55 protein-coding genes and 1 riboswitch (2 of these 56 cut by a window edge) are annotated in these 55,631 nt (G+C 65.5%); of the genes, 31 read left to right on the top strand and 24 right to left on the bottom strand.

Going from position 1 to position 55,631, the window contains the following annotated elements; translation table 11 throughout:
- The 10 genes from ABMC89_RS00835 to secG form a co-directional block, all read right to left on the bottom strand.
- Positions 1-217, bottom strand: the start of a protein-coding gene (locus ABMC89_RS00835; RefSeq protein ID WP_349564211.1) for a transporter substrate-binding domain-containing protein. The gene continues 515 nt to the left of window position 1, outside the view; 217 of the gene's 732 nt are visible here — the first part of the coding sequence; the start codon lies at positions 215-217; the stop codon falls past the left edge of the window.
- A gap of 29 nt (positions 218-246) precedes the next feature.
- Positions 247-1,023 carry an ABC transporter ATP-binding protein gene (locus ABMC89_RS00840; protein WP_349564213.1) on the bottom strand — a complete coding sequence of 259 codons (777 nt, stop codon included), beginning with the start codon at positions 1,021-1,023 and terminating at the stop codon, positions 247-249.
- Between the two features lie 96 nt (positions 1,024-1,119).
- A complete protein-coding gene (locus tag ABMC89_RS00845; protein ID WP_349564215.1) occupies positions 1,120-1,557 on the bottom strand; it encodes a tellurite resistance TerB family protein in 438 nt (145 codons plus the stop codon).
- A gap of 28 nt (positions 1,558-1,585) precedes the next feature.
- Positions 1,586-2,023: a tellurite resistance TerB family protein gene (locus ABMC89_RS00850; RefSeq protein WP_349564217.1), complete on the bottom strand. Its 438-nt coding sequence runs from the start codon at positions 2,021-2,023 to the stop codon at positions 1,586-1,588.
- Between the two features lie 10 nt (positions 2,024-2,033).
- Positions 2,034-2,684, bottom strand: coding sequence for a hypothetical protein (locus ABMC89_RS00855; protein WP_349564219.1), 651 nt, complete (start codon positions 2,682-2,684; stop codon positions 2,034-2,036).
- Between the two features lie 21 nt (positions 2,685-2,705).
- Positions 2,706-3,002: a DUF1330 domain-containing protein gene (locus ABMC89_RS00860; RefSeq protein ID WP_349564221.1), complete on the bottom strand. Its 297-nt coding sequence runs from the start codon at positions 3,000-3,002 to the stop codon at positions 2,706-2,708.
- Positions 3,003-3,031: 29 nt separating this feature from the next.
- Complete coding sequence (rlmJ, locus tag ABMC89_RS00865) at positions 3,032-3,811, bottom strand: 23S rRNA (adenine(2030)-N(6))-methyltransferase RlmJ (RefSeq protein ID WP_349564223.1); 780 nt, start codon at positions 3,809-3,811, stop codon at positions 3,032-3,034.
- A 53-nt stretch (positions 3,812-3,864) separates the two neighbouring features.
- Positions 3,865-4,716 (bottom strand): hypothetical protein, encoded by an 852-nt coding sequence (locus ABMC89_RS00870; RefSeq protein ID WP_349564225.1) that lies wholly within the window; start codon positions 4,714-4,716, stop codon positions 3,865-3,867.
- A 111-nt stretch (positions 4,717-4,827) separates the two neighbouring features.
- Positions 4,828-6,471 (bottom strand): CTP synthase, encoded by a 1,644-nt coding sequence (pyrG, locus tag ABMC89_RS00875; protein WP_349564227.1) that lies wholly within the window; start codon positions 6,469-6,471, stop codon positions 4,828-4,830.
- 195 nt (positions 6,472-6,666) lie between these two features.
- Positions 6,667-7,035: a preprotein translocase subunit SecG gene (gene secG / locus ABMC89_RS00880; RefSeq protein WP_349564229.1), complete on the bottom strand. Its 369-nt coding sequence runs from the start codon at positions 7,033-7,035 to the stop codon at positions 6,667-6,669.
- Between the two features lie 143 nt (positions 7,036-7,178).
- Between secG and nthA the strand changes: the two genes are divergently transcribed.
- From nthA to ABMC89_RS00895, 3 genes are read left to right on the top strand one after another with little or no spacing between them, the layout of a single operon-like run.
- Positions 7,179-7,814: a nitrile hydratase subunit alpha gene (nthA, locus tag ABMC89_RS00885; protein WP_349564231.1), complete on the top strand. Its 636-nt coding sequence runs from the start codon at positions 7,179-7,181 to the stop codon at positions 7,812-7,814.
- On the top strand, positions 7,811-8,491 hold the full coding sequence (gene nthB, locus ABMC89_RS00890) for a nitrile hydratase subunit beta (protein WP_349564233.1): 681 nt from the start codon (positions 7,811-7,813) through the stop codon (positions 8,489-8,491). The genes nthA and nthB overlap by 4 nt, the downstream gene beginning before the upstream one ends.
- Positions 8,488-8,817 carry a nitrile hydratase accessory protein gene (locus tag ABMC89_RS00895; protein ID WP_349564235.1) on the top strand — a complete coding sequence of 110 codons (330 nt, stop codon included), beginning with the start codon at positions 8,488-8,490 and terminating at the stop codon, positions 8,815-8,817. Before nthB ends, ABMC89_RS00895 begins: the two co-directional genes overlap by 4 nt.
- A 30-nt stretch (positions 8,818-8,847) precedes the next feature.
- Here the strand turns inward: ABMC89_RS00895 and ABMC89_RS00900 are convergent, their stop codons facing one another.
- Positions 8,848-9,243, bottom strand: coding sequence for a DUF6524 family protein (locus ABMC89_RS00900; protein WP_349564237.1), 396 nt, complete (start codon positions 9,241-9,243; stop codon positions 8,848-8,850).
- Positions 9,244-9,397: 154 nt separating this feature from the next.
- Here ABMC89_RS00900 and ABMC89_RS00905 point away from each other — a divergent pair, with 154 nt between their 5' ends.
- Both ABMC89_RS00905 and ABMC89_RS00910 read left to right on the top strand, forming a co-directional pair.
- Positions 9,398-10,690, top strand: coding sequence for an adenylosuccinate synthase (locus tag ABMC89_RS00905; RefSeq protein ID WP_349564239.1), 1,293 nt, complete (start codon positions 9,398-9,400; stop codon positions 10,688-10,690).
- Positions 10,691-10,788: 98 nt separating this feature from the next.
- Positions 10,789-11,025, top strand: coding sequence for a DUF2842 domain-containing protein (locus ABMC89_RS00910; RefSeq protein WP_349564241.1), 237 nt, complete (start codon positions 10,789-10,791; stop codon positions 11,023-11,025).
- A gap of 114 nt (positions 11,026-11,139) precedes the next feature.
- Here the strand turns inward: ABMC89_RS00910 and ABMC89_RS00915 are convergent, their stop codons facing one another.
- Positions 11,140-13,632, bottom strand: coding sequence for a chemotaxis protein CheA (locus ABMC89_RS00915; protein ID WP_349564243.1), 2,493 nt, complete (start codon positions 13,630-13,632; stop codon positions 11,140-11,142).
- 138 nt (positions 13,633-13,770) lie between these two features.
- Here ABMC89_RS00915 and ABMC89_RS00920 point away from each other — a divergent pair, with 138 nt between their 5' ends.
- Positions 13,771-14,463, top strand: coding sequence for a thiamine diphosphokinase (locus ABMC89_RS00920; RefSeq protein ID WP_349564245.1), 693 nt, complete (start codon positions 13,771-13,773; stop codon positions 14,461-14,463).
- On the opposite strand, the gene ABMC89_RS00925 is transcribed toward ABMC89_RS00920, so the two are convergent.
- The 4 genes from ABMC89_RS00925 to ABMC89_RS00940 all read right to left on the bottom strand — a co-directional run bounded on the left by ABMC89_RS00925 (position 14,402) and on the right by ABMC89_RS00940 (position 18,269).
- Positions 14,402-15,319 carry a DMT family transporter gene (locus tag ABMC89_RS00925; RefSeq protein WP_349564247.1) on the bottom strand — a complete coding sequence of 306 codons (918 nt, stop codon included), beginning with the start codon at positions 15,317-15,319 and terminating at the stop codon, positions 14,402-14,404. The genes ABMC89_RS00920 and ABMC89_RS00925 overlap by 62 nt on opposite strands.
- A 103-nt stretch (positions 15,320-15,422) precedes the next feature.
- Entirely contained in the window at positions 15,423-16,097 is a 675-nt protein-coding gene (locus ABMC89_RS00930; protein WP_349564249.1) for a type 1 glutamine amidotransferase domain-containing protein, read from the bottom strand.
- A gap of 103 nt (positions 16,098-16,200) precedes the next feature.
- Positions 16,201-17,571 carry an L-serine ammonia-lyase gene (locus tag ABMC89_RS00935; RefSeq protein ID WP_349564251.1) on the bottom strand — a complete coding sequence of 457 codons (1,371 nt, stop codon included), beginning with the start codon at positions 17,569-17,571 and terminating at the stop codon, positions 16,201-16,203.
- Complete coding sequence (locus tag ABMC89_RS00940; RefSeq protein WP_349564253.1) at positions 17,571-18,269, bottom strand: glutathione S-transferase family protein; 699 nt, start codon at positions 18,267-18,269, stop codon at positions 17,571-17,573. The genes ABMC89_RS00935 and ABMC89_RS00940 overlap by 1 nt, the downstream gene beginning before the upstream one ends.
- A 191-nt stretch (positions 18,270-18,460) precedes the next feature.
- Here ABMC89_RS00940 and rpiA point away from each other — a divergent pair, with 191 nt between their 5' ends.
- The 4 genes from rpiA to hflC all read left to right on the top strand — a co-directional run bounded on the left by rpiA (position 18,461) and on the right by hflC (position 22,888).
- Positions 18,461-19,249: a ribose-5-phosphate isomerase RpiA gene (gene rpiA, locus ABMC89_RS00945; protein WP_349564255.1), complete on the top strand. Its 789-nt coding sequence runs from the start codon at positions 18,461-18,463 to the stop codon at positions 19,247-19,249.
- Between the two features lie 11 nt (positions 19,250-19,260).
- A complete protein-coding gene (gene gor / locus ABMC89_RS00950) occupies positions 19,261-20,631 on the top strand; it encodes a glutathione-disulfide reductase (RefSeq protein ID WP_349564257.1) in 1,371 nt (456 codons plus the stop codon).
- Positions 20,632-20,711: 80 nt separating this feature from the next.
- Positions 20,712-21,926, top strand: a complete 1,215-nt coding sequence (gene hflK, locus ABMC89_RS00955) for an FtsH protease activity modulator HflK (protein ID WP_349564259.1) — start codon at positions 20,712-20,714, stop codon at positions 21,924-21,926.
- Positions 21,926-22,888, top strand: coding sequence for a protease modulator HflC (gene hflC, locus ABMC89_RS00960; protein ID WP_349564261.1), 963 nt, complete (start codon positions 21,926-21,928; stop codon positions 22,886-22,888). Before hflK ends, hflC begins: the two co-directional genes overlap by 1 nt.
- A gap of 135 nt (positions 22,889-23,023) precedes the next feature.
- Here the strand turns inward: hflC and ABMC89_RS00965 are convergent, their stop codons facing one another.
- Positions 23,024-24,394: an aspartate aminotransferase family protein gene (locus ABMC89_RS00965; RefSeq protein ID WP_349564263.1), complete on the bottom strand. Its 1,371-nt coding sequence runs from the start codon at positions 24,392-24,394 to the stop codon at positions 23,024-23,026.
- A gap of 262 nt (positions 24,395-24,656) precedes the next feature.
- On the opposite strand from ABMC89_RS00965, the gene ABMC89_RS00970 reads away from it, so the two are divergent.
- Both ABMC89_RS00970 and ABMC89_RS00975 read left to right on the top strand, forming a co-directional pair.
- A complete protein-coding gene (locus ABMC89_RS00970) occupies positions 24,657-26,135 on the top strand; it encodes a DegQ family serine endoprotease (RefSeq protein ID WP_349564265.1) in 1,479 nt (492 codons plus the stop codon).
- Positions 26,136-26,361: 226 nt separating this feature from the next.
- Positions 26,362-26,772, top strand: a complete 411-nt coding sequence (locus ABMC89_RS00975; RefSeq protein WP_349564267.1) for a GFA family protein — start codon at positions 26,362-26,364, stop codon at positions 26,770-26,772.
- 142 nt (positions 26,773-26,914) lie between these two features.
- Here ABMC89_RS00975 and ABMC89_RS00980 read toward each other — a convergent pair whose 3' ends face one another.
- The gene (locus ABMC89_RS00980) at positions 26,915-27,472 is read right to left on the bottom strand and encodes a peptidoglycan-binding domain-containing protein (RefSeq protein WP_349564269.1); all 558 of its coding nucleotides are present in this window, start codon (positions 27,470-27,472) and stop codon (positions 26,915-26,917) included.
- A 156-nt stretch (positions 27,473-27,628) separates the two neighbouring features.
- Here ABMC89_RS00980 and ABMC89_RS00985 point away from each other — a divergent pair, with 156 nt between their 5' ends.
- The 3 genes from ABMC89_RS00985 to ABMC89_RS00995 are packed head-to-tail and all read left to right on the top strand — an operon-like array spanning position 27,629 to position 29,120.
- The gene (locus tag ABMC89_RS00985) at positions 27,629-27,952 is read left to right on the top strand and encodes a 2Fe-2S iron-sulfur cluster-binding protein (RefSeq protein ID WP_349564271.1); all 324 of its coding nucleotides are present in this window, start codon (positions 27,629-27,631) and stop codon (positions 27,950-27,952) included.
- Entirely contained in the window at positions 27,952-28,716 is a 765-nt protein-coding gene (locus ABMC89_RS00990) for an FG-GAP repeat domain-containing protein (RefSeq protein ID WP_349564273.1), read from the top strand. Before ABMC89_RS00985 ends, ABMC89_RS00990 begins: the two co-directional genes overlap by 1 nt.
- Complete coding sequence (locus ABMC89_RS00995) at positions 28,716-29,120, top strand: hypothetical protein (RefSeq protein WP_349564275.1); 405 nt, start codon at positions 28,716-28,718, stop codon at positions 29,118-29,120. Before ABMC89_RS00990 ends, ABMC89_RS00995 begins: the two co-directional genes overlap by 1 nt.
- A gap of 9 nt (positions 29,121-29,129) precedes the next feature.
- On the opposite strand, the gene purD is transcribed toward ABMC89_RS00995, so the two are convergent.
- Complete coding sequence (gene purD / locus ABMC89_RS01000) at positions 29,130-30,395, bottom strand: phosphoribosylamine--glycine ligase (RefSeq protein WP_349564277.1); 1,266 nt, start codon at positions 30,393-30,395, stop codon at positions 29,130-29,132.
- Positions 30,396-30,467: 72 nt separating this feature from the next.
- Here purD and xseA point away from each other — a divergent pair, with 72 nt between their 5' ends.
- Positions 30,468-32,006, top strand: a complete 1,539-nt coding sequence (gene xseA, locus ABMC89_RS01005; RefSeq protein WP_349564279.1) for an exodeoxyribonuclease VII large subunit — start codon at positions 30,468-30,470, stop codon at positions 32,004-32,006.
- Positions 32,007-32,135: 129 nt separating this feature from the next.
- Here the strand turns inward: xseA and ABMC89_RS01010 are convergent, their stop codons facing one another.
- Positions 32,136-32,543, bottom strand: a complete 408-nt coding sequence (locus tag ABMC89_RS01010) for a hypothetical protein (RefSeq protein WP_349564281.1) — start codon at positions 32,541-32,543, stop codon at positions 32,136-32,138.
- 173 nt (positions 32,544-32,716) lie between these two features.
- Here ABMC89_RS01010 and ABMC89_RS01015 point away from each other — a divergent pair, with 173 nt between their 5' ends.
- Complete coding sequence (locus ABMC89_RS01015) at positions 32,717-34,417, top strand: NAD(P)H-dependent oxidoreductase subunit E (protein WP_349564283.1); 1,701 nt, start codon at positions 32,717-32,719, stop codon at positions 34,415-34,417.
- A gap of 2 nt (positions 34,418-34,419) precedes the next feature.
- On the opposite strand, the gene ABMC89_RS01020 is transcribed toward ABMC89_RS01015, so the two are convergent.
- Entirely contained in the window at positions 34,420-35,310 is an 891-nt protein-coding gene (locus ABMC89_RS01020; RefSeq protein ID WP_349564285.1) for a lytic transglycosylase domain-containing protein, read from the bottom strand.
- A gap of 114 nt (positions 35,311-35,424) precedes the next feature.
- Here ABMC89_RS01020 and ftsY point away from each other — a divergent pair, with 114 nt between their 5' ends.
- From ftsY to ABMC89_RS01040, 4 genes are read left to right on the top strand one after another with little or no spacing between them, the layout of a single operon-like run.
- The gene (ftsY, locus tag ABMC89_RS01025) at positions 35,425-36,813 is read left to right on the top strand and encodes a signal recognition particle-docking protein FtsY (protein WP_349564287.1); all 1,389 of its coding nucleotides are present in this window, start codon (positions 35,425-35,427) and stop codon (positions 36,811-36,813) included.
- The gene (locus ABMC89_RS01030) at positions 36,810-37,400 is read left to right on the top strand and encodes a hypothetical protein (protein WP_349564289.1); all 591 of its coding nucleotides are present in this window, start codon (positions 36,810-36,812) and stop codon (positions 37,398-37,400) included. Before ftsY ends, ABMC89_RS01030 begins: the two co-directional genes overlap by 4 nt.
- 3 nt (positions 37,401-37,403) lie before the next feature.
- Positions 37,404-38,306: an EamA family transporter gene (locus ABMC89_RS01035; protein ID WP_349564291.1), complete on the top strand. Its 903-nt coding sequence runs from the start codon at positions 37,404-37,406 to the stop codon at positions 38,304-38,306.
- Positions 38,307-38,309: 3 nt separating this feature from the next.
- Positions 38,310-38,930 carry an inner membrane-spanning protein YciB gene (locus ABMC89_RS01040; RefSeq protein ID WP_349564293.1) on the top strand — a complete coding sequence of 207 codons (621 nt, stop codon included), beginning with the start codon at positions 38,310-38,312 and terminating at the stop codon, positions 38,928-38,930.
- 9 nt (positions 38,931-38,939) lie between these two features.
- Here the strand turns inward: ABMC89_RS01040 and ABMC89_RS01045 are convergent, their stop codons facing one another.
- Together ABMC89_RS01045 and ABMC89_RS01050 are read right to left on the bottom strand one after the other, a co-directional pair.
- Positions 38,940-39,635, bottom strand: a complete 696-nt coding sequence (locus tag ABMC89_RS01045; protein WP_349564295.1) for a glutathione S-transferase N-terminal domain-containing protein — start codon at positions 39,633-39,635, stop codon at positions 38,940-38,942.
- A complete protein-coding gene (locus ABMC89_RS01050; RefSeq protein ID WP_349564297.1) occupies positions 39,619-40,506 on the bottom strand; it encodes an alpha/beta hydrolase in 888 nt (295 codons plus the stop codon). Before ABMC89_RS01050 ends, ABMC89_RS01045 begins: the two co-directional genes overlap by 17 nt.
- A gap of 118 nt (positions 40,507-40,624) precedes the next feature.
- Positions 40,625-40,701: riboswitch (SAM riboswitch) on the top strand.
- 68 nt (positions 40,702-40,769) lie between these two features.
- Here ABMC89_RS01050 and metZ point away from each other — a divergent pair.
- From metZ to ABMC89_RS01075, 5 genes are all read left to right on the top strand, one after another.
- Positions 40,770-41,954 (top strand): O-succinylhomoserine sulfhydrylase, encoded by a 1,185-nt coding sequence (metZ, locus tag ABMC89_RS01055; protein WP_349564299.1) that lies wholly within the window; start codon positions 40,770-40,772, stop codon positions 41,952-41,954.
- 101 nt (positions 41,955-42,055) lie between these two features.
- Positions 42,056-43,150, top strand: coding sequence for a GTP cyclohydrolase FolE2 (gene folE2, locus ABMC89_RS01060; RefSeq protein WP_349564301.1), 1,095 nt, complete (start codon positions 42,056-42,058; stop codon positions 43,148-43,150).
- Between the two features lie 287 nt (positions 43,151-43,437).
- On the top strand, positions 43,438-43,638 hold the full coding sequence (locus ABMC89_RS01065; RefSeq protein WP_349564303.1) for a hypothetical protein: 201 nt from the start codon (positions 43,438-43,440) through the stop codon (positions 43,636-43,638).
- 130 nt (positions 43,639-43,768) lie between these two features.
- Complete coding sequence (locus ABMC89_RS01070; RefSeq protein WP_349564305.1) at positions 43,769-45,214, top strand: TrkH family potassium uptake protein; 1,446 nt, start codon at positions 43,769-43,771, stop codon at positions 45,212-45,214.
- Positions 45,214-46,800 (top strand): thiamine pyrophosphate-binding protein, encoded by a 1,587-nt coding sequence (locus ABMC89_RS01075; RefSeq protein WP_349564307.1) that lies wholly within the window; start codon positions 45,214-45,216, stop codon positions 46,798-46,800. The genes ABMC89_RS01070 and ABMC89_RS01075 overlap by 1 nt, the downstream gene beginning before the upstream one ends.
- Before the next feature lie 43 nt (positions 46,801-46,843).
- Here the strand turns inward: ABMC89_RS01075 and ABMC89_RS01080 are convergent, their stop codons facing one another.
- On the bottom strand, positions 46,844-48,637 hold the full coding sequence (locus ABMC89_RS01080; RefSeq protein ID WP_439655629.1) for a serine protease: 1,794 nt from the start codon (positions 48,635-48,637) through the stop codon (positions 46,844-46,846).
- 200 nt (positions 48,638-48,837) lie between these two features.
- Here ABMC89_RS01080 and ABMC89_RS01085 point away from each other — a divergent pair, with 200 nt between their 5' ends.
- From ABMC89_RS01085 to ABMC89_RS01105, 5 genes are all read left to right on the top strand, one after another.
- Entirely contained in the window at positions 48,838-49,767 is a 930-nt protein-coding gene (locus ABMC89_RS01085) for a glycine--tRNA ligase subunit alpha (protein WP_349564311.1), read from the top strand.
- Between the two features lie 22 nt (positions 49,768-49,789).
- On the top strand, positions 49,790-50,320 hold the full coding sequence (locus ABMC89_RS01090; protein ID WP_349564313.1) for a DUF6446 family protein: 531 nt from the start codon (positions 49,790-49,792) through the stop codon (positions 50,318-50,320).
- A gap of 61 nt (positions 50,321-50,381) precedes the next feature.
- Positions 50,382-51,209, top strand: coding sequence for a DUF1206 domain-containing protein (locus ABMC89_RS01095; RefSeq protein WP_349564315.1), 828 nt, complete (start codon positions 50,382-50,384; stop codon positions 51,207-51,209).
- A gap of 78 nt (positions 51,210-51,287) precedes the next feature.
- Positions 51,288-53,516, top strand: coding sequence for a glycine--tRNA ligase subunit beta (gene glyS, locus ABMC89_RS01100; protein WP_349564317.1), 2,229 nt, complete (start codon positions 51,288-51,290; stop codon positions 53,514-53,516).
- Positions 53,517-53,610: 94 nt separating this feature from the next.
- A protein-coding gene (locus ABMC89_RS01105) for a putative PEP-binding protein (RefSeq protein WP_349564319.1) crosses the window boundary here: on the top strand, positions 53,611-55,631 show its 5' portion. It continues 529 nt past the right edge of the window; the window shows 2,021 of its 2,550 coding nt (coding positions 1-2,021); its start codon is at positions 53,611-53,613; the stop codon falls past the right edge of the window.

The following is a 55,631-nucleotide window of genomic DNA, read 5'->3' on the forward strand; positions in this document are numbered from 1 at the left end:
ATTCGTTGGTGACCCATTCGCAGGTCAGCTCGGCGCGCGCGCAGAGCTCGTCGCCCACTTCACGCTCGAACCCGTCGACTTCGCCGGAATCGTTGAGGAAGTTGTAGGGGGGGTAGGCGCCTTCGGTGCCCATGCGGATGGTTTTCGCGTGGCCGTCTGCGAAGGCCGCGCCGGCGCCGAGTGCCAGTGCCGCGGTGGCAAGGATAATGGTTTTCATAATGGTAACTCCCGTTTCTTTGTTTTGGGTTACGCAGCTTGGGTTGCCGAAAGGAACCCGCGCAGTCGCTCTGATTTGGGGCTGCCGAACAGCGTGTCGGGCGCCCCTTGTTCTTCGATCAGGCCCTGGTGCAGGAACACGACCGTGTCCGATACATCCGCGGCCAGTTTCATGTCGTGGGTCACGATCATCATCGTACGCCCCTCGGTGGCGAGATCCTTGATCACGCGCACCACTTCCTGTTCCAGTTCGGGATCGAGCGCCGAGGTCGGTTCGTCGAACAGGAGGGCTTCGGGTTCCATGCAGAGCGCGCGCGCGATGGCGGCGCGCTGTTGCTGGCCCCCCGACAGCTGGGCCGGGTAGACATCGCATTTGTCACCGATGCCCACCTTGTCGAGATAGCCGCGCGCGGCGCGCTCGACCTCGGCGCGGTCGCGGCCCAGCACGGTGACCGGCGCTTCCATGACGTTTTGCAGGATCGTCATGTGGGACCACAGATTGAACTGCTGGAACACCATGGACAGGTTGGTGCGGATGCGCAGCACCTGCTTGGGGTCGGCGGGCCGGCGCGCGTGTCCGTCACCGCGCCATTTCACCGGTTCGCCCTTGAACAGGACATCGCCCTGCTGGCTGTCTTCGAGCAGGTTGCAGCAGCGCAGCAGCGTGGATTTGCCGGACCCCGACGACCCGATCAGCGAGATCACATGCCCCTTGGGCGCCGCGATCGACACGCCCTTGATAACCTCCAGCTGCCCGTAGGCCTTGTGCAGGTCGCGGATTTCAATCACCGGGTCTTGAGTGGTCACGGTTGGCCAACTTCTCCTGTTGCAGCGGGGATTTGAGAGCAAAAAGCCGCGAGGTGCAACGAGGAATGGTCAAAAAGGGGGCAAACTATCCCTGCGTCAACCGGTTTCGGCGCGTTTGCGGGCATTGGCGCTGTCCACATCGGTCACACCCAGAAGGTTGGCCACCAGCCTGAGCAGCGCATCCTCTTCCTTGGCGCGCTTGCCATCGGCGAGGGCGACCTTCCACAGCGCCTCGACCACCGCGCGGCGTTCGTCGTAGGCGACCGCATCCTTGATCGCGCGGGTGAAGCGCACCGTATCGGGGGCCTCGGCCTCGAGTATCTCGGCGTCGGCCAGTAGCGCGTCGCGGTCGGCGTCTTCCAGCGCGTAGCGCGCAGCGAGAATGTCGCGGATGCGGGCGCGTTCACCGGCGCTGTAGTCGTTGTCGGATCGCGCGACGCGCACCAGAAGCGCTGCAAGCGCGCGGCGCGCGTCGGTGTCGGGCAGGGGAGCGGGGGCCGGATCGGTCAGCCGTTTGAGAAGATCTGCGAACATGGACAAGACTTAGGTGGCCAGAGCCGGATTACAAAGAACCGAGCGCATTTTTTCGGGCGGCCTCGATATCGTCGTCGGACAGGCCGAGCGCTTCCTCGATCGCGATCAGCTGCGATTCTTCCATGTCGTCGCGGATGCCGTCGGCCAGCGCCACCTTCCACATCGCGTCACCGAGGGCGCGGCGGTGTTCGTAATCGACCTCCTCGCGCAGGATCGCGGTGAATTCGGGTGTGCCGGGGGCGTGGCGTTCGAGCCTCTCGCACTCCGCCCGCAGCTTGGCCGCGTCGAGCGGTTTGAGGCCGAAGGTCGCGGCGAGGATACGGTCGATCTGCGCCACTTCGGACACGACATATTGCCGGTTGGCGAGTGCTACCCGCACCAGAAGCGCACCGAGTGCGAGCTGTGCGTTGGGCTGGGGCAGCGGTTTGGGCGCGGGCGCGCGGCGGGGGAAGAGACGTTCAAGCATGGTGCGATGATTAGCTGAGGTCCAGCGGCTTGCCAAACCTTATTGTATCGAGAGCAATACCTTGCGGGTCGGTGTTGGTGATGACGACACCGGCGATGTCGTCCACGCCGCCCTGCCGCACGAACCCGATCGCGTCCTCGCCCAGCGGGCTGAGGACAAGGCTGGCAAGCAGGGCGCCGTCGCGGCGCAGGAAGGTGACTTCGGCGGCGCCCTCTTCACCGCCGCGCAGGTGCAGCACAAGGGCGTATTGGTCGTCGTCGAACAGCATCGCGATGGCGCCTTCGCCCTGTGCCTCACGCTTGGGAAAGCCGGCGGGGCCGTAGCCGTTCAGAACGCTGACCCCCATGAACCCCACGACCGACAGGTTCTGGCCCGTCTCGCCCGGGATCAGGGTCAGCGGGCCGAAGGCGCTGCCGGTGATCGCGTCATGGGTGCCGTTCGGCGCGATGCGGTGGCCCGCGAACCGTTCGGCGAATTGCGCCCCGTCGAGGCGCAGCACCTCGTCCACAGGATGTCCGGGCCCGTAGGCCTTCCGGGTTTCGTCGAAGGTGATGATGCGCGGCAGTGACAGATCACTGGCGGAGACGATGCAGACGGCTGTGTCACAGGCCGACACGACCTGCGGCAGGATCCAGAAGAAGGCCGCGCAGAGGAATCTCATCGCGCGATCATATCACGAAAATCAGTTTTCGTAGCCCTCGATTATCATCAGGCTGCCGTCCGCGGCGTTCAGGCGGATTTCCTTGGCGGACTGGTAGGCGGAGCTTTCGTAGCAGGCGACCGCCTCGGCGTAGCTGGGGAATTCGATCACCACGGTGCGCGGGTGGACGCTGCCTTCGCGGGTCTGCTGGGTGCCGCCGCGCACCAGAAACTTTGCGCCGTAATCGGCAAAGGGCTTGGCGTTGGCGGCGCGGTACTTGTCGTAGACCTCCGCGTCGCGGACATCCATATTTGCGATCCAGTATCCTTTGGGGGCCATGTCTTCCTCCGAATTGTCGCCCTGCCGGTCTAGGCCAGCGCGGCGAATTTACGAGCGATACGGGCGGCTTCCTTATCCAGCCCGTAGGGCGGGTTTAGCACGAAAAGACCCGATCCCACCATACCGTGGCCGGGCCGGGCGGGGGCAAAGCGCACCTCGTGGCGCAGGGCCTGCGGATGCGCACCGCTGAGCGCGTTCAGCATCGGCTTGTGCGCCCCGCTCGTCAGGATCGGATACCACAGCGCGATGATGCCCACGTTCCACGCGCGCGCCAGCTTGGCCACGGTGCGCGGGATGGTGTCGTAGTCGGTCTTGATCTCGTAGCTGGGATCTATCAGCAAAAGCCCGCGACGCGGCGTCGGCGGGCAGAGCGCGAAGGCCAGTTCCAACCCGTCGCGCAGATGGCAGGTGGCGGGGTAGGGCGACATCGCCAGATCGAGGGCCGCATGCTCGCGCGGGTGCAGCTCGGCCAGATGCAGGTGATCGGTGTCGCGCAGAAGCTCTGCCGCGATCAGCGGGGATCCGGGGTAGGCCTCCGGCCCGTGGGCTGCGCGCACCGCCGCCAATGTGCGGGCATAGGGATGATCGGGGGTGAACCAGTCGCTGACGCGGGCGATGCCCTGCGCGGCCTCCTGCGTCTTGCGCGCGGCGGCGTCGTCCAGATCATAGAGCGCGCGGCCGCTGTGCGTCTCGATATAGCTGAGCGGCTTGTCCTTGCGGGTCAGATAATCGAGCGTCCACGCCAGCAGGCTGTGCTTGTGCACATCGGCGAGGTTTCCCGCGTGATAGATATGTTGGTAGCTGAGCATGGCGCAGGTGTAGACGATCGCGGCGGGCGCGCAATGGGCAATGCGGGCGCGGGCTAGGCCGCCCGTTCGACCGGATCGTTGAAGATCACCCCGCCGAAGCGGCCCTTGACCATCCAGCTGAGGCCGAAGGCCCAGAGCGCCACCGCCTCGCACCAGAAGGTCATGTGGTTGGCGTTCCACCAGCCGACGTCGAGCGTGGTCAGATGGGCGACAACCGCATAGGCGCCCATGGCGAGAATGCACAGGATCATCACGCTACCGCACAGGATGTAGAACGAATTGCGGATCTGCTTGTTTCGGGTATAGCTCTTGTCGGGATTGATCTGGTGCGGCTCGGCGGCGGTGAAGATGACCAGCGCGAACCACGCAAGGAAGGAAAACAGCAGCATCGCCGAGGTATAGTGGACCGTGGCCGACCACGGCGTCAGCTCGAAATAGGCGACGAGGTCGGGCAGGCCGTCGCGCGGTGGCACCTTGATCAGGTCCAGCGCCTCCGGCGCGGGGCCGAAGGTCACGATGGCACGGGCCACGAAGGCGGTCTCGTCACAGCCGTAGCCGGAGGTGGGAAACAGCGCGACACCGAAAGCGAAAAATCCCGCCAGCGAAGACAGCTTGGCCTCTGCCGCGGTCTCGCCGCGGTAGACCAGCATGTAGGTGCCGATAAAGATCAGCGCGCCGATGAACGGCGCGCCCCAGAACGGCGCGTAATAGTAGTGGCTGATGGAGTGGCGAAAGCAGGTTTCGAGGAAAGGGTTGAAGGCACCCACGATCAGGATCGTCGGCAGGCCAAGCGCCACGAGACCCACGAAGAACGTCAGCTGGCGCTGGTTGATGGTGGCATAGCGGTCGGCTGCGGGCGGTGTCGCCCCGTGGTAGCGATCCGGGCCGGTCTGGAACAGCTTCATGGCGGTCGGGCCTCGCGCGTCGGTGACGTTACGTCAACGCTAGCGATCGACGCCCCTGCGCGCAACCTTCCTGCACGCTGGATGGGGCGGCGGCCTGCGGGCCGCGCGGGATCAGACCAGCCGCGACATTTCCTTGGCCGCGCGCACGAAATCCTTGAACAGCGGATGCGGATCGAAGGGTTTCGATTTCAATTCGGGGTGGAACTGCACACCGATGAACCACGGGTGATCCGACCATTCGACGATTTCGGGCAGCTTGCCGTCCGGTGACATGCCCGAGAAACACAGCCCCGCTTCCTCAAGCTGCTTGCGGTAGGCGATGTCGACCTCGTAGCGGTGGCGGTGGCGTTCGTCGATGGCGGTCGTGCCGTAGACTTCGGCCACCCGCGACCCTTCCTTGAGCGAGGCGTCATAGGCGCCCAGACGCATGGTGCCGCCCTTGTCGTCGCCGACCTTGCGTTCGACCTTGTGATTTCCCTGCACCCATTCCTTTAGGTGGTAGACCACGGGTTCGAAGCGTTTCTTGCCGGCCTCGTGGTCGAACTCCTCGGATCCCGCCGCCGTCAGGCCCGCGACGTTGCGCGCCGCCTCGATCACCGCCATCTGCATGCCCAGACAGATGCCCAGATAGGGCACCTTGTGCTCGCGGGCATATTGGGCGGCCTTGATCTTGCCCTCGGTGCCGCGCTCGCCGAACCCGCCGGGCACGAGGATCGCGTGGAACCCTTCGAGGTGCGGTGCCGCAGCCTCGGTATCGAAAATCTCGGCGTCGACCCATTCCACCTTGACCTTGACGCGGTTCGCCATGCCGCCGTGGGTCAGCGCCTCGGCGATGGATTTATAGGCATCCTCGAGCTGGGTGTACTTGCCGACGATGGCCACGCGCACTTCGCCTTCTGGGTTGTGGATGCGGTCGGACACATCGTTCCAGACCGTCAGGTCGGGGCGCGGGGCGGGGGAGATATCGAAGGCGTCGAGCACGGCCTGATCAAGCCCCTGCGCGTGGTAGGCCAGCGGCGCGTCATAGATCGTCGACAGGTCGTAGGCGGCGACCACCGCTTCCTTGCGAACGTTACAAAAGAGCGCGATCTTCTCGCGTTCCTTTTCGGGGATCGGCTGTTCCGAGCGGCACACGAGGATGTCGGGCGCGATGCCGATGCTTTGCAGTTCCTTGACCGAGTGTTGCGTCGGCTTGGTCTTGAGCTCGCCTGAGGCGGCCAGATAGGGCAGCAGGGTCAGGTGCATGAAGATGCACTGGCCGCGCGGCTTGTCGTGGGAGAACTGGCGGATCGCCTCGAAGAACGGCAGGCCCTCGATGTCCCCGACGGTGCCGCCGATCTCGCAGAGCATGAAATCGACCTCGTCATCGCCGATGTGCAGGAAGTCCTTGATTTCGTTGGTGACGTGCGGGACGACCTGTATGGTCTTGCCCAGATAGTCGCCGCGCCGTTCCTTTTCGAGAACGTTCGAATAGATCCGGCCGGATGAGACGGAATCGGTCTTGCGCGCGGGCACACCGGTAAAGCGTTCGTAGTGACCCAGATCGAGATCGGTTTCCGCACCGTCATCGGTGACAAAGACCTCGCCGTGCTCGAACGGGCTCATCGTGCCGGGATCGACATTGAGGTAGGGATCGAGTTTGCGCAGGCGCACGCTGAACCCGCGGGCTTGCAGCAAGGCCCCGAGCGCCGCGGAGGCGAGCCCCTTGCCCAATGAGGAAACCACACCGCCGGTGATGAAAATATAGCGTGCCATCAGTCAGGAACTCCCGTGCGCATCATGCGTCTGCTCGTTGTTTTTCCGGGGCCTGATCGACCGCCCGGAGGGGTGCTGCAAACGCACCATCACGGGACTTAAGCCTATCAGGATTCGCAAGGCCAAGGCAAGGCGGCGGACGCAACATGATGTTGCGCGCGGGCCATCCGCCTCAATCAGTTGAGTTTATTGTTGTCAGTCGACCGTGGGAACCAACGGTGCATCGTCGCCCTGGGCCGGAGGCAGCAGGTTATCGAGATCCGGCGCCGCGGGGCCGTCGTCGTCGATCTGGTTCAACGCGGGGGGCGATTGTGTCAGCCGGTCGATGACCGATACGCCCGCCGAGCGCTGCGCCGATACGATGGTCAGCGTGATCGAGGTGACCACGAAGGCCGCTCCCAAAAGCCACGTCAGCTTGCTCATCGGGGTGGCAGGCGCGCGGCCCGACGTGCCGCCGCCACCGCCGCCGATGCCCAGGCCACCACCCTCGGAGCGTTGCAGAAGCACGACCCCGATAAGGCCAAGCGCGAGGAGGAGGTGGATGATCAGGACGACGTTTTCCATGGCGGTACGGCTGCTCTTGTCTTTCGGGGTGTCTATTCGGCTTTGGGGGTATCTAGGCAAGTTTGCCCGCAGGAGCAAGGGAGGAACACGAGACGGTGTCGGAAGCAGTGGACAGCGCCCGGAATTCGCGGCAGGTTGGCGCCATGCCCCATGACAGCCATGACCACGATCACGACCATGATCACCCGCATTCGTTGCTCCCGTCCGATCCCGCCTTGCGGGTCAAGGCGCTGGAGACTGTCCTGACGGCCAAGGGTCTGATCGACCCCGCCGCCCTCGACGAGATCATCGACACCTACGAGAACCGCATCGGCCCGCGCAACGGCGCGCGCGTGGTGGCCAAGGCGTGGAGCGATCCCGGTTTCGCGCAGGCCCTGCGTGACGATGCCACGCAGGCGGTTGCCGATCTGGGCTACTACGGTCGGCAGGGGGAGCATCTAGTGGTGGTCGAAAACACGCCTGAGCGTCACAACATGGTCGTCTGCACGCTGTGCAGCTGCTATCCGTGGCCGCTGCTGGGGATCCCGCCGGGGTGGTACAAATCTGATGCCTACCGTGCCCGCGCCGTGCGCGAGCCGCGCGCGGTGCTGGCGGATTTCGGCGTGCACCTGCCCGAGGACACATCCGTAAGGGTGTGGGATTCGACGGCAGAGGTGCGGTATCTTGTGCTGCCGATGCGCCCTGCGGGGACGGAAGATCTGGACGAAGAGGCGCTGGCCGGGCTGGTCAGCCGCGACAGCATGATCGGCACGGCGCTGGCCGGGGCGGCGCCCGCGTGAGCCGTGTGCACGATATGGGCGGGCGTTTCGGTGACGGCGCGGTGCGGCCCGAAGGCGAAGGGGACCCGGTCTTTCACGAGGACTGGCACGCACGGGCGCTGGCGCTGACCCTGGCGGCGGGCAGTCTGGGAAAATGGAACATCGATGTATCGCGCCACGCGCGCGAATGTCTGGCCCCGAAGGATTATACCGCCTTCGGCTATTACGAGAAATGGCTTGGCGGGCTTGCCGACCTGCTGGTCAATACCGGTGTGCTGACCCGTGAAGAGCTTGCCGGTGCGGATGCCGGTGCGATCAGCGATCTGGCCGAACGCAAGCTCACTTCCGATCAGGTGGCGGGCGTGCTGGCCAAAGGGGGCCCTGCCGACCGCGACAGCGCGGTGGCACCTGCCTTTGCCGCGGGCGACGCGGTGCAGACGCGCGCGCGGGCCGGCAATGTGATGGTCGCGGGCGGGCACACGCGGCTGCCCGCCTACGCCGCGGCCGCGCGGGGGCGCATCCTGCGCTACCACGGCACCCATGTGCTGCCCGACAGCAGCGCCCACGGTCTGGGCGACGCGCCCGAGCCGCTATACGCCGTGGTCTTTGCGGCCTCCGAGCTCTGGCTGCATCCCGAGCATCCCGGCGACGAGGTGGTGCTGGACCTGTGGCAGAGCTATCTGGAGCCTGCGCGATGAGCGACCGGCCGGAGCCCGTCTTCGAAGCGCCCTGGCACGCGCAGCTGTTCGCGCTGACCGTTCATCTGAACGAAGCGGGGCACTTCGGCTGGCCGGACTGGGCCGCGCGGTTCGGCGCGACGCTGAAGCGCCACGGGCTGGAACGGGATCTGAACGGCGGGGACGACTATTTCACGGCGTGGCTGGAGGCGCTGGAGCACATGATGGCCGAGCGCGGCATGGCCGAAGCGCAAGCGCTGGCCGAGATGCGCGCCGCCTGGGAGCGCGCCTATCTGACGACGCCCCATGGCGCACCGGTGACGCTGGACGACGCTGTCGGCCCCTGAGGGGCCGAGGCGCCCCGCCCACCGTCCCGGTCAGGTGTCGACATCATCCACATCCGCCTGACCCGACAGCGTGCGCCGCACGATCGACCAGCTGAGCCCGATGGCGAGTACGAGGCTGAGCACCACAAGGCCGAGCCACAGATTGAAGCTGGGATTGTCGAGATTGATCAGGCCCAGATCCGCCGCCACCCAGATCAGCGCGGCGACGAGCGCCGCCACCAGCATCATCCCGAGGATGCCGATGCTGCGCAGCGAGGCGCGCAGGTAGATGATGTAGCCGACCAGCAGAATCAGCCCGATCAGCACCGCGATGGACAGGTTCATGTGTCCGTAGCTGCGCACCCACTGCACATAATTGTACTCGGTCGGGTTGAACGTCGCCGCCAGCAGCAAAAACGCCCCCAGCCAGCGCAGTAGAAAGCCCATCGATCCCCTCCGTTCCCGTACCTCGGCGGGGACTATCCGCGCCCCATCGCCGAAAGTCTACCTTTTGCGGTTTTCCCGGCGGCGCCGGGCCGCTATGAGGGGCGCGGGTTTGAAAACGCGCGCGGGCGCTCCCCGTCTTTTTGAGAGGATCATCATGGCCAATGTTGTTGTCGTAGGCGCACAGTGGGGCGACGAGGGAAAAGGCAAGATCGTCGACTGGCTGTCCGAGCGGGCCGATGTGATCGCCCGCTTTCAGGGCGGCCATAACGCGGGCCACACTCTCGTCATCGACGGCGAGGTGTTCAAGCTGAGCCTGCTGCCCAGCGGCATCGTGCGCGGCGGCAAGCTGTCGGTGATCGGCAACGGCGTTGTGCTGGATCCGTGGCACCTGGAAAAGGAAATCGCGCAGCTGCGCGGGCAGGGTGTGACCATCACGCCCGAAACGCTGATGATCGCCGAGAACACGCCGCTGATTCTGCCGATCCACGGCGAGCTCGACCGCGCGCGCGAAGCACAAAACAGCGTTGCCAAGATCGGGACCACGGGCCGTGGCATCGGCCCCGCCTATGAGGACAAGGTCGGGCGCCGGTCCGTGCGGGTGGCCGATCTGGCCGACGATGCCACGCTCGAGATGCGCGTGGACCGCGCGCTGGTACATCACGACGCGCTGCGCCGGGGTCTGGGCCTCGATCCCGTGGACCGCGACAGGCTGCTGGCCGATCTGCGCGCCATCGCGCCCGTGGTTCTGGAATATGCCGCACCGGTGTGGAAAGTGCTCAACGAAAAACGCCGCGCGGGCAAACGCATCCTGTTCGAGGGGGCGCAGGGTGCGCTTCTGGACATCGATTTCGGCACCTATCCCTTCGTCACCTCGTCGAACGTGATCGCGGGGCAGGCGGCAACCGGCACCGGAATCGGACCGGGCTCCATCGATTTCGTGCTGGGCATCGTGAAAGCCTATACCACCCGCGTGGGCGAAGGCCCGTTCCCCGCAGAGCTGCACGATGCCGACGGCCAGCGGCTGGGCGAACGCGGGCACGAGTTCGGCACCGTCACCGGACGCAAGCGCCGCTGCGGCTGGTTTGATGCGGTCCTCGTGCGCCAGACCTGCGCGACATCGGGGGTGAACGGCATCTCGCTGACCAAGCTTGACGTGCTCGACGGGTTCGAGACGCTGAAAATCTGCGTGGGCTACGAGCTCGACGGCAAGCGGCTGGACTATCTGCCGACGGCAGCGGACCAGCAGGCGCGCTGCACGCCGGTCTACGAGGAAATGCCGGGCTGGTCGGAATCGACCGAAGGCGCGCGCAGCTGGGCCGATCTGCCCGCCGAGGCGATCAAATACGTGCGCCGTGTCGAGGAGTTGATCGAATGTCCGGTGGCATTGCTGTCGACCTCGCCCGAGCGCGAAGACACGATCCTTGTCACCGACCCCTTCGCGGACTGAGCCCGTCCGACGGACGGCAGCGCGGGCGACGCGGTGTCGCAATTGATCGCGCTGCGATCTGCGACATCTCTGACGCAGAGGCACCGAAAGGAAATATCATGGCTCTGAGTTACAAGGCCCGCCGCCGCTGGTCGCTGTTCGTTCTGCTGGTCGGCCTGCCGGTCTACATCGTGGCGGTCATCTGGATCATTGCGCAGTTCGACAGGCCGCCCTTCGCGCTCGAAGTCGCGATCTACGTGGCGTCGGGGGTGATCTGGGCCTTCCCGATGAAGGCGATCTTCAAGGGGGTCGGGCAGGCCGATCCCGACGCGCCGCAAACCCCGGACGACCGCTGACACCGCGAGAGCGGACGCGCGGGTCTTGCGGCCTGCCTGTCCGGCGCGGTGTTCTGAAAACGCAAAAGGGCGCACCCATCGGTGCGCCCTTTGTGCCGGTTCCGGCGAGACCGCTCAGCCCGCCACGCGGTTGTCCGGCTTGAACCCGATCTGTTCGGAGGCCTGGAAACGGCCGCCCTTGATCTTCTCGATCTTGCCCTCGCGCAGCAGTTTTCCGAACGACCGCAGGCCGTCCTCGCGGGTAAATTCCTCTTGCTCCACCAGACGCACCTTGGACATCAGCTGCGGGCGCGAGAACTGCTGGTGACCTTCGACGAACGACAGGTAGGCGGCTGCCGCTTCGAGCAGTTCGGAAAGACCCTGCGCGCCCATTTCCTCGGCAAAGCTTTCGAAGCTTTCCGCGTCGGTGCCTGTGTCCGTCGGTGTGTTGTCGACCACCGCTGCGACGCGGCGCGGACGCACCGGGCCGCTCAGGCGCGGCTTGTCGACGTCGATGCGCTGTTCTGCAACCAGCTTCAGCGGCGCCGGGCGCGGCTCTGGCGGGCGCTCGGAGCGCTGGGCCCCGGCAACGGGACGCCGCGGGCGCACCACATTGGCCAGATCGTCGCGGTAGGGCTCGTCGCTCTTGTCTTCCGACGGCGCGGCGCCCACGGCCTCGTCCGCCTTTTTGGCGGCAACCGCGGCGCGCAGGTGGGCAAAGGCATCGCGGCGCGTGGCGCTTTCGGGCTCGCTCATCTGGCTCTTGGCTTCGTCCATCAGGCGGCTGAGGTCATCTTCGGCCGGTTCGGCTGTGCCGCCGAATGCGTCCTCTTCGTCGGCCGCTTCCTCGCGGCTGTCCGCAAAATCGTCCGCATCGTCGAATTGCGCATCGTGATCCCCGGCATCCTGTGACGCGAGATGCTGCGCCTGCGCGGGACCGCCGATTTCGGCTTCAAGCTCGGCCAGTTCGCGGGCGAGTTCGGCTTCGGCTTCGTCGCTCAGCGTCGAGCGGTCGGCAAGCGGTGCCTTGCGCAGCACTTCACGCGACGGGGCGGCGGAGGGTGCAGCCGCCTCGGCAACCTCTTCGGCGGTGTCGTCCTCGTCGTCGTATTCCTCCAGTTGGCCGGCCTCGATGGCGGCCTCCAGCGTGGCGCGCTTGACCTTGAGCACACGGGTGCGCGGCGCGCGGGGCGCTTGCGCCGCAGGTTCCGCGGGCGCCTCGGGGGCGGTGTCGTCTTCGAAGACATTCTCGCCCGTGGTCCGGTTTTCGGCCTCGTCGGAGGCGGTGTCATCGGTGTCGTGTTCCATCAGCGCCGACAGGATATTGTCCGTGTCGTCGTCGTCCCCGTCTTGGGGCGCGTCGGCCTGCGCGACGTCGGCATCGGCGATGTACTCGTCGTCCAGCGCGTCGTCGTCCTCGGCCTCTGCGCGCGCGTCGAAGTCGTCGTCCTCTTCCTCGTCGTCTTCTTCGTCGTCGAGGCTGGCGAGGATGCTGTCGGAAAAGTCGACTTCGTAGGCGCTGTCGACGGCATCATCGGCGGCTGCCGCAAGGCCGGCATCGTCTTCTTCCTCGTCACCGGCATCCGCATCCAGACGTCCCAGCAGCGCGGCCAGATCGTCCTCTTCGCTGTCGGAGTCCCCCTCGTCGGTGGCGTATTCCATGTCGTCCGCGTCAAAGGCATCCTCGATGTCGCGCACGGTGGCGGAAACGATGTCGGCGCGCGATTGCGCTGTTGTCTCTTCAACCGGTGTCGGTTCGACACGGGCGGTCGCAGACTGGGCGCCGGGTGTCTCGGCGTGCTCGTCCTCGGTGTAGCCGTCGGCTTCCTCGTCGCTTTCCTGACGGGAGACCACGGCACGGATGCGCTTGAGCTTTTCTGCAATGCTGCCCATCGTGGCGGCGCTGCGGGCGTCTTCCTCGGCGTCCTGATCTTCGGGTGCCGCATCCGCGATATCGTCTGCTGCCTCTTCTGCGAGGTCCGCGTCGGCGAAGAAAGCCTCGACCTTGTCGTCGGGCAGGTCAGGCACGATGTCGGCGTCCGCATCGGCGTCCGGTGCGGGGGCGGCTTGATCTGCCTCGGTGTTGTCGGTTGCGGCCTCTTGCGCATCCGCCACGTCGATTTCGGGCGCGGAAGCGGGGTGTTCCGCTGCGGCTTCGGGGGCGGCATCGGCTGGCACATCCTGGACCGCTTCCGGAGCTGGCGCAGGAGCCGGCTGCACCTCTTCGTACTGGTCCCCGGCATCGTCAGGCTCCGACGTGGCCAGCGCCGTGGCGTTCTGCTCCACCCGGTCCTGAACGGCTGCGGGCGCATCGTGCTGAAGGGCCGGCGCGGCGGCTGGCGCGCGGGCGCTCTCGCTCCGCGCATCGTCATCACGCTGCGCGGACAGGACGATCCGGCCTTCGTCATTGCGCGCCTCGACGTGGCGCGATATTTCGCGCTGGGCGATACGGGCCAGCATCTGAGCATCGGGTTGTGGCGGTTCCGCGCCGAAGTAGCGGTCATCCGCTGCCAGATCACGGAAATATTCGGCAATTGCTTTCATCGTCCCGAAAGAATCATCGAAACCTTCGAGGGTGCACGAAAATGTGCCGTAAGAAACGGTAAGAATCTTGTTGTTATTGATCATCGGATGCTCGTCCTCTGCGTCTTTGCACTGAGCGGTTTACCATGATGGTCAAGTCTTTAGCGGCTCGAAACAAAGCCGCCTACGGTGTGTTTTTGTGTCCATATTGTGGTCTGTCCCCAAAAACGGCAAAGAGAGCTCATGTCCCACGCTATTGTTCACAGTTCCGATCCAATCACGCTTGTAGGTGGGGGGGAAGGTACATCCGAAGACATTGCCGAGGCGTTAACCCTGGCGCCGACCATCGTGGCGGTTGACGGCGGGCTGTCGCGGGCGCTGGCCGCAGGCATGATGCCGGACGCGGTGATCGGCGATATGGACAGCGTCCCCCCGGAGGCGCTTGCCCGGATGCCGCAGGACCGGCAACATCTATTCAGTGAACAACAAACCACGGATTTCGACAAGGCCCTGCGCCATATCGAGACCCCGCTGGCAATCGGTGTCGGGTTTTGTGGCGGTCGCATCGACCACCAGCTTGCGGCCTATCACACGCTGCTGGCCCATCCCGACCGTCCCTGTATCCTGATCGCCGGAACGCAGATCGCCGTGCTGGCGCCGCCTGCGGTGACATTGTCCTTGCCCGAAGGGGCGGCGGTATCGCTGTTCCCGCTGGTGCACTGCACGGGGCGCTCGACGGGGCTCGACTGGCCCATCGACGGTCTGGCGTTCGCCCCCGGTGAGTTTATCGGAACCTCGAACCGCGCCACGGGCGGGGCTGTGACGGTGACGATGGACGGGCCGGGGATGGTGCTGATCCTCGGGCGCGCGTATCTCAGACAGGTGGTGGCGTGCTTCTTGCAAGGCGGCGCGCGATGGCCTGCTCGCGCGCGATGACGTAGACGCCCGCGCCCACGGTGATCGCGATGCCGATGGCGGCGATCCGGTCGGGCAGTTCGGCAAACAGCCACCAGCCGATCAGCGTGGCAAACGGGATTTCCAGATACTGCATCGGCGCCAGCGTGGCACTGGGCGCAAAGCGCAGCGACCATGTCATCATGAGGTGGGCGAAAGTGCCGAGAGCCCCCAGCGCGAAAAGCAGCGGCCAGTCGCCCAGCACCGGCGCGAGCCGCAGGGCGGGCATGTCAAACAGGCTGCCGACAATCAGGATCGGCACCAGCAGTCCGCAGGCCATCAACCCGCTGAGCGCTTGCAGGGCGATGGGGTCGGTTTCGCGGGCGATCTGGCGGGTGGTCAGCATGAAGAGCGCAAAGTTCACCGCAACGGCCATCGGCAGAAAGGCGATCCAGCCCACGTCGATGAAGCTGGGCTGCACCACCATCAACGTCCCTGCGAAGCCGACAGCGCAGGCGATGGCGCGGCGCAGGCCGACCTCTTCGCCCAGAACGTAATGGCCAAGCAGCAGCATCACGAAAGGCATGACGAAAACGATGGCGATGGCGTCGGCGAGGGGCAGATATTGCAGGGCTGTGAACATACCGCCGATGCCGAGGATGTGCAGCACCGTGCGCTGCCACGCCAGCCGCAACACGCGCCCCCGCAGGCGTATCGGCCGTGCGCTCGCCCAGACCAGCGGCAGCAGCAGCGCCGATTGCACGGCAAAGCGCAGCAGGACAAGCTGCCCCAGCGGGACGGTATCGCCCAGAAGCTTCGCGATCGCGTCGCCGAGCGGCGCGAGGATGCAAAATCCGAGCATCAGCGCGATGCCGAGGGTGGGTCTGTCCGCTATCATCGGACGACACTAGGAGCGCGCCATCTGAGCCACAAGAGGGGGGCGGAAAATGAGAAAGCCGGGCGCGCGGGCCCGGCTTTCGTAGGTGATCTCTGGCAAGTGCTCAGAGAAGTTTCAGCAATGCCTCGGCGGCTTCCTCGGAAGAGGCGGGGTTCTGGCCTGTCACCAGCTTGCCGTCGGTCAGCACGAAGCTCGCCCAGTCGTCGCCCTTCTGATAGTTGCCACCGTTCGCCTTCAGCATGTCCTCGACGAGGAAAGGCACCACCTCGGTGAGGCCCACGCCTTCTTCTTCGGTGTTGGTAAAGCCGGTGACGCGCTTGCCGCTGACCAGCGGCTTGCCGTCCGTGCCCTTGGGGTGCTTGAACACCGCCGGTGCGTGACAGACCGCGCCGATGGGACGGTCGGAGGCTGCGAAAGTCTCGATCAGTCGGATGCTGTCGGCGTCCTCGGCCAGATCCCACAGCGGACCGTGACCGCCGGGGAAGAACACCGCGTCGAAACCTGCGGCGTCGATCTCGGACAGCTTTTGCGTGTTGGCCAGCGCCGCGTTCGCGGCGGCATCGTCCTTGAAGCGGCGTGTCGCGTCCGTCTGCGCATCCTCGCTGTCCGAGTTGGGGTCCAGCGGGGGCTGGCCGCCCTTGGGAGAGGCCAGTGTAATCTGCGCGCCCGCGTCTTTCAGCTTGTAGTAGGGGGCCGCGAATTCTTCGAGCCAGAAGCCGGTCTTCTTGCCGGTGTTGCCAAGATCTTCGTGGGACGTGAGGATCATAAGAATGTTCATGGTGTCTCCGATTCCGGTAGGTCGTGAAAATTGGGCCGCGCGGTGCGCAGCCTTCACGAGACCCAACGGCAAAGCGGCCGCGGGCGTTCCGCCTGACGGGGCGTCAACAGTTCGGAACGTTGACCGCAAGCCCCCCGAGCGAGGTTTCCTTGTACTTCTCGCTCATGTCGGCGCCGGTCTGGCGCATGGTTTCGATACAGGCATCGAGCGGCACCAGATGCGTGCCGTCGCCGCGCAGGGCCAGTGACGCCGCCGAGACCGCCTTGATCGCGCCCAGCCCGTTACGCTCGATGCAGGGCACCTGCACCAGACCCCTGACCGGATCGCAGGTCATGCCGAGGTGATGCTCCAGCGCGATTTCGGCAGCGTTCTCGACCTGCTCGGGGGTGCCGCCGAGGACTGCACAAAGCCCCGCCGCCGACATCGCCGCAGCCGAGCCGACCTCGGCCTGGCAGCCCGCCTCGGCCCCCGAGATCGAGGCGTTGAATTTCACCAGCCCGCCGATGGCGGCGGCGGTGAGCAGGAAATCCTCGATCCGGTTCTCGGACGCGCCCGGCACATGGTCGAGGTAGTAGCGCAGGACCGCCGGCATGACACCCGCCGCCCCGTTGGTGGGCGCGGTCACCACCTGCCCGCCGGCGGCGTTTTCCTCGTTCACGGCCATGGCGTAGACACTCATCCAGTCGTTGATGGTGTGCGGGGCCTGCTGGTTCATCCCGCGTTCGGCCTGCAGCGCGTCGTGGATTTTCTTGGCGCGGCGTTTGACGCCAAGCCCGCCGGGCAGGATGCCATCGGTTTCCAGCCCGCGCTGGATGCAGTCGTTCATCACCTGCCAGAGCCGTTTCGATCCCGCACGCAGGTTCTCCGCACCGCCGCGCGATTCCTCGTTGGCGCGTTTCATCTCGGCGATGGTCTTGCCGGATGCGCGGGACATCTCGAGCATCTCGGCGGCGGATTTGAACGGGTAGGGAACCGGCGCGCCTTCGTCGGTGTCCTTGCCGGCGGCCAGTTCCGCCTCGGTCATCACGAAACCGCCCCCGATGGAATAGTAGACCTCGCGCAGGGTCACGTCACCCTGCGCATCGGTCGCCATGAGCATCATGCCATTCGCATGACCGGGCAGTTTCGTGTCGTAGTCGAATATGATGTCGGTGGACGGGTCGAAACGCAGCGGCGTGCCGTCGACGTCGATCACTCGGGCCTCCTCGATCCTTTTCAGGATCTCCTCGGCGCGGTCGGCGTCATAGGTGTCGGGGGTGAACCCCGCCAGCCCGAGGATAGTGGCGCGGTCGGTCGCGTGGCCGACGCCGGTGAAGGCGAGGCTGCCGTGCAGCGACGCGCGCAGGCCCGAAAACCTGAACGGCGACGCGCGCATCGCGTCGAGAAACCGCGCCGCCGCGACCATCGGGCCCATGGTATGGGACGACGAGGGGCCGATGCCGACCTTGAACATCTCGAAAACGGATAGAAACATCAGAGCGCACTGCCTTCGGGTGGATCGGGATAACGGGGAGAGGTGAAAGGTGTCGGGCCCAGGCCTTCGGCGGCCTGCACGGCGGCGGTTATCTCGCGCGCCTCGAGTGCCGCGCAGATGGCGCGAAGGGCAGGGGTCTGCGACAGGTCGAACCAGTCGCGCGACACCCCGGCGGGGTAGAGCGCGCACCAGCGCAGGCAGCAGGCCACGTAGAAATCAAGCGCGCCGTGGACGTGCCCGAACCAGTCCGGCGCGGAGGCTGCCAACCGGTCGAGATGTCCCAGCGCCGTTTGCACCTGTTCCTGCACGCCGCTGCGCAGGCGGGCGTGACAGGCGCTGTCGGGGCCGACGAAATTCTGTGGATAGAACATCATGCGCAGCAGGGGATGCAGGGTGTTGGAGACGTAGAACAGCCATTTCAGATAGGCCGCGCGCGCGGGCGATTGCGGGCCGGGGCCGAGACCGCCGTGCGTATCGCCCAGCCACAGAAGGATCGCGCCCGTCTCGAACAGCGGCCCCTGCGGGGTCTCCAGCGTCGGGATCAGCCCCACGGGGTTGAGCGCAAGGTACGCCGTGCCGCGCTGGGCGGCGCTGCGGCGGTCGACGAGCGATGTGTGGTAGGGGCAGCCCAGATGCTCCAGCGCGAGCCGGACGATCAGGGAGGCATTGTCCGGCGCGTAGTGGAGCAGGTACGTCATGCCCTGCACCTACGGCATTTGCGGGCGTAGCCCTTGCCGGAATACGACCATGCGCCACGCAAATCGGTCATCCCCCCGCCCGCGCCTGCGCCCCGCGTCAGAAGGCTGCGGTAAAAACCGCGTCGCCCCCCTCGCACACCGGGGCGATTGGCCCTATACCTGCGCGCAATAAGCACCTTTGGAGTAGCTCAATGTCCGGAGAACTGTCGCCCATCGACAAGGCGAAATTCGTGGCCGCCAAGCGCGCGGCGCAATTTGTGGAGGACGGCATGCGCGTCGGCCTTGGCACCGGATCGACCGCCGCGTGGCTGGTGCGCTGTCTGGGCGAGATGGTGCGCGACGACGGTCTGAAAATCCGCGGCGTCCCGACATCGAGCCGCACGGCGCAATTGGCGCGCGAGGTGGGGATCGAGGTGATCTCGCTCGACGAGGCGAAATGGCTGGACCTGACCATCGACGGGGCGGATGAATTCGACGGGGATCTGAACCTGATCAAGGGCGGCGGTGGTGCGCTGTTGCAGGAAAAGATCGTCGCGACCGCTTCGGACCAGATGGTCGTGATCGCCGATGTCGGCAAGGAGGTCGAGCATCTGGGCGCCTTCCCGCTGCCGGTCGAGGTGATCCCCTTCGGCTGGCAGACCACGCAGGCGCTGGCCGAGGAGACGCTGATCTCGATGGATGTGCTGGGCCGGTCGAGCACGCTGCGGATGAACGGCGACCGCCCCTTCGTCACCGACGAGGGGAACCATATCCTCGATCTGCACCTCAAGCGGATCGGCAACCCCCGACAGCTGGCCCTGGTGCTCAACCAGATGCCCGGCATCGTGGAAAACGGGCTCTTCATCGACATCTGTGACACGGTGGTGATCGGCTACGGGGATGGAAAGGTCGAGGTGCGGGACATAAATGAAGGCACTGTCGCGACAGAGCGGCTGGATTTCGTTGAAAGCGACAATCTGTTTTCCGATTTAAGTGACTGAAAGGGCCCTTGATGAGTGATGATTTCGACTACGACCTCTTTGTGATCGGCGGCGGGTCCGGCGGCGTGCGCGCGGCGCGCGTAGCCGCCAGCGAGTACGGTGCGAAAGTGGCCCTTGCCGAGGAAAGCCGCTATGGCGGGACCTGTGTCATCCGGGGCTGTGTGCCCAAGAAGCTGATGGTCTTCGCGTCGGAATACCGCGATACCTTCAGGGATGCGGCCAGCTATGGCTGGGATGTGCAGGACGGCCCGTTCGACTGGACGAAGTTCTCCAAGAAGATGCGTGGCGAGCTGGACCGGCTGGAAGGCATCTATCGCAATCTCCTGAAAAACGCCGGCGTCGAGACCTTCGATTGCCGCGCCACGGTCAAAGACGCGCATACTGTCGCGCTGTCCTCGGGCGAAGAGAAGACGGCCAAGCACATTCTTGTGGCCACAGGCGGGCATCCGGTGCGGCCACCGGACCTTGAAAACGCCGAGCTGGGGATCGTGTCGGACGATATCTTCAATCTCGAACGGTTGCCCAAGTCGATGCTGATCGTCGGCGGCGGATACATCGCCTGCGAATTTGCCTGCATCCTGCACGGTCTGGGTGTCGAGGTGACGATGTATTTCCGCAAGGCGCAGATCCTGCAGGGCTTTGACGACGAGGCCCGCGGGCTGATCGCCGAACAGATGCGCGCACGCGGCATCGCGATGCACGCGGGCGCCATCATCGCCGAGATGGATCAGGCCGACGGCGGCATCCGCGTGAAATCAACGCAGGGGCAGGAGACCGTCTTTGACCAGGTGTTCTTTGCCACCGGACGCAAGCCGAATACCGACGGTCTGGGACTTGAGGAGCTAGGCGTGAAGCTGGGGCGCGGCGGTGCCGTGGAAGTGGACGAATACAGCCAGACCGCCGTGCCGTCGATCTACGCCATTGGCGACGTCACCGACCGGGTGAACCTGACGCCCGTGGCGATCCGCGAAGGCATGGCTTTCACCAGCACGGTTTTCGGCTCTGATCCGACGCCGGTGGACCACGAATTGGTCCCCTCGGCCGTGTTCACCCAGCCCGAAATGGGCACTGTCGGCAAGACCGAGGAAGAATGCGAGGCCGACGGCGACGATTTCGAGATCTACGCCACCACCTTCAAGCCGATGCAGACCGCCTTTGCCGGACGCGAGGACCGGGTGCTGATGAAGCTGATCGTGGCCCGCGAAAGCCGCAGGGTGCTGGGTTGTCATATCGTCGCACCACAGGCGGGCGAGATGATCCAGATGGTGGGCATTGCAATCAAGATGGGTGCAACAAAGGAGCAATTTGACGCGACCTGCGCTGTGCATCCTACAATGGCCGAGGAAATGGTCACAATGCGCAACCCTGTACGGACATCTTGATTTCGGGCGTTCAGTACACAGGTTGGAACCAACGAAGGAAGCGTCGCGCAAGGCGGACGCTGTGAAAGGGAAGAGAATTTATGGCTGGCAATACGGGCGGTCCTTGGGGCGGAGGCGGAAACTCTGGTGGCAATAACGGCGGCGGCAATGGTGGAAACCAGGGCGGCAACCGGCCCCCGAGCGGTGGCGGCGGTGGTGACAAACCCCCGATCCCCGAGATCGACGAGCTGGTCCGCAAGGGGCAGGAACAGCTGCGCGTCCTGATGGGCGGCGGCGGTCGGCGCGGCACCAACGGAACCGGCGGCGGCTCCGGCGGTGGCGGTGGTCCTGTTCTGACACGCGGAACAGTGGGCATCGGCGCGCTTGTCGCTGTGGCGGCGTGGCTTTTCGCCTCGACCTACACGGTGCGGCCCGAACAGCAGTCGATCGAGCTCTTCCTCGGCGATTTCTCGGGCATCGGCACCGAGGGTCTGAATTTCGCCCCCTGGCCCTTCGTCACCCACGAAGTGTTCGACGTGACGACACAGCGGACGGAAACGCTGGGTGTCAGCCGTGGCGGTAACACGAACGACGGCCTGATGCTGACAACCGACGAGAACATCGTCGACATCGATTTCCAGGTGGTCTGGAACATCAAGGACGCGGAGCATTTCAAGTTCTCGCTGCGCGATCCCGATGCGTCCGTCCGGGCGATCTCGGAATCCGCCATGCGCGAAGTCATCGCCCAATCCGAGCTTGCGCCGATCCTCAACCGTGACCGTGGTCTGGTCGAGGAAACCGTGAAGACGCTGATCCAGACAACGCTGGATAACCGCGAAACCGGCATCAACGTGCTGCGTGTGAACGTCAACAAGGTCGACCCGCCAGAGCGTACTGTCACGGTCACCGATGCCAATGGTGGCACGACGCAGGTCTCGGTGGTTGACGCCTTCCGCGATGTGCAGGCCGCCGAGCAGGAGCGCGACCGTCTCGAGCGTCAGGCCGATGCCTACGCCAACCAGAAAACAGCCGAGGCACGCGGTGAAAGCGCGCGTCTGCTGGAAGCGGCCGAAGGTTACCGCGCCCGCGAAGTGAACGGCGCGATCGGTGAGGCAAGCCGCTTCGAGGCTGTGCTGGAGGAATACGCGGCAGCACCAGAGGTGACGCGCAAGCGTCTGTATCTCGAGACGATGGAAAAGGTCTTCGGCGATGTCGACAAGATCATTCTTGAAAACAACATGGGCGGTTCCAATGGCGGGCAGGGTGTCGTTCCCTACCTTCCGCTGAATGAACTGCGCCGCGGAGGATCGAACTGATGAAAAAGACAAGTTTCCTGTTGCCCATCGTCGTGATTGCCGTTGCGGCAGTGCTGTCGTCCATCTTCGTGGTCGATGAGCGCGAAAAGGCCCTCGTGCTGCGGTTCGGTCAGATCAAGCAGGTGATCGTTGAGCCAGGGCTCGGCGTCAAAGTTCCGCTGATCGACGAGGTGGTGCGTTTTGATGACCGTATCCTGTCGCTCGAAACCCCCGTGATCGAGGTGACACCGGCGGATGACCGGCGTCTCGAGATCGACGCCTTCGTTCTGTTCCGCATCGACGATGTGGTCCAGTACCGGCAGGCGGTGGGCTCGGGCGGTCTGACCCGTGCAACGAACGACCTGTCGGGTATTCTGGAATCCCAGATCCGTGCGGTGCTGGGTTCGCAGGGCGTGACATCGAACACCATCCTGTCGCCCGAACGCTCGGCGCTGATGGACCAGATCCGCCAGCAGTCCGACATCCGTGCGAATGCGCTGGGTCTCGAGGTTGTGGATGTGCGGCTGCGCCAGACCAACCTGCCGGAACAGAACTTCGACGCGACGCTGGAGCGGATGATCGCCGAGCGTGAGCGCGAAGCGACAGACGAGCGCGCCCGTGGCCGCGAGGCCGCGCAGCGGGTGCGCGCGCTGGCCGACCGGACCTATGAGGAAATCCTGTCGGAAGCGCGCCGTGACGCGCGCATCATCGAGGGTGAGGCCGATGCCGAGCGCAACCGGATCTTCGCGCAGGCCTATTCGAAAGACCCCGAGTTCTTTGAATTCTACCGCTCTCTCGCGGCCTACGAGCAATCCCTGAAAGGCAGCAACTCCACCATGGTGCTGTCGCCCGACAGCGAGTTCTTCAACTACCTGCGCTCCGATCAGGGCGCCGTGGTCAGCGGTCAGGAAGACCGCGCCGCAGCGCGCGACCGTGCGGCGGCAGCGCGGGCGGACGCCAACGGGACGCAGAGCGACAACTGATCCCCGCTCCGGGTGGTATGACAACGAAAAAGGCCGGCCCCTGACGGGCCGGCCTTTCTGCTTTGCCAGCTTGGCGAAGCGATCCCTGCCGAAGAGGGCGCGGCCCGCAGGGCCCGAGCGCGCCGATGAGGCCTCCTAGCGGATGGCGCTGTCCAGCGCACCGGCCAGCGTTTCGACGATCGTCGCGATCTCCTCGGAGGTCGAGGTGAAACACGGGGCCAGCAGCGCGTGGTCGCCCGCGGTTCCGTCCGCGCAGCCCTGCGCCGGGTAGCAGATCATGCCCGCCGCCATCGCGGCCTGCTGGACCGCGCCCGCGATGTTGCGCTCGGGCGCGAAAGGCGCCTTGGTCTCGCGGTCCGCCACGAACTCCGTCGTCCAGAACAGGCCGCGCCCGCGGATATCGCCGACATGGGGGTGATCGCCCAGCCGCTCGCGCAGGGCGCGCTCCAGCTCGGCACCGCGCGCGCGGACGTTTGCCAGCAGGTCGCGGTCCTCGATTTCGCGCATCACCGCCATCGCGCCCGCGGTGGCCACGGCGTGGCTCATGTAGGTATGCCCGTTCCAGAGCTTGCCCGACCCCGCAAGGATGCCGTCACAGATCCGCTGCGCGGCCATCACGGCGGCAATCGGCTGGTATCCCGCGCCGAGCCCCTTGGCCATCGTCGTAATATCCGCCGCCACGCCTTCCTGCTCCAGCGCGAAAAGACTGCCGGTCCGGCCCATCCCGCACATCACCTCGTCCGCGATCAGCACGATACCGTGGGTGTCGCAGATCTCGCGGATGCGCCGCCAGTATCCGGCTGGCGCGGGTTGCGTGCCCAGCGACGCGCCGACCACCGGTTCCGCCACGAATGCACAGACAGTTTCCGGCCCCAGCGCCTGAACGCGGTCCTCCAGCTGCTGCGCCATCCGCTGGCCGAAATCTTCCTCGCTTTCGTCCGCATGGCGCAGCCGGTAGCCGTAGGTTGCGTCGATATGCTCCACATCGATCAGCAGCGGCGCGAAGGGCGCGCGGCGACCGGCATGGCCGCTGACAGCCAGCGCCCCGAGCGTATTGCCGTGGTAGGAGGGCGCACGGGCAATGATGTGGGCGCGGCCGGTGTCGCCCCGCTCGACGTGGTACTGGCGGGCCAGTTTCAGCGCCGCCTCCATCGCCTCCGATCCCGAGCCCAGATACATCACGCGCCCCTCGCCGGTCCCTTCGGGCGCCCGCGCGACCAGAAAATCCGACAGCTCTTCGGCCCAGGGGTTGGTGAACAGACCGGTGTGCGCATATGCCATGGTGTTGACCTGCGCGCAGATCGCCTTTCGCACGGCGGCATTGTCATGGCCCAGCGACGATACCGCCGCCCCGCCGCAGGCATCGAGATAGCGGTTGCCGTCGGCGTCGATCAGATAGGCCCCCTCGCCACCGACGATAGAGGGCTGCTCCGCCGTCAGGCTGCGGCGCAGAACATGGCTCTGGGCGGAATTTCGGCGTTGGATGGGGGCGGGGGAAATATTCATCTGACAGGCTCCGGAAAAGAAAGGCGGGACGCACCGCAGTCCGCTTTTATCATGCCAGGGCCACCCAGTCGCCCCCAAAGCGCTTCGCGCATCCGCCCGCGCGTCGACGGCAAGATCACGCCAGCGTCAGCGGCAGTTGAATTTCCACCGCCCGGATTACATGTTTTGTACTTGAGGCACCGGCGGGCACCATGCACTCTGACAGCCAAGCCGGGATCGTTCCGAAGACCGTCACGCCACGCGTTCGAACAGGAGACACCACATGCAACCCAAAGCGGTCGCCAAACCCCTTCATTCCACCTTGCCTGTCGCGCTGCGCGCCGCCTTGCTGGGGCTTCTCGCCCTTGCGATCGTGGCGCTGCAATCGGCTGCGGCACTCGCCAAACCCGAAAGCCTCGCGCCGCTGGCCGAAAAGATCAGCCCCTCGGTGGTCAATATCACCACCTCGACACTTGTCGAAGGGCGCACAGGCCCGCGCGGGATCGTGCCCGAAGGATCCCCTTTCGAGGATTTCTTCCGCGAATTCCGCGACCGCAACGAAGACGGCGCGCCCGCGCCGCGCCGGTCCTCGGCGCTGGGATCGGGATTCGTCATTTCCGAAGACGGCTACGTGGTCACCAACAACCACGTGATCGAAGGTGCGGATGAGATCACCGTCGAATTCTTTTCCGGCGAAGAGCTCAAGGCCGAGGTGATCGGCACGGACCCCAACACCGATATCGCCCTGCTGAAGGTCGAGGCCGACGCGCCGCTGCCCTTCGTCAGCTTCGGTGACAGCGACAACGCCCGCGTCGGTGACTGGGTCATCGCCATGGGTAACCCGCTGGGACAGGGGTTTTCGGTGTCCGCGGGCATCGTCTCGGCGCGTAACCGTGCGCTCAGCGGCACCTACGACGATTACATCCAGACCGATGCGGCGATCAACCGCGGCAACTCGGGCGGGCCGCTGTTCAACATGGACGGCGAGGTGATCGGCGTGAACACCGCGATCCTGTCGCCCAACGGCGGCTCCATCGGGATCGGATTTTCCATGGCAGCCAATGTGGTCACCCGCGTGGTCGACCAGTTGCAGGAGTTCGGTGAAACCCGGCGCGGCTGGCTGGGCGTGCGCATTCAGGACGTCACCGACGATGTGGCGGATGCCATGGGTCTGGAAGACGCCACCGGTGCGCTGATCACCGATGTCCCCGATGGTCCCGCAAAGGATGCGGGCCTTGCCACCGGCGATGTGATCCTGTCGTTCGACGGTGTCGAGGTTGCCGATACCCGCGCGCTGGTGCGTCAGGTGGGCAACAGCCCCGTGGGGGCGACTGTGCGCGTGATGGTTCTGCGCGAGGGCGAAACCCAGACCTTCGACGTGACGCTTGGCCGTCGTGAGGACGCCGACGCGGATACGCCGGAGGCGGAAGAGACCCCTGACACACCGGCGGAGCCCGAGATGTCTTCGATGCTGGGTCTGACCGTAACGCCGCTGACGGATGCGCTGCGCGAGGAACTGGCCGCCACGGACGAGATCGAAGGACTTGCCGTGACCGAAGTCGAGGAAGGCTCCGAAGCCTTCGAGAAAGGTCTGCGCGCGGGCGATATCATCACCGAGGCGGGTCAGGAGAAGATCACCACGATCGCCGATCTGACCGCGCGGGTCGATGCGGCGCGCGAAGCGGGGCGCAAGTCGCTGCTGCTGCTGGTCCGCCGCGCGGGAGATCCGCGTTTCGTGGCCCTGACCCTCGACGCGGAGTGATCTGCGGCGCGCGGGCGATGGCCTAAGGTCACCCGCGCGACCTGAAAAAGAAGGAGCGCCCGCCGCGCAAGCCCCGAGCCATCGGGGCTGCGGCGGGCGATTTTGAAGTGCGAAGTGCAACGACGGCTCCGTGCCCGTTTTGACCCATCTCCAACAGGCGGATACAAGGGATCAGGAAAGTGCATTCGACCGGCAGCAGGGTCTGTGCCAGTCGGAAGGAGCCTGAATGGACGACGAGCCTATCACCGGACAATGCCTTTGCGGGGTTGTGAAATTCCGCATCTCGGGAAAGTTCGAGAGCTTTTTTCTGTGCCACTGCGCACGCTGCCGCAAGGGCAGCGGGTCGGCGCATTCGGCGAACCTGTTTTCGTCGACGGCCAGCCTCACCTGGGTGTCGGGCGCGCAGAACGTGAAGACGTTCCGGCTCTCCGGTGGGCGCCATATGAGGAGCTTTTGCGCCGACTGCGGCTCCGCGCTGCCTCTGCCGCAGCCGGAGGAGGGTTTGCTTGTGGTGCCGGCAGGATCGCTCGAGAGCGGGATCGACAGACGTCCCGACGCGCATATCTGCTGGGCCAGTCGCGCCGAGTGGGACACTGACCTGGCCGCCATCGAGACGATCGACGGGCTTCCCGGCTGATCGCCAAGCCGATGATCCATTGCGGGTTTTTCGCCCGCTGGCTTCGTTTCGCTGAACCGAAATACGCCGCACGGGGCTGCGCGCTGGCGGGGCGCCTTCGGGCTTTGGCCGGTGGAGAGGGCGGTCCGGGGGCCGCCGCCGCTCAGGTCTTGCGCGGGACCGCCACGAGACCCAGATCGCGGGCCGTGTCGATCGACAGGACATCGGCGGGCAGCCCCTCGGCGGATTGTACCGCGAAGACCGCCTTGCGGGTGGCACTGTCCATATTGCCGGTGATCGGCCCGGCGTATTGTCCGCGGGCCTGAAGGGCGCGCTGAAGGCTCGAGACGAATTCGACCGTGAAGGCCGGAGGGCAGGGGATTTCGAACCATCGATCCGTGCGCGGTGTCACGATCTCCTGCCGGCTTTCCTGCCGGTAGACGGGCAGCGCTGCGATGGTGCCATCGGGGTTGATCCGGGCGGGGGTGACGAGAACCTGTTCGGTGACGGTTTCGACCACGGCCGGTGTCGGGATCTTGCCCCAGCAGGTGCCGCGCGGCGCGCCGGGCGGGGCAAGGCCGCTGCCCTGTATTACGCCGCTTTCCGACACGGATTGTCCCGTGGGGGTGGTGCAGCCGCTGGCCGCCAGAAGTGCTGCGACCAGGATGGACGCGCCCGCAGTCTTGCGCCCGGGGCGCGGAATAGGAATTGCCTGTCTCATGGCCCAATGCCCCTCGGGTCTGCTCTTGGAGCGAGCTTAGCCGGTTTGCACCGCGCTGCCCAGAGCCGCTTGGGGGCGCGGCAAAAACGCACTGGCGCGGGCGCGGCTGCTTGACTAGACAGGGGCGCGACAACAAACACCAAGGGGACACGCAAGATGGCCAAGATCACCTACGTAGAGCACAATGGAACCGAACACGTCGTCGACGTGGCCAATGGGCTGACGGTCATGGAAGGTGCGCGCGACAACAACATTCCCGGCATCGAGGCCGACTGCGGCGGCGCCTGCGCTTGTTCGACCTGCCACGTCTATGTCGACCCCGCGTGGGTGGAAAAGCTGCCGGCGAAGGACGACATGGAAGAAGACATGCTGGATTTCGCCTATGAGCCGGATCCGGAGCGCTCGCGCCTGACCTGCCAGTTGAAGGTCAGTGACGCACTGGACGGGCTGCGCGTGCAAATGCCCGAAAAGCAGATCTGATGCCAGCGGGGCCGCGGCGTCCGGCGCAGCACCCGCAGCGCCGTTCCGCGCGCCGCGGAGGGCTGGCTTTGTGTGTGGTGCTGGCGTTGCCGGCGCCTGCCGCGGCGCTGGCGCAGGGCTGGCAGACTGCCGCACTCGAGGCCGCCGAGTACGGCGCGCCCACGGAGCGCTATCCGCACGGCGTTCTCGGTGATGACACCGAATACGGCAGCCTGACCCTTCACTACGGATCCGCCCGCCTGACGATCACCCTGCCGCAAACGCGTGTGTTCGAGGATGTCGCCCCGCGTCTGGCGGATGTGGACGGCGATGGCCGCCGCGAGGCGGTGGTCGTGGAGAGCGACCAGTCGCTGGGCGCGCGGCTGGCGATCTACAACGGCGGCGGGCTGCTGGCCGCGACCCCCTTCATCGGGCAGCGCTTCCGCTGGCTGGCGCCTGTCGCCATTGCGGACCTCGACGGCGATGGCCGGATTGAGCTTGCCTATATCGACCGGCCGCATCTGGCCAAAACCCTGCGGGTCTGGCGGATGGAGAATGGCACCCTGCGCGAAATCGCAACGCGGACGGGGCTGACCAATCACCGCATAGGGGAACGCGACATCGCCGGTGGTCTGCGCCTCTGCGCGGACCGGCCCGAGATGGTCCTTGCCACTGCGGACTGGTCGCGGCTTGTCGCGGTGCGCTTCGATGGCGCCTCAGCCGAGGTGCGCGACATCGGCCCGCAGACGGGACGCGCCAGCTTCGCCCGCGCGATGGGCTGCTGATGAGGCGCGTCATCGCCTTCCTCTGTCTGGCGGTCCTGATGCTCCCCGCCGCCACCCGCGCGCAGGAGCAGATCACGCCCGAGGCGTTCCTAGATATCGCCGTGGGCCGCACGCTGAGCTTTCGCGGGCTGGAGACGGACACTCTGGTCGGCGTCGAGCAGTTCCTGCGCCGCGACCTGTCGGTCTGGGCCGGAGAGGACGGGCGCTGCACCTATGGCCGGATCGAGATCCGAGGGCCGCTGTTGTGCTTTCTCTACGAGGATTTCACCGATCCCGACAATTGCTGGATGCCGTTCAACGACGCCGGACAGCTGCTGGTGGTCTCGCGCTCGTCGTTCGAGGTGCAGCGCATCAGCGACATCAGTGACACTCCTGTCGAGTGCCGGGGCGCGCCGCTGTCCTGAGCGTCTGCGTCAGTCGAGCGCGCGCCACCCGATGTCGCGCCGGAAAAACCCGTCCGGCCAGTCGATGGCATCGACCATCGCGTAGGCGCGCTGCTGTGCTTCGGCCAGCGTATCGCCGCGCGCGGTGACGTTCAGCACCCGGCCACCGCTGGCAACGGTCTTGCCATCGCGCTGGGACGTGCCTGCGTGAAACACCATGTTGCGGCTGTCCTCGGGCAGCGCATCGAGGCCACCGATCACCGATCCCTTTTCATAGCTGCCCGGATAGCCGTTGGCCGCCATGACCACCGTCAGCGCATGGTCCTCGGCCCAGTTGACGGTCATGCCCGACAGACGCCCTTCGGCGGCGGCATGCATCAGGTCGAAGGCCTGCGCGCCCAGCCGCATCATGAGGACCTGGCATTCGGGATCACCGAAACGCACGTTGTATTCCACCAGACGCGGCGCGCCGTCCTTGATCATCAGCCCGGCATAGAGCACGCCCTGATAGGGCGACCCGCGCCGCGCCATCTCGGCCACGCAGGGTTTGACGATTTCGTCGAGGGCGCGCTGCGCCACTGCATCGGTGAGGACCGGCGCGGGCGAATAGGCCCCCATGCCGCCGGTGTTCGGGCCGGTGTCGCCGTCGCCCACGCGCTTGTGGTCCTGTGCCGTCCCGATGGGCAGCACGTCGGTCCCGTCACAGAGCACGAAGAACGATGCTTCCTCGCCGTCCATGAACTCCTCGATCACAACTTCGGCGCCCGCGTCACCGAAACTGCCGCCGAACATGTCGTCGATCGCTGCCTCGGCCTCGGCCACGGTTTCGGCAATGATCACGCCCTTGCCGGCGGCCAGCCCGTCTGCCTTGACCACGATCGGCGCACCCTGCGCGCGCACGTAGTCCTTGGCAGCGGCGGCATCGGTGAAATGCCCGTAGGCGGCTGTGGGCGCCCCCGCGGCATCGCAGATCTCCTTGGTGAAGGCCTTCGAGGCCTCCAGCGCCGCCGCCGCGCGCGAGGGACCGAACACCAGCACACCGGCATCGCGCAAACGGTCCGCCACCCCGGCGGCCAGCGGGGCTTCGGGGCCGACAATGACGAAATCGATGCTGTTGCGCTCGACCATGTCGATCACGTCCTCGCCGCTCTCGATGTCTATCGAGGCGCATTCGGCGATGGCCGCGATGCCCGCATTGCCCGGCGCCACGATCAGCTTGTCACATTTGGGATTTTGCATGACGGCCCAGGCCAGACTGTGTTCGCGTCCACCGCCGCCGAGGATCAGGATATTCATGGCGCGCACTCCCTTGGCCTTCGATGCTGCGCGTTTTATGCTGGCGCGACCCGATGCACAAGGACGCCCCGCATGGAGCTTTTCGACGACGACGAGGCCGGACCGGGCAACAGCCCCGAATACACCGTTGCCGAACTCTCCGGCGCCATCAAGCGCACGATCGAGGGCGAATTCGGCCATGTCCGCGTGCGCGCCGAGGTCGGTCGCGTCAGCACCCCGCGCTCGGGCCATGTGTACCTCGATCTCAAGGACGACAAGGCGGTGATCTCGGGGATCATCTGGAAGGGCCGCGCCGCACAGCTCGATACCCGCCCCGAAGAGGGCATGGAGGTGATCGCGACAGGCCGGCTGACCACCTTCCCAGGACAGTCGAAATACCAGATCATCATCGAGGACCTGAAGCCTGCGGGCATGGGCGCGCTGATGGCGCTTCTGGAAAAGCGCAAGGCGGCGCTGCAGGCCGAGGGGCTGTTCGCGCCCGAACGCAAGCGTCCCATTCCCTATCTGCCGGATGTGATCGGGGTGGTCACCTCGCCCTCGGGCGCGGTCATCCGCGACATCCTGCACCGTCTGCGCGACCGGTTCCCGCGCAAGGTGCTGATTTGGCCGGTCGCCGTTCAGGGGGCCAAATGCGCGCCCGAGGTCGCCCGCGCCATCGCGGGGTTCAATGCCCTGTCGCCGGGCGGCGCGATGCCGCGCCCGGACCTTATCATCGTCGCGCGCGGGGGCGGCTCGGTCGAGGACCTGTGGGGCTTCAACGAGGAAATCGTCGCCCGTGCGGCGGCCGCCTCGCAGATCCCGCTGATATCGGCTGTCGGGCACGAGACGGACACGACGCTGATCGACTATGTGTCGGACAGGCGCGCGCCCACACCCACGGCTGCGGCCGAAATGGCCGTGCCTGTGCGCCACGAACTCATGGCATGGCTCGACCAGCAGGGCGCGCGCATGTCGCAGGCGCTCAGCCAGGGGCTGATCCGGCGCGACCAGCGTCTGCGCGATCTGTCGCGGGCGCTGCCACGGCCCGATACGCTGCTCGACACGCCCCGGCAGCGGCTGGACCGCGCGGGCGACCGGCTCGATCCGGCGCTCGGGACAGGCGTGCAGCGCCGCAAGCTGCGCCTTGCCACTCTCGCGGGGGGGCTGCGCCCGAAAACCCTGCGCGACCGGATCGCGGCGGACCGGCGCGCGCTCGAGCGTCTCTCGGCGCGGCTGTCTCCCGCACTCCAGCGCGGGCTGGCGGACAAGCGCCGCGCCGTCGCCAACCTGCGCCTGCGCCCGGACGCGATCGAACGCGAACGGCGCCGGCAGGCCGACCGCTACGCTGTGCTGTCAAAACAGCTGTCGGGCACCGCCTTGCGCCAGATCGCCCGGTGGCGCGGCCGGATCGACGGGGCCGAACGCCTGCGCCGGACACTGGGGTACGAGGCAACGCTCGAACGCGGCTTTGCGGTGGTACGCGGGGCCGGGCGGGTTCTCACCTCGGTCGAGGACGCGCGCCAGTCACCGGCCCTCGAAATCCAGTTCGCGGACGGACGCCTCGCCATCGGCGGGTCAAAGACCCCCGCGCGACCGGCGAAAAAACCACCCGAACAGGGATCGCTTTTCTAGAACCGGCGCCAGCCAGACGGCCTGCCGGCAGGTCGCATGGCTCACCGGTCGTCGGATCTCCATTTTGCCCTTAAACTCCGGGGGGAACCTGCGCCCGCGCAGGTGGGGGGCAGCGCCCCCCGTCACCGCTCACACCCCGATCTTCGGCCCGAGGCAGAGAAACTCCTCGGTGCTTTCGTTCGCCTCGTAAAGCGGGGTCTGCGCGGGATCGTTCTCGAACCGTGCCACCAGCCCGCCCGCGCCGCGCTCGAAGCTCCAGCATTGCGGGTCGGGGCGGTCTTCGTAGACGAAACAGATCAGCCCGTCCGCCTCGTACCATTCCCCGTCCTTGCACTCGCCGTCCAGAAAGGTCCAGCGCACGCGCCGGTCCGGCAGATAGATCTCGGCCCCGTAGGGCGTGCCGCCGTCCCCGTAAAAAAGCGTCTTGCCGCGGGTATAAGCATCGAATTCCTCCGCACTCATGCTGTCCTGTGCGGCGGCAGGCAGGGCAAGGGCGACAAGGGTGCAGATCGGGGCAAGACGCGACAGGATTTTCATGGGCCGAGACTGCCAGATCGCAACGCCTGTTGCCAGATGCGGCGGGATGTTTCCGATCCGCACCGGCGGCGATCCGCGACCGCGCAAACTCGGGCAGAATAGTCGTTTTTCGGCTCAAAGCCGGCGGCGGGCTTTGCTACATCAAAGACAGTTTTGGCGAGGAGTGCTCCACAATGGCCTTGGATGCGGAAAAAGCGAGCCCCGAAAAGGGCGTCTGGAAATCGGGCAAGGGGCGCGGGCGCCGTCATACCAAGGGCCGCCAGCTTGACGATACCGCATGGACGGACGTGCGCCACCTTCTGGGGGCAGAGCCGCGCGACCGTGACCTGCTGATCGAACATCTGCATCTCATTCAGGACGAATACGGCCATCTGTCGGCGGCGCATCTGCGCGCGCTGGCCGAGGAAATGCGCCTGTCGATGGCCGAAGTCTACGAGGTCGCGACCTTCTACGCCCATTTCGACGTGGTCAAGGAGGGCGAAACACCGCCGCCCGCGCTCACGATCCGCGTGTGCGATTCGCTCAGCTGCGAACTCGCCGGCGCGCAGGCGCTGAAAGCCGCGCTCGAGGACGGGCTCGATCCGCATGAGGTCCGTGTGCTGCGCGCGCCCTGCATGGGCCGCTGCGATAGGGCGCCGGTTCTTGAACTCGGCCACCGCCACATCGACAACGCCACCCCCGAAAAGGTCGAGGCCGCCATCGCATCCGGTGACTTCCACGCCGAGATCCCCGACTACGAGACCTATGAGGCCTACGCGGCGCAGGGCGGCTACGACACGCTCAAGGACCTGCGCGCGAACGGCGACTGGGAAGAGGTCCAGCAGCGGGTTGCCGACAGCGGCCTGCGCGGTCTGGGCGGGGCGGGCTTTCCGTCCGGCAAGAAATGGGGTTTCGTGCGCGGAAATCCCGGACCCCGCCTGATGGCCGTCAACGGCGACGAGGGCGAGCCGGGCACCTTCAAGGACCGCTATTACCTCGAACGCACGCCGCATCTGTTTCTCGAAGGGATGCTCATCGCCGCATGGGCCGTCGAGGCCGAGCGCGTCTATCTCTACATGCGCGACGAATACCCCGCCGTACTGGAAATCCTCGCCCGTGAAATCGCGGCGCTGGAGGACGCGGGCGTGGTCGAGACCGGCTATATCGACCTGCGCCGCGGAGCAGGGGCCTATATCTGCGGCGAGGAATCCGCGATGATCGAAAGCATCGAGGGCAAGCGGGGCATACCGCGCCACCGCCCGCCCTATGTCGCGCAGGTCGGCATCTTCGGCAAACCTACACTGGTCCACAATGTCGAGACACTCTACTGGGTCGCGCGTGTCTGCCGCGAGGGCGCCGAGATCCTGTCCTCGGTCGAGAAAAACGGCCGCACGGGGCTGCGCAGCTATTCGGTATCGGGGCGCGTGGCGCAGCCCGGTGTCTATCTTCTGCCCGCGGGATCGACGATCACCGACATCATCGACGCCGCCGGCGGCATGGCGGAGGGGCACCGGTTCAAGGCATACCAGCCGGGCGGGCCGTCCTCGGGGCTTTTGCCCGCGTCGATGGGCGATATCGCGATGGATTTCGACACGCTCCAGCCACACGGCAGCTTCATCGGCTCCGCCGCCGTGGTGGTCCTGTCCGACCACGACAGCGCCCGCGCGGCAGCCCTGAACATGCTGCGCTTTTTCGAGGATGAAAGCTGCGGCCAATGTACGCCCTGCCGCGTCGGCTGCGAAAAGGCGGTCAAGCTGATGCAGGCGGACCGCTGGGATCAGGAGCTGCTGGAGGATCTGAGCCAGGCCATGGTCGATGCGTCGATCTGCGGGTTGGGACAGGCCGCGCCGAACCCGATCCGGCTGACGATGAAACATTTCCCCGACGAGATCTGAGCCTAGTTGTTCTGCACCACAAGGCAGGTGCACCCGCGCCGCCTCAGCGCGGTGCAAAGCTCGGTCGCGCCGTCGCGGGTGTTGCGCCCGACACGCCCGAAGAAGTAGCCCTTCTTGCCCGACACGCGGTTCTTGACGTAAATCAGGTCGAGCTTTTCCGTTTGCAGCGGTGCGCGGCAGGAGGCTGTGGCGCGCCCGATCTTGGCCTTGGCGGCGTCCCTGGAGGTGCCGAAACCCAGCTGCACACCCCATGGTTTCAGCGGCGGGGGCGGGGGAGTGGCCTGTTTCACCGGCGTCAGCCGCCGGTTTTGCGCCATATCGCGACAGCCCTCGTAGAAGGATTTCGACGGATCCAGCGTGAAATCCGGATCCGCGGGCGGCGTATCGCGCCATTGCTCCGCGGTCAGGCCCGTGATGATCGGGACATAGGCCACGGTTTCCGGCGCCAGCCCCTTGCCCTGCACGAATCCTTCGGCGCGCCGCTCGCCACCGTTATAGCCGATCGCGGCCAGCCCTTCGTTGCCGTAGCGGCGCGCCATCTCGGCAAGGTAGTGGGCGGAATGGTCCAGCGCGTCCGCCGGATTGTAGGGGTCTTTCAGCCCCCGCAGCAGCGCAGTCGAAGGGATGAACTGCGCTATGCCGCGCGCGTCTGCGTGGCTCAGCGCGTTGGGGTCAAAACGGCTTTCCTGCCAGATCAGCCGCGCGAAGAACGCAGGATCAAGCCCGTGACGCTTGGCGAAAACCTCGATCGCGTTGCAGGTGTCATAGACGAAATGCGCGGACCGGATGCAGTGCACATGACCCCATTTGCCGGTGCTGCACGCCTTGTCGGGCGGTTCGGCCAGTGCTGCACCGCTCCACAGGATCGCCAGACATAGGATCAGCTTGCGCATGGGCAATTGGTGGCGCGCGGGCGGGGCAAAGTCAATCTTCGCGCGCTCCCTTCCATCCGGCCCGCCAAGGGGTTAGATCAGATGCGACCGCAGTAACGATGGTGGGGCCCGCGCGTGGCGTTTTTCAAGAAGCTCAAGGACCGGATGTTCAAATCCTCGTCGAAGATTGACGAGGGGCTTGAGGCAATCGTCGCCGATGGCGGCGAGGCCGACGCAGGCGCGGTGGACCAGCGTATGGATGATCCCGCGCAGGCGGCTGCCGACCTTCCCGAAGCTGCAACGCCCGACAGCGTCAGCATTGAGCAGCAGGAGGCCGCCGAACGCGAGGCCGCGCAGGAAGCCGCAGAGGCCGCCGCGCGCCGCGCGGAAGAGGAACGTGCAAGAGCGGCCCAAACCGAAGCCGCACGCGCGCAGGCGGCAGAAGCCGCAGCACAGGCGGAAAAGGATGCCGCCGCAGCGCAGGCCGAGCGCGACGCCGCCGAAGCGCAGGCGGAACGGGATCGGCAAGCGGCCCGCGCCGAGCAGGCCGCGCCGAAGCCGACACCCCCGCCGGTCCCGCCTGCCGCCGGTCCCGATCCGCTGCTGGTCGAGGAAACCGTACAGGAGCCCGCGCCGAAACGCGGCATTCTGGGCCGGCTGGTCGGTCGCGGCAAAGAGGCGCCCGTGGTGCGCCGCACGCTTGACGATGCGATGCTGGAACAGCTCGAAGAGTTGCTGATCTCCGCCGATATGGGGGTCGATACCGCCCTGCGCGTCACGGCCAACATGGCCGAAGGCAGGCTGGGCCGGAAGCTTTCCGTGCAGGAGATCAAGACGCTGATGAGCGAGGAGATCGCCCGCATCATGGAGCCGGTGGCCAAGCCGCTCCCGCTTTATACCAAGAAGCCGCAGGTCGTGCTGGTGGTTGGCGTGAACGGATCGGGCAAGACGACGACCATCGGCAAACTCGCCAGCCAGTTTCGCGCGGCGGGCAAGTCCGTGGTCATCGCCGCCGGCGATACCTTCCGCGCTGCCGCCGTGGAGCAGTTGCAGGTCTGGGGCGAGCGCGCCGGTGTGCCGGTGCTGACCGCCCCGGAAGGGTCGGATCCCGCAAGCCTTGCGTTCGACGCGATGACCAAGGCCGAGGCCGACGGGGCGGACCTGTTGATGATCGATACGGCGGGCCGGTTGCAGAACCGGTCGGACCTGATGGAAGAACTGGCCAAAATCGTGCGCGTCATCCGCAAGAAAGACCCCGACGCGCCGCACAACACGCTTCTGGTGCTCGACGCGACCACCGGCCAGAACGCCATCAATCAGGTGAAGGTGTTTCAGGAGATTTCGGATGTGTCCGGTCTGGTGATGACAAAGCTCGACGGGACCGCGAAGGGCGGTGTGCTGGTGGCGCTCGCGGACCAGTTCGGCCTGCCCATCCACGCCATCGGTGTCGGTGAACAGATCGACGATCTGCAACCCTTCGATCCGCAGGATTTCGCGGACGCGCTGACAGGGATCGCCCGATGATAACCGAAGAGGCGATCGCGAGGATCGGCTCCTGGGAGCTCTATTTCGATGTCACGCTGCTGGTCGCCCTCGCGGGCGTTGTCTGGACGGTGGTTTCACGGCTCGCGCAGGCGGCGTTTTTCGTTCTGTCGCTGCGCACCCGCGAGATCGAGATCGATCTCAAGGCCAAGGCCGAGATCCCCGACGAGATCGCAGGTCTGCATCTGCTCTTCATCCGCTACGGCAACGATCTCTACCTGCGCGATCTCGCCAGCGACCGCGAGAAATACCACGGGCGCCTGCGCAACAAGGTCAAGCAGATCAGGATCGACCGTGAAACACTCGGAGAGCGTCCGATCAAGGTGCCTTTGCGGGTGCACAAACGTCTGGGAAGCCAGTTCAAACTCTTTGTCGAGGTGAACGGGGATCCGTCGCCGGTGGTGGACTATCTGGAAAGCCACGACATGATCTCGGGAGTTGGTGTCGCGCGTCGCCCGTTCAGGGGCAAACACGATACCGGGCGCAGCCGCGTTTGGTTCCTGCTCGACCAGATCGACAAGGTCGAGACGGTGGACGGCATGACCAACAACTTCGTCTTTCCGGTCTGAGCGATGACAGAGTGGATCATTTCCATCGAAGGCACCGAGGCGGGCCATACCGCGGCGCTGATCCTTGCGCTGATGGCGGCGTTCCTGCACGCGGTTTTCGGCGCGTTGCAGAAGGGCCGGCACGATCCATGGCTGACACGCGGTGCCATCGACGGATGCTACTGCGTGATGGCCGCGCCCTTCGCGCTTTTTGTCGTGCCGTGGCCCGAGCCGCATATGTGGGCGATTTTCGCGGGCGCCTTCGTGATCCATCTGGCCTACAAGCTGTTGCAGGCCATGGCCTATTCACGCGGGGCGTATACGGTCGTCTACCCGGTGGTGCGCGGAACCGGGCCGCTGTTCACGGTGATCGGCGCCTACCTGATCTTCGGCGAGGTATTCAACGGCGTTCAGTGGCTGGGCGTCGGGGTCCTGATGGCCGGTATCTTCGGCCTCGCGGTCTATAACATGATCTTTCTGGTGTCCGAGCGTGACACGCTGAACGCCGCACTCGCGCTTGCGGTGCTGACCGGGATTTTCGTGGCGCTCTATACCACTTACGATGCCTACGGTATCCGCGCCACGGCGGACCCCTTCACCTTTCTGGCGTGGTTTTTCATGATCGACGGGCTGGTGTTCCCGTTCCTTGCGCTGCGGCGCTGGCGTGCGATGGAGCATCGCCCCGCGCCTGCACCGCTGCTGCGGCGCGGTGTGCTGGGCGGTATCGTCGCCTTCCTCAGCTTTGGCGCGGTCATGCTGGCCACGCGCCTCGACAAGGTGGGCGAGGCGGCTGTACTGAGAGAGACATCCACCGTCTTTGCCGCGCTGATCGGCTGGCTGGTGCTGAAGGAAACCGTAGGCCCCCGCCGGATCGCGCTGATGACGCTGATCGCGATCGGGGCCGTTATCGTCGAATTTGGAGGCTGACCCTTGGCAGACCCGCGCGAAATCAATCCGATCCTGAAACAGGTGCTCGAATTGGGGCCGACAATCGCCTTTTTCGTGCTTTACCTGCGGATCAAGGACGACACCTTTGCCTTCGGCGGCACCGACTACAGCGGGTTCATCGTGGCCGCCGTCGTGTTCGTGCCGATCCTGCTGCTGGCGATGGGGATCCTGTGGGCGCTGACCGGCAAGTTGAGCCGGATGCAGATATTCACGGCCTTCATGGTGATTTTCTTCGGCGGTCTGACCGCGTGGTTCAACGACGAGCGGTTCTTCAAGATGAAAACGACGATTGTCTACGGGCTGCTGGCGGTGCTGCTGGGGATCGGGCTGTTGCGCGGGCGGTCGTGGCTGGAATTTGTGATGGGCGACATGATGCCCATGCGCCACGAGGGCTGGATGATCCTGACCCGCCGCCTGACTGCAGCCTTCGCCGTGCTGGCCGTCGCCAACGAGGTGATCTGGCGCACCATGTCGACCGAAACATGGGTCAAGATCGAGACCTTCGGCTTTCCGGTTGCGCTGATGGTGTTCCTGTTCTGGCAGTTCTCGCAGCTACAGCCGCACCTGATCGAGGACGGCGACGAGGACCGTGCCGCCCGCTGAGACCCGATCTCAGCGTTTGAACAGCTTGTCCTGCGCGTCTTTCTTGAAATCGCCGCGCTTCTCGGCGTAGAGCGCGCGGCCCGCCTGAACGCCCGGGCGCGCGCCCATCGTGTCGAGCCAGCGCGCCATATGCGGCTTGTCGTCGAGCGTCTGCTGCTGGCCTTCCCAGAGCGATGCCCAGCCCCAGATCGCGAAATCCGCGATGGATACGAAATCGCCCGCCACGAATTCGTTGTGTTCGAGTTGCCGGTTCAGGACACCGTAAAGCCGCGCAACCTCGGTCCTGTAGCGGTCCTTGGCGTAGGGCAGGTCCTGCGGGGGATCCATCAGCGGCGCGTATTTCAGAAAGTGATGCGCCTGACCGGCCATCGGACCAAGCCCGCCCATCTGCCACATCAGCCATTGGTCCACGGCGATGCGCTCCCGCTCGGTGGCGCCGCAGAACTGGCCGGTCTTGCGCGCGAGGTACTGCAGGATCGCCCCGCTTTCGAAGATCGAGAGCGGCGCGCCGTCGGGCCCGTCCGGATCGACGATGGCGGGCATCCGGTTGTTCGGAGAGATTTCCAGAAACTGTGGCTGGAACTGGTCGCCCGCGCCGATATCGATCAGATGCGTCTGGTAGGGCAGCGCCATCTCTTCGAGACAGACAGAGATTTTCCAGCCGTTCGGCGTGGGCCAGTAGTAGAGATCAAGTGACGTGCTCATGGGGATGGGCCTCTTGCCGGGATGCGCCTCGCATGATGCCACTTTGGCGGGCAATGGCAAGGCCCACGCGCCGCAGCGCCGCGCGCGCCGGGGCCGGTGCGGGCAACGCGTCAAGGGGTAGCCGTCCGTCCAGAAGGGCTGCATTCAGGGCCATGACACCGGGGCGGGCGTAGCTCGACCAGTGGCTGACCAGCCGGTCGCGCGGCGCGATGTCGAACCCCGCGCGCGCCAGATCCGCACGGGTGCGGTCGCTGTCGATCAGAACCGTCGCGATGGCCCGGTCGCGCGACAGCGCCCCCGCACCGGGCACCAGCCGCTCGAAGAGCAGATCGAAAACCGCGTTTTCACGGCTGGTGACGTGAACCGTCCGTGCGACCCGCCCCGCAGGGGTGGCGAGCGCATGGGCGGCCACGCACCGGTGGGCCGCGGCGCTCAGCAGGACCAGCCGCCCGACATCGCCCGCGCCCAGATAGGGCAGGGCCGACAGCGCAAGGGTGGTGCCCAGCGAATGCGCCACGATATCCACCGGCGGGCCGGCGCGCCGCAGCGTGGCAATGACCTTGGACAGCACTGCCGCCTTCGTGGTGGCCCGGTCGTAGGCGGCGACGAGCGTGCCGCGGGCGTGCCAGCCGAAGGCAACAACCAGCGTGTCCGCCTCTGCCGCGCCGAAGGCGGCGGGCCAGCGGTCGCGGGCGAAAAGCTTGGCCTGAGGGCAATGGCGCGCCACGAAGGGAGAGTATTTGTAGCCATGTACCATCACCACGATACGCGCGGCGCGGGCCCCCGCGCGGTGCAATGCGGCCCACGGATCGTCGCCCGTGCCGTGCAGGCACAGACCCGCAGGGCCTGCGTTGATCCTCAAGATCGGCATTGCCGGCCCTTTCAGAGGTAAGCGTTTGAATGAAGCTGGGCCGCCAGCATCCGCAACAACGGTGAAGATACCGTTACGTACCCGCACGCCACTTGACCGTTCGCGGCGGATGGCTTAACCGATCCCTTGTGGCGATTTGTTACCGGATTGCGGGCCACTTTAAATATTCCGCTAAAAGGTCAGGATGAAAGCCCCCTTTCGCTTGACCGCGTCTGGGGTTTTTTTGTGCCGGACCGATCGCGGCACACGGAAGGAATGTGACAATGAGTAATGACTGGAAACCCGCCACCAAGGCCGTGCATTCGGGCACACGCCGCAGCCAGTACGGAGAAGTCTCCGAGGCGATTTTTCTGACACAGGGGTTTGTCTACGAAACCGCCGAGCATGCCGAGGCGCGGTTCATCTCGTCGGGCGACGACGAATTCATCTACGCCAGATACGGCAACCCCACCGTGGCTATGTTCGAAGAACGCATCGCGGCGCTGGAAGGGGCCGAGGACGCCTTTGCCACCGCGTCGGGCATGGCTGCGGTCTCCGGTGCGCTGACCTCCATGCTGAAAACCGGCGATCACGTGGTCTCGGCGCGCGCGCTTTTCGGATCGTGTCTCTACGTGCTCGAAGAGATCCTGACACGCTACGGTGTCGAAGTGACATTCGTCGACGGCGCGAACCTCGACGAATGGGAAGCGGCGATCCGGCCCGATACGCGGGCGGTCTTTTTTGAATCCATGTCCAACCCGACCCTGCAACTGGTCGATATCGAGGCGGTCAGCGCCCTCGCGCACCGCAACGGTGCGACGGTCGTGGTCGACAACGTCTTTTCGACCCCCGTTTATTCCAAGGCGATCGCGCAGGGGGCGGACGTCGTGATCTATTCGGCGACCAAACATATCGACGGGCAGGGCCGTGCGCTGGGCGGTGTCATCCTCGGCACGCGCGAGTTCATCCGCAAGACGGTCGAGCCCTACATGAAACACACCGGCGGTTCGATGTCGCCGTTCACCGCGTGGATCATGCTCAAGGGGATCGAGACGATGGGCCTGCGGGTGCGCGCGCAGACGGCCAGTGCGGCACAGATCGCGCAAACCCTCGAAGGGCATCCGGCGCTGTCCAAGGTGATCTACCCCGGTCTTGAGAGCCACCCCCACCACGAGGTCGTGATGCGGCAGATTGGCGCGGGCGGCACGATGCTGGCGCTGGAACTTGCCGGTGGCAAGGACGCCGCCTTCCGGTTCCTCAACGCGCTGAAGGTGGGGTTGATCTCGAACAATCTGGGTGATGCGAAATCGATCCTGACCCACCCTGCAACGACAACGCACCAGCGTCTTTCCGAAGAACAGCGTGCCGAACTGGGTATTTCGCCCGGTCTGGTCCGTGTCAGTATCGGCCTTGAAGACACCGCAGACCTGATCGCAGACTTCCATCAGGCGCTCGATGCCGCAAAATAGGTGATCCGTGCCGGTACTTGCCACGTATGATATACAAACTTTTGGCAAAATGCCGGCACACACTACATATGGTTGGTGCTCGAATGAGGGGGACCTAGCCCATGAACATCGCAACACCGATCAAGCAGACACCGGATCGCGAGGCCGCAGCCGAAGCGTTGGAAACGCTCCGCGCCTGGGCCGCCAACGCGGATGAGACCGAAGTCGCCACGCTGGACCCTGCCATCGCGCAGATGCTCGGCGGGTCGGAGGCCTATCCGCTGTTCCAGCGCGACTACCCGTCGGATTTCGAGATCGAGCCCGACTACAAGGACACGCTGCCGGACCTCCAGAACGGCCCGTCGAGCCTGATCAAGGGGGCCAACCAGCAGATCCAGCACGTCGGGATCTCGAATTTCCGGCTGCCGATCCGCTTCCAGACCCGCGACAATGGCGATTTGACGCTGGAAACATCCGTGACAGGGACTGTCAGCCTTGAGGCGGACAAGAAGGGAATCAACATGTCGCGCATCATGCGCAGCTTCTACAAGCACGCGGAAAGCACCTTCAGCTTTTCGGTGATCGAAGCGGCGCTGGACGACTACATCAGCGATCTGGAAAGCTTCGATGCGCGCATCCAGATGCGATTCTCTTTCCCGATGAAGCTCACGAGCCTGCGGTCGGGCCTCGAAGGATACCAGTATTACGACGTGGCACTGGAGCTTGTCGAACAGGGCGGGGTGCGCCAGAAGATCATCCACCTCGATTACGTCTATTCCAGCACCTGCCCGTGTTCACTGGAACTCAGCGAGCACGCCCGCGCCACGCGCAACCAGCTGGCGACACCGCATTCGCAGCGCTCTGTCGCGCGGGTTTCCGTGTTGCTGGAACAGGATGGCGATTGCCTGTGGTTCGAGGACCTGATCGACGCCTGCCGCCGCGCCGTTCCGACCGAGACACAGGTGATGGTAAAACGTGAGGACGAACAGGCCTTTGCCGAACTGAACGCCGCGAACCCGATCTTTGTCGAAGATGCGGCGCGCCTGTTCTGCGCAGAACTGCTGGCGGATGCGCGGATTTCGGATTTCCGCGTGGTGGCAAGCCATCAGGAAAGCCTGCACAGCCACGATGCGGTCAGCGTTCTGACCGAAGGACCGACTTTCGCGCAGGCGAGCCTTGATCCCAAGCTGTTCAACACGCTCTTCCACGTCGGCTGAGCCGTCCATAATACGTCTGTGATACCGCCCGCGCCCTGAACCGGCGCGGGCTTTTCGTTTGGGGGAAAGGTTCCCGAAAAAACGCAACGTCAGCTTGCGTGGTACGAACAGCGGCTATGCAAAAATGGTGGTACTGCTGCACCGCAGCATTGCCTATCTACTGGGCATGGGAATGAACCCTGCAAGATAGAATTCGAGGCATAGCAATGACCTACCAACCTAATGCAACCGACGCCTTCGCCGTGCGTATCCCCGGCCGCGGACAAAGCATTTCTCCCGCGCCCTTCATGAGCGCACGTCGCGCACTGGCGCAACTGGGCAGCTTCCTGTCGCGGGTCAACCTCGCGCTGATGGAATCCTCTTCGGGTGCCGCGCGGGTTCGCCGCATCGAGGCGCTGAATGCGAAAACAGACGAAGAACTGGCCGTGATGGGCCTGAAACGCGATGAAATCGTCTATCATGTCTTCAAGGACTTGTACTACGTCTGATCGGTCCCCGGACCACAGTCGCTGACAAAGGCCCGCCCCCCTGCCAAACGGTAGCCGGGCGGGCTTTTTCATGTCCGGCGACCGACGCGACGCGCTTGACACCACCTGCCGCGCACGCCAACCCTGCGCCATGGATCTGCGCCCCGTTGGATATGTGATTGGCCTGCTTGTGGCCGTGCTGGGTGCAGCGATGATCGTGCCTCTGCTGGTCGATCTTGCCGAAGGGCGCGGCCAATGGCCGGTCTTCTTCCAAAGTGCTGTCATCACCTTCCTCGGCGGGGTGGCCATTGCGCTGGCCTGCGCCAGTGGTGTGCGCGAGGGGCTGAGCATCCAGCAGACCTTCCTGTTGACCACATCCGTCTGGGTGGCGCTGCCGGTATTTGGCGCGATCCCCTTCATTCTGGGCGAAACCGATGCCCGCGTGGTCGATGCGGTATTCGAGGCGATGTCGGGGCTGACCACGACCGGCTCCACCGTCTTTTCGGGGCTCGACGATCTGCCCAAGGGGCTGCTGATCTGGCGCGCGATCCTGCAATGGCTGGGCGGCATCGGCATCATCGTCGTCGCCATGGTCTTCCTGCCCGAACTGCGGGTCGGCGGGATGCAGATTTTCAAATCCGAAGCCTTTGACACCTTTGGTAAAATCCTGCCCCGCGCGGGGCAGATCGCCACCCAGATTTCCGGTCTCTATGTCGCGTTCACGCTGATCTGCGCGATGGTCTATCTCTATTTCGGGATGAATTTGTTCGATGCGACCGCCCACGCGATGACGACGATCTCGACGGGCGGCTTCGCGAATTACGACGCATCCTTCGGGGTCTTCTCGGGCCCTCTTGAATATGTCGCCGCGATTTTCATGATCCTCGCCGCCATGCCCTTCGTGCGCTACGTGCAGCTGATCAACGGCAACACCCACGCGCTGCACCGTGATCCGCAGGTTCGTGCCTTTGTCGCGACCATCGCCGTTCTGGTGCTGGTGCTGATCCTGCTGCTGGAGGGCGACGTCCACTTCGGCGCGGAACAGGCGATCCGCGAGGCGCTGTTCAACGTCACCTCGATCATCTCCGGGACCGGCTATGCCTCGGTTGATTACATGCAGTGGGGCAGCTTTGCCGTGGCGCTGTTCTTTTTCATCGGGCTGATCGGCGGCTGCGCGGGATCGACCGCCTGTTCGATCAAGATCTTCCGCTACCAGCTTCTGTTTGCCTCCGTGCGCGCGCAGTTGCAGCGGATCCGGTCGCCGCACGGGGTTTTCACGCCGCGTTACGACGGGCGGCCCGTGGCACAGGATGTGCTGTCGTCGGTGATGTCGTTTTTCATGATCTTCGTGGTCACGCTGGGCGTGGTTTCGGTGGCCCTGTCGATGACGGGGCTTGATTTCATCACGTCTGTTTCTGGGGCAGGGGCCGCGCTGGCCAATATCGGCCCCGGTCTGGGCGATATCATCGGGCCCGCGGGCAACTTTGCCCCGCTGAACGATGCGGCCAAGTGGATCCTCACAATCGCGATGCTCCTGGGGCGGCTCGAACTGATGGCCGTCTACGTGATCTTTACCGTCAACTTCTGGAGGGCCTGATGCCTGATACACAGATGCGGCCCCTCGGCGCGCAGATTTCGCACATGCTCAAGGATCGTGGCGTCGATACGATTTTCGGCATTCCCGGCGTGCACAATCAGGAAATGTACCGCGGGATCGAGGAGGCGGGGATCACCCATGTGCTTGCGCGTCACGAACAGGGCGCGGGGTTCATGGCCGACGGCTATGCGCGGGCCACGGGAAAGCCCGGGGTGGCCTATGTGATCACGGGGCCCGGGCTGTGCAACATCATGACGCCGATGGGGCAGGCCTATTCCGACAGCGTGCCGATGCTGGTGCTGTCCTCGTGTCTGGATGAAACAGCCGCGCGGCGCGGCCAGTTGCACCAGATGAAAGACCAGCGCGCGGCGGCGGATACCGTCTGCGACTGGTCCGAGGAAGCGCGCACCGCAGGAGCGGCCTATGGGCTGATCGACCGCGCATTGACGGAATTCGCGACAGGGCGGGCGCGCCCCAAGCACATTCAGGTGCCGATTGCGGTGCTCGAAGAACCCGCACCCGCAGCGCCGAAGGCCGTGGCGCAGGGGGCAAAGCCGGCAGAGGCTCTGCCGGACGGGGTGCTGGCGCGTCTGGCGTCCGCGCGGCGACCGTTGCTGGTGCTTGGCGGTGGCGCTCGCGGTGCGACCGACGCGCTGCGCGCGCTGATGGCGCGCTGCGCCGTACCGGCATTCACGACCTACGCCGGGCGCGGCATCGTCGCGGCGGACGATCCGATGCTGCTGGGCAGCGCGCTTGCCCGGCCCGAAAGCGCCGAGGTCTTCGCGCGGTCGGATCTGGTCATTGCCGTGGGCACGGAACTGGCCGAGGTCGATCTGTGGCGCGCCCATCCCGGCCACCTTGGAGAGATGATCCGGGTCGACATCGACACCGAAAGCCTGACCGACGGTGCCGGCAACACCCACGCCATCGAAATGACGGCCGAGAACTTTCTGGCCGCGCTCGCCTCTTCCGAGGACCTGCCTGCGCGCTTCGACTGGACCGCCGGGGAGATCGCCAAGGCGCGCGCCGGGTTCCGCGCGGGCGTCGAGGCCGAGTATCAGCAGATTCCGGCGATCTGCGACGCGCTGAAGGCCTGCCTGCCGGAAGACACAATGATCTATTCCGACATGACCCAGTTCGCCTATGCGGCAACGGAAATCTGGGACATGGACCGTCCCGGCCACTGGCACCATCCCTACGGGTTCGGAACGCTGGGATACGCGACACCTGCCGCCATCGGCGGTGCCGTGGCGCGGCGCGGCAAGCCCACGATGGCGATCATCGGCGACTACGGCTTCCATTATACGATGGCCGAACTCGGCGTGGCGGTAGAGCTGGGGCTGAGCCTGCCGATCTTCCTGTGGGACAACGCCAAGCTGGGCGCAATCGAGGCCAGCATGGTCGGCGCGCAGATCGCGCCCAACGCGGTGGTCGCGCGCAATCCTGATTTCTGCCGTCTGGCCGAAGCGTTCGGTGCGCGGGCTGTGGCCCCGCAAACGATCGAAGAGATGCAGACCGCCGTGCGCGACGCGTTCAGCGCGGACGGGCCGACGCTGATCCACGTCACCCCGGCTGTTCTGGGCTGACGCGGACGGCTGGGCGGGCCGGGAGGTCCGAACCGGCGCGGGGTTATTCCCAGCAGCTGACCAGCACGGTCATGTCGCTGGCGCGTTCTGCGATCTGGAACGGCGTCAGGGGCGACCCGGCCGCCGGTTGCGCCAGCGTGACACCGGCATCGGCGCTTGCCGCGGCAATGGTGGCCGCGTCCAGCGCAAAACTGACGTCGGCGGGCAGTTGCGTGCCGTCCTGCGGAGCGGGCGCCAGCATCCCGATGACCTCTCCGTTACCGTCCAGAACAGGGCCCCCCGCATCACCGGCGCGCGATGTCAGCGCCAGACGCTTGATGTTGGTCTCTCCTCCCAGACCGCGTACATCGGCGAGGGTGCCGAAGGTGGTGGAGGGCGCGCTCAGAACTCCCTCGAAGGAGTATCCGGCCAGCGCGACCTCGCTTTGCAGGCGCGGGGTGCCGGCCGACAGCGTGCCGACCGCAAGCGGGGCCAGTGCCGCACGGGGACGCAACAGGGCCACCCCGCGTCCGGTATCGTCGGCGATCACCTCGGCCTCAGTGTCCTGATCCAGCGTGATGCGGCCACAGTTCTGGACTGCCTGCGAGGTGGTGGCGACCGCCCCATCGGCGTTCACGAAGAACCCCGACCGCGAGCGGATCGGCTTGCGGATCTGCAGTCCGGCGACCAGATCGATGGATTGCTCGTCCGTGGCACCGGCGCTGGCGCTCAGCACACCGGGCAGGCGGGTAAAGCTTGCGCGCATTTCCGCCAGAACGCGGCGGCGGCGTTCCTCGTCTCCGGCGGGCCATATCAGGGTAAAGCCCTTGATCTCGCCGCCTTCCAGCGCGACCTCGGTATAGCTGATCGTGCGGGCGTTTTCGCCGACCAGCGTGAAGCTGCTGTTGCGGCGCTCGCGCGGGCCCTGCAGGGGCACGATCTCAAGCGTCTGCATGATTTCGTAGAGACCGAACAGCGTGTCCTGATCGCCCCGCTGGCTGATCAGCAGCACCTTGGCGCCGATATCGCCGGTGGGCTCGTAATGGGCAAAGGGCGGCTCGTAGCGGTCGAAATCGACTGCCGCCCGGGGCATGATGACCTCGATCCCCGCCTGCGCGTCGCGCACCGGTCCCAGATCGAGCCCGTCGAGCACGGCATTGTACTGCCGCTTGAGCGTTGCCCGCTGTAGAGTGGTCAGCACGCCGGTGGGCTCGTAATTGTTTGCTTCCTGCCACTGGGCCATGGAGGCGCGGGTGCCGCGCCCGAAGGCCCCGTCGATGGCCGCGTCGTAATAGCCGGCCCATTGCAGCATGATCTGAAGCTCCCGGCGCTCCTCGGCGCTCAGCGCCCGTTCGGAGCGGCGTGCCTCGGCGGGTGTCTCGTCTGCGGGCTCGGGCGCAGGCGCGGTTACCTGCGCGGTGGGTGCTGCGTCCGTATCTGTTGTGTCGGGGGCGGTTGCCGTGGGTGCCGCGCCGGGCACCTGCACGGCCGGATCGCCCAGAACATTCGCGCCGACCGGCCAGAACTGCTGGTTCAGGCGGTTCGTCAACTGGATGAAGCTGTCGCGCGGGATCAACCCGTCGCGCCGGTACTGTTGCAGGACCAGTTCGGCATCCGCCCGGCGGTAGGGGCCGATCACGATGGCGTACCAGCCGCCGCCAACCGAAAAGCCGTTCACGTCCTCGATGATCCCGGCATAGGCGCGGGCGCGGTCGGTGGCCTGGTTGAGCGATGGCTGCGCCTCCACCTGCACCCAGACCACATCGTCGGCAAAGCCCGATTGCGCCGCGGCCTGCGGAACAGCCCCCGAAAAACCGAAAAACAGGGCGAACATAAACGTAAAAAACAGGCGCATCATGGTGGTATTGGCTCATCCGAAATTGATTTGCGGCAGATAAGCAGGATTTGCCGCCGATTCCCATAACGCAAGCGCCACTATCACAGACATTTCAGGACCGTGGCCCGGACGCTGCTGCGACATCTTCGGAGGGTCGATTGACCGCACCCGCGCCGCGCCATAGTAAGAGCGCGACCACAGCAGGCCGAGAGGGCAAGGACATGGCAGACAAACCCCGTTCGTTTCAGGAGATTATTCTGCGGCTCCAGAGCTATTGGGCCTCCAAGGGCTGTGCTGTCCTGCAGCCCTACGACATGGAGGTCGGCGCGGGCACCTTCCACCCCGCCACGACCCTGCGCAGTCTCGGCACGCAGCCCTGGGCCGCGGCCTATGTCCAGCCGTCACGCCGCCCGACCGACGGGCGCTACGGCGAGAACCCCAACCGGCTGCAGCATTACTACCAGTACCAGGTGCTGATCAAACCCAGCCCGCCGGATCTGCAGGATCTCTATCTGGGCAGCCTCTCGGCGATCGGGATCGACATGGATCTGCACGACATCCGCTTCGTCGAAGACGACTGGGAAAGCCCGACACTGGGCGCATGGGGGCTGGGCTGGGAGGTCTGGTGCGACGGCATGGAAGTCAGCCAGTTCACCTATTTCCAGCAGGTTGGCGGCCACGACTGCCACCCCGTCTCGGGCGAGCTGACCTACGGTCTGGAGCGTCTGGCGATGTATGTTCTGGGTGTCGATCATGTGATGGACATGCCGTTCAACGACCCGTCGGCACCCATCCCGCTGAGCTATGGCGATGTGTTCAAGCAGACCGAGGAAGAATACGCGCGCTGGAACTTCGACGTGGCCGACACCGAGGTGCTGCTGCGGCACTTCGAGGAGGCGGAAGCCGAATGCCGCAGCATCATCGACGCACCCGATGTTGACCCCAAGACCGGCAAGCGGATCGTCATGGCTCATCCCGCCTACGATCAGGCGATCAAGGCGAGCCATATCTTCAACCTGCTGGATGCGCGCGGCGTGATTTCCGTGACCGAACGGCAGGCATACATCGGCCGTGTACGCACCCTGACCAAGATGTGCGCCGACGCCTTCGTCGAAACCCGTGCGGGCGGCTGGAGCGAAGATGCGGCCTGACGCATCCTCGGAGATTTAGAATATGACCGGCAAGATACTGGCACTCGCAATCATGATTTCGGCACTCGTCGCGGGCGCGGCACTCTATTACCTGCAGGTCTACGGCTACTACGAGGAGGTTTCCGCCTCCGAGGCCGAGATCACCCTTGTCGCGCTCGGGGGCACCGACCCCGAAGAGATCCCCTTCGACAGTTTCGAGGCGATCGACGCCGACAGTTCGCCCATCCGCTACCGCGCCTGTTTCACCACGCCGCTGAGCCTTGCGATGCTGACCGAAACCTACGAGATGGTGGAAAACGTGAGCCCCCGCAACGCGCCGGGCTGGTTCGAGTGTTTCAACGCAGAGGCGATTGGACAGGCGCTCGACGCGGGCACCGCGCTGACCTTTCTGGGCGCCAAGAACGTGCATTACGGTGTAGACCGGATCGTGGCGATCACCGAGGACGGGCGCGGCTTTGTCTGGCACGAGCTCAACGACTGCGGCGAGAAAGCCTATGACGGCACCGTCGTGGGCGAGGAATGCCCGCCCGCCCCCGCGCGCGCGACACAATAACGCGGGCCGGCGGAACCAATCGCGGCTGTCATGCGCTCTTCCTCCAACAGGAGGACGACCAATGGCCGGGAAAACGCACGAAGGACTGAAATGGGTGATGCGCGCGGGCTACGGCGCGCGGGGGCTCATCTATGTGATCGTCGGCGTTCTTGCCCTGCTCGCGGCGGTGACCGCACAGCAGGCCTCGGGCACCAAGGACGCGCTGGCGCAACTGCGCGGCGAACCGATGGGCCTGACCGCGCTCTGGGTCATCGGATTGGGTCTTTTCGCTTACATGGTGTGGCGCGTGGTCGCCGGCATCGCCGATGTCGAGGACCATGGCACCGACGCCAAGGGGCTTGTCGCGCGGGCGGGGCAGATCACCACGGGCCTGCTGCATGGCGCTATCGGTCTTTCGGTGATCGGCCTCGCGATGGGCGACAGCGGGTCGGGCGACGGCGCCTCCGACTGGACCGCGCGGCTCATGGCGATGCCGATGGGCCGCTATCTGGTGGGCGCGGGCGCGTTGATCCTTGCCGGTGCGGGCGTTTACTATGCGTACAAGGGCCTGAGCGGCAAATACAAGGAGCACCTTGCCGGATCCGCGCTGACCCTGCGGCTCGACCCCGTGCTGACGGCCGGGCTGGTGATCTACGGCGCGTTGCTGGCGCTGGTCGCCGTGTCGATCGGTTACGCGGCCCTGACGGCCAATCCCGAACAGGCAGGCGGGCTCGGCAAGGCGCTGCAAGAGCTGCGCAGCATGCGCTTCGGTCGCTATCTGCTCGGTGGTGCTGCACTGGGGCTGATGGCCTTCGCGCTCTTCAACTTCGTGCAGGCCGCCTACCGCGTTGTTCCGCGGATCAGTGGCCCCGATGTGCAAACCCTCAAGGCGAAGCTTGAGGCAAGCTAGGGCTGGACCCTAGGCACCGCCCCCGCTATCCAAAGCGCGAACCAAGGGGCCGCGCTGCGGCAGTGAAAGGGTGTTGTCGTGCCAGACCTTCTGATCGAGCTTTTCTCCGAAGAAATACCAGCGCGGATGCAGACCCGCGCGGGCGAAGATCTCAGGAAACTTGTCACCGACGGTCTGGTCGAGGCGGGGCTGACCTATGCCTCTGCCGCGGCGTTTACCACGCCGCGCCGCCTGTGCCTGACGATTGACGGGCTGCTGGACGAAAGCCCGCGCACCGTCGAAGAGCGCAAGGGCCCGAAGGCCGACGCGCCCGAAAAGGCGATCGAGGGATTTCTGCGCGGGGCAGGCGTCAGCCGGGACGCGCTGGAAGAGCGCGATACGCCCAAGGGCAAGATCCTCTTTGCGCGCATCGTCCGCGAAGGCCGTCCCGCCGCCGACATCGTGGCCGAGGTGCTGGAGCAGACGGTCCGCAATTTCCCGTGGCCCAAGTCCATGCGCTGGGGCAGTGGCAGCCTGCGCTGGGTGCGGCCGCTGCATTCGATCCTGTGTCTTCTGACCAAGGAGGACGGCGCCGAGATCGTGCCGCTGGAGATCGACGGCATCAAGGCGGGGTCGGTGACATACGGCCACCGCTTCCACGCCCCCGACGCCATCACGGTGAGCGGATTTGACGATTACGCGGCCAAGCTGAAGCGCGCCTTCGTGATGCTCGACCCCGCCGAGCGGCGCGAGGCGATCTGGAACGACGCCACCAACACCGCTTTTGCCAATGGCCTCGAAGTGGTCGAGGACGCGGGCCTTCTGCACGAGGTCGCGGGGCTGGTCGAATGGCCCGTGGTGCTGATGGGCCGCATTGGCGACGATTTTCTGGACCTGCCGCCGGAGGTGCTGCAAACCTCGATGAAAGAGCACCAGAAGTTCTTTTCGGTGCGCAATCCCAAGACCGGCCGGATCGAGCGTTTCGTCACGGTCGCCAACCGCGAAACGGCGGATGACGGTGCCACGATCCTTGCGGGCAACGAAAAAGTGCTGAGCGCGCGTCTGGCGGACGCGAAATTCTTCTGGGAGAACGATCTGCGCATTGCCACCTCCGACGCCGGAATGGCTGCATGGGTCGAGAACCTGCGCAACGTGACTTTCCACAACAAGCTGGGAACCCAGGCCGAGCTGATCGAGCGCATGGCCACGCTTGCCGCCGAGCTGGCCCCCGCAGTCGGTGCCGAGCCACAGGCGGCCGAACAGGCCGCGCGACTTGCCAAAGCCGATCTGTCCTCCGAGATGGTCTATGAATTTCCCGAGTTGCAGGGCCTGATGGGACGCTACTACGCGCGCGCGGCCGGCCACAGCGAGGAGGTCGCGGCAGCGGCCGAGGAGCATTACGCCCCCCTCGGACCCTCCGACGCCGTGCCGACGGCACCCGTTTCCATCGCCGTCGCCCTGGCCGAGAAGATCGACAAGCTCACCGGCTTCTGGGCCATCGACGAAAAGCCTACGGGATCGAAAGACCCCTATGCGCTGCGCCGCGCGGCGTTGGGGATCATCCGTATTCTGGTCGAAAACGATCTGCATGTGGCGCTTGATCATCTGCATTCGGTCCAGCTGGTGCGCAACAAGGGGCAGGCGCGGGCCGATCTGCACGAAAGCGACGTGCGCGAACTGGTCATCGAAATCGCGCGGCACGGTGTTTTCGGTGCCGCGATCGAGGCGTTCCGCCACCGCAACGACCACAAGCTGCCCTCGGAAACCGTCGAGGAGTTGCGCAGGGCCGTGCCCGAGAAATCCGGCAATCTGCTGGGCTTCTTGCACGACCGTCTCAAGGTGTACCTGCGCGATCAGGGCGTCCGCCATGACGTGATCGACGCCTGCATCGCGATGGAGGGCAGCGACGATCTCACACTTCTCGTGAAACGCGCCCGCGCGCTCAGCGATACGCTCAAGACCGACGATGGCGAGAACATGTTGCAGGCCTTCAAGCGCGCCAACAACATCCTGTCGCAGGCGGAAGAGGCCGATGGTGTCGAATATTCCTTCGGAGCGGATGTGAAATTTGCCGAGAACGACGCCGAGCGGGCCCTTTTCGCGGCACTCGACGCCGCCGAGGCACGGATCGCGCCCGCCATGGCAGAACAGGATTTCCAGACCGCGATGGCCGCGATGGCCGATCTGCGCGGGCCGCTCGATGCGTTCTTTGACGCGGTGCAGGTGAACGCCGACAACGCGACAGTGCGGCGCAATCGTCTGAACCTGCTCAGCCGGATCAGGCAGCTGTGTCTGGGCGTGGCGGATCTGCGCCGGATCGAGGGCTGAGCGTCCACCGCGATTGACGATCATCAGTGTAACGTAATCCTTGCGCGGGCCTGCATAGCGCTTATGCTGCCCGCGTAGACGCAAGGATGCCGCAGTGCAGAATAACCCCAACACCACGCTGATTACCCCGACCGCACCGGTGGCCACGGCCACCCACGGGGGACGGGCGAAGTGTCTGCAACGTCTTGTCCGTCTGGACCTGCCCGTGCCGCGCACGGTGGCGCTGTCCTTCGATACCGTCCACCAGATCGCGTTGGGGCAGTTGCCGGACGTGGGCTCCGTTGTCGACCAGTTCGACAACGACGCGCTGCTGTGCGTCAGACCGTCCAGTCAGGACCCCGACTGGGGCGGCCCCGGCGCGGTTCTGAACATCGGCATGAACGACGCGCGGTTCGAGACGTTCTGCGCCACCATGGGCGAAGCCGCGGCTGCCGCCATCTACACCCGGTTCATCCAGTCCTACGCAACCAATGTCGCGCGTCTGGATCCCGACATGTTCGACGATGTCAGCGACGAGGGCCGTGTCGGGCTGGAACAGACCCTGCGCGCCTACGAGGAAGAAACCGAAGAGCCGTTTCCACAGTCGCGCCGCGTGCAGCTTGCCGCCGTGTTGCGGTCCATGGCGCGCGCCTGGGAGGGCACCTCGGCGCGGCTGTTGCGTCAGGCCAAGGGCGCGCCGGCGGATGCGGGTCTGGGTCTGGTGGTGCAGCAGATGATTTTCGGGCTGGGCGCGGGCCAGTGCGGATCGGGGGTTCTGCAACTTGTCGACAGCGCCACCGGCGCGCCGCAGGTCACCGGCCGCTATCTGGGCCAGAGCCAGGGGCGCGACGCGCTCGACGCGCGCGAGGCGCTCTATCTGGTGCGCGACCCGCGCGGACCGTCCTTCGAGGAGGAACAGCCGGAGGCCTTCGAGACCTTGAAGACCCACGCCAAGCTGATGCGCGCGCGACTGCGCGAGGAAATGCAGGTGGAATTCGCCATCGATGACGGCGTTCTGCACATCCTCGACGGGGTCCGCGTCAGCCGGTCGTCGCGGGCGGCAGTGCGGATCGCCGTGACGCTGGCCGAAGACAAGATCATCAGCCGCGAAGAGGCGCTGATGCGCGTGCAGCCTCGGCTTCTGACCGAATTGCTGCACCGCCAGATCGACGCCTCGGTCAAACGCGACGTCATCGGCAAGGGCATCGCTGCCAGCCCCGGTGCGGCCACCGGCAAGCTGGTGTTCAATGCCGCCGAAGCGCAATCGAGCGCGGCGCGCGGCGAGCCGTGCATTCTGGTGCGGCGCGAGACTTCTTCGGAGGATGTGCGCGGCATGCACGCGGCCCATGCGGTGCTGACCGAACGCGGCGGCATCACCAGCCACGCGGCGGTGATCGGCCGTGGCATCGGGCTGCCCTGCGTTGTGGGGGCGTCGAACCTCGGGTTCGATCTGGTCGAAAAGACGCTGACCGCGAAGGACGGGCGCGTGTTCCGCGCGGGCGACGAGATCACGGTCGACGGATCGACCGGGCAGGTTCTGGCGGGGGCGGCGCAGATGCAGGAAGCCGCGCTCGACACCTATTTCCGCACCCTGATGGAATGGGCCGAGGACAGCGCGGACATCGGTGTGCGGGCCAACGCCGACACACCGGCGGATGCGCAAACGGCGCGCAATTTCGACGCCCACGGCATCGGCCTGTGCCGGACCGAGCATATGTTCTTCGATCCCGGCCGCCTGACGGTGATGCGCGAGATGATCTTTGCCGATACGTCCGACGGGCGCCGCGCGGTTCTGGAACGTCTGCTGCCCATGCAGCGCGAGGATTTCACCCAGCTTTTCCGCATCATGCAGGGCCAGCCGGTCTGTATCCGCCTGTTCGACCCGCCCTTGCACGAATTCCTGCCCATGGACCGCAGCGGCCAGCGCGAACTGGCCGAGGCGCTGGGGCTGCCCCGCTCGACCGTGACCCGCCGCATCGAGGCGATGCGCGAATACAACCCCATGCTGGGCCTGCGCGGCGTGCGTCTGGGGATCACGGTGCCCGAAATCTACGAAATGCAGGCGCGCGCGATATTCGAGGCGATCATCGAGGCAGGCCGCGATGGGGATCCGGTGGTCCCCGAGATCATGATCCC

Origin of the sequence: Sulfitobacter sp. HNIBRBA3233 (assembly GCF_040149665.1) — a bacterium.
Lineage (GTDB): Bacteria > Pseudomonadota > Alphaproteobacteria > Rhodobacterales > Rhodobacteraceae > Sulfitobacter > Sulfitobacter marinivivus.

Coding starts and splice junctions, on each gene's coding strand:
- gor (WP_349564257.1), top strand. CDS start 19,261: ATGAGTGATGATTTCGACTACGACCTCTTTGTGATCGGCGGCGGGTCC.
- folE2 (WP_349564301.1), top strand. CDS start 42,056: ATGAACATCGCAACACCGATCAAGCAGACACCGGATCGCGAGGCCGCA.
- ABMC89_RS01075 (WP_349564307.1), top strand. CDS start 45,214: ATGCCTGATACACAGATGCGGCCCCTCGGCGCGCAGATTTCGCACATG.
- ABMC89_RS01085 (WP_349564311.1), top strand. CDS start 48,838: ATGGCAGACAAACCCCGTTCGTTTCAGGAGATTATTCTGCGGCTCCAG.
- ABMC89_RS00990 (WP_349564273.1), top strand. CDS start 27,952: ATGCCAGCGGGGCCGCGGCGTCCGGCGCAGCACCCGCAGCGCCGTTCC.
- ABMC89_RS01090 (WP_349564313.1), top strand. CDS start 49,790: ATGACCGGCAAGATACTGGCACTCGCAATCATGATTTCGGCACTCGTC.
- ABMC89_RS00985 (WP_349564271.1), top strand. CDS start 27,629: ATGGCCAAGATCACCTACGTAGAGCACAATGGAACCGAACACGTCGTC.
- ABMC89_RS00975 (WP_349564267.1), top strand. CDS start 26,362: ATGGACGACGAGCCTATCACCGGACAATGCCTTTGCGGGGTTGTGAAA.
- ABMC89_RS00910 (WP_349564241.1), top strand. CDS start 10,789: ATGGCTCTGAGTTACAAGGCCCGCCGCCGCTGGTCGCTGTTCGTTCTG.
- ABMC89_RS00870 (WP_349564225.1), bottom strand. CDS start 4,716: ATGAAGCTGTTCCAGACCGGCCCGGATCGCTACCACGGGGCGACACCG.
- ABMC89_RS01045 (WP_349564295.1), bottom strand. CDS start 39,635: ATGAGCACGTCACTTGATCTCTACTACTGGCCCACGCCGAACGGCTGG.
- nthA (WP_349564231.1), top strand. CDS start 7,179: ATGCCCCATGACAGCCATGACCACGATCACGACCATGATCACCCGCAT.
- xseA (WP_349564279.1), top strand. CDS start 30,468: ATGGAGCTTTTCGACGACGACGAGGCCGGACCGGGCAACAGCCCCGAA.
- ABMC89_RS00895 (WP_349564235.1), top strand. CDS start 8,488: ATGAGCGACCGGCCGGAGCCCGTCTTCGAAGCGCCCTGGCACGCGCAG.
- ABMC89_RS00850 (WP_349564217.1), bottom strand. CDS start 2,023: ATGCTTGAACGTCTCTTCCCCCGCCGCGCGCCCGCGCCCAAACCGCTG.
- ABMC89_RS00970 (WP_349564265.1), top strand. CDS start 24,657: ATGCAACCCAAAGCGGTCGCCAAACCCCTTCATTCCACCTTGCCTGTC.
- ABMC89_RS00940 (WP_349564253.1), bottom strand. CDS start 18,269: ATGACGTACCTGCTCCACTACGCGCCGGACAATGCCTCCCTGATCGTC.
- ABMC89_RS01070 (WP_349564305.1), top strand. CDS start 43,769: ATGGATCTGCGCCCCGTTGGATATGTGATTGGCCTGCTTGTGGCCGTG.
- ABMC89_RS01020 (WP_349564285.1), bottom strand. CDS start 35,310: ATGCGCAAGCTGATCCTATGTCTGGCGATCCTGTGGAGCGGTGCAGCA.
- ABMC89_RS00855 (WP_349564219.1), bottom strand. CDS start 2,684: ATGAGATTCCTCTGCGCGGCCTTCTTCTGGATCCTGCCGCAGGTCGTG.
- ABMC89_RS01065 (WP_349564303.1), top strand. CDS start 43,438: ATGAGCGCACGTCGCGCACTGGCGCAACTGGGCAGCTTCCTGTCGCGG.
- ABMC89_RS00905 (WP_349564239.1), top strand. CDS start 9,398: ATGGCCAATGTTGTTGTCGTAGGCGCACAGTGGGGCGACGAGGGAAAA.
- rpiA (WP_349564255.1), top strand. CDS start 18,461: ATGTCCGGAGAACTGTCGCCCATCGACAAGGCGAAATTCGTGGCCGCC.
- ABMC89_RS00930 (WP_349564249.1), bottom strand. CDS start 16,097: ATGAACATTCTTATGATCCTCACGTCCCACGAAGATCTTGGCAACACC.
- pyrG (WP_349564227.1), bottom strand. CDS start 6,471: ATGGCACGCTATATTTTCATCACCGGCGGTGTGGTTTCCTCATTGGGC.
- ABMC89_RS00915 (WP_349564243.1), bottom strand. CDS start 13,632: ATGATCAATAACAACAAGATTCTTACCGTTTCTTACGGCACATTTTCG.
- ABMC89_RS00925 (WP_349564247.1), bottom strand. CDS start 15,319: ATGATAGCGGACAGACCCACCCTCGGCATCGCGCTGATGCTCGGATTT.
- ABMC89_RS00900 (WP_349564237.1), bottom strand. CDS start 9,243: ATGGGCTTTCTACTGCGCTGGCTGGGGGCGTTTTTGCTGCTGGCGGCG.
- hflK (WP_349564259.1), top strand. CDS start 20,712: ATGGCTGGCAATACGGGCGGTCCTTGGGGCGGAGGCGGAAACTCTGGT.
- hflC (WP_349564261.1), top strand. CDS start 21,926: ATGAAAAAGACAAGTTTCCTGTTGCCCATCGTCGTGATTGCCGTTGCG.
- secG (WP_349564229.1), bottom strand. CDS start 7,035: ATGGAAAACGTCGTCCTGATCATCCACCTCCTCCTCGCGCTTGGCCTT.
- ABMC89_RS00920 (WP_349564245.1), top strand. CDS start 13,771: ATGTCCCACGCTATTGTTCACAGTTCCGATCCAATCACGCTTGTAGGT.
- ABMC89_RS00965 (WP_349564263.1), bottom strand. CDS start 24,394: ATGAATATTTCCCCCGCCCCCATCCAACGCCGAAATTCCGCCCAGAGC.
- ABMC89_RS01035 (WP_349564291.1), top strand. CDS start 37,404: ATGACAGAGTGGATCATTTCCATCGAAGGCACCGAGGCGGGCCATACC.
- ABMC89_RS01015 (WP_349564283.1), top strand. CDS start 32,717: ATGGCCTTGGATGCGGAAAAAGCGAGCCCCGAAAAGGGCGTCTGGAAA.
- rlmJ (WP_349564223.1), bottom strand. CDS start 3,811: ATGCTCAGCTACCAACATATCTATCACGCGGGAAACCTCGCCGATGTG.
- ABMC89_RS01010 (WP_349564281.1), bottom strand. CDS start 32,543: ATGAAAATCCTGTCGCGTCTTGCCCCGATCTGCACCCTTGTCGCCCTT.
- ABMC89_RS01050 (WP_349564297.1), bottom strand. CDS start 40,506: ATGCCGATCTTGAGGATCAACGCAGGCCCTGCGGGTCTGTGCCTGCAC.
- ABMC89_RS00935 (WP_349564251.1), bottom strand. CDS start 17,571: ATGTTTCTATCCGTTTTCGAGATGTTCAAGGTCGGCATCGGCCCCTCG.
- ABMC89_RS00860 (WP_349564221.1), bottom strand. CDS start 3,002: ATGGCCCCCAAAGGATACTGGATCGCAAATATGGATGTCCGCGACGCG.
- ABMC89_RS01080 (WP_439655629.1), bottom strand. CDS start 48,637: ATGATGCGCCTGTTTTTTACGTTTATGTTCGCCCTGTTTTTCGGTTTT.
- ABMC89_RS00995 (WP_349564275.1), top strand. CDS start 28,716: ATGAGGCGCGTCATCGCCTTCCTCTGTCTGGCGGTCCTGATGCTCCCC.
- ABMC89_RS01095 (WP_349564315.1), top strand. CDS start 50,382: ATGGCCGGGAAAACGCACGAAGGACTGAAATGGGTGATGCGCGCGGGC.
- ABMC89_RS01030 (WP_349564289.1), top strand. CDS start 36,810: ATGATAACCGAAGAGGCGATCGCGAGGATCGGCTCCTGGGAGCTCTAT.
- metZ (WP_349564299.1), top strand. CDS start 40,770: ATGAGTAATGACTGGAAACCCGCCACCAAGGCCGTGCATTCGGGCACA.
- ABMC89_RS00845 (WP_349564215.1), bottom strand. CDS start 1,557: ATGTTCGCAGATCTTCTCAAACGGCTGACCGATCCGGCCCCCGCTCCC.
- purD (WP_349564277.1), bottom strand. CDS start 30,395: ATGAATATCCTGATCCTCGGCGGCGGTGGACGCGAACACAGTCTGGCC.
- ABMC89_RS00980 (WP_349564269.1), bottom strand. CDS start 27,472: ATGAGACAGGCAATTCCTATTCCGCGCCCCGGGCGCAAGACTGCGGGC.